At 42.6% G+C, this 57,671-nt stretch carries 41 protein-coding genes, 5 tRNA genes and 1 riboswitch (1 of these 47 running past the window's edge); of the genes, 16 read left to right on the plus strand and 30 right to left on the minus strand.

What is annotated here, in order from left to right:
- Window positions 1-329: 329 nt before the first annotated feature.
- Window positions 330-1,217 (minus strand): DUF2156 domain-containing protein, encoded by an 888-nt coding sequence (locus E7588_07395; protein MBE6689085.1) that lies wholly within the window; start codon window positions 1,215-1,217, stop codon window positions 330-332.
- 86 nt (window positions 1,218-1,303) lie between these two features.
- Here E7588_07395 and trmL point away from each other — a divergent pair, with 86 nt between their 5' ends.
- Window positions 1,304-1,825 carry a tRNA (uridine(34)/cytosine(34)/5-carboxymethylaminomethyluridine(34)-2'-O)-methyltransferase TrmL gene (gene trmL / locus E7588_07400; protein MBE6689086.1) on the plus strand — a complete coding sequence of 174 codons (522 nt, stop codon included), beginning with the start codon at window positions 1,304-1,306 and terminating at the stop codon, window positions 1,823-1,825.
- A gap of 39 nt (window positions 1,826-1,864) precedes the next feature.
- Here trmL and E7588_07405 read toward each other — a convergent pair whose 3' ends face one another.
- Together E7588_07405 and E7588_07410 are read right to left on the minus strand one after the other, a co-directional pair.
- Window positions 1,865-2,089: an acyl carrier protein gene (locus tag E7588_07405; GenBank protein MBE6689087.1), complete on the minus strand. Its 225-nt coding sequence runs from the start codon at window positions 2,087-2,089 to the stop codon at window positions 1,865-1,867.
- A gap of 9 nt (window positions 2,090-2,098) precedes the next feature.
- Complete coding sequence (locus tag E7588_07410) at window positions 2,099-3,841, minus strand: long-chain fatty acid--CoA ligase (GenBank protein MBE6689088.1); 1,743 nt, start codon at window positions 3,839-3,841, stop codon at window positions 2,099-2,101.
- Window positions 3,842-4,004: 163 nt separating this feature from the next.
- On the opposite strand from E7588_07410, the gene E7588_07415 reads away from it, so the two are divergent.
- Entirely contained in the window at window positions 4,005-6,914 is a 2,910-nt protein-coding gene (locus tag E7588_07415) for a hypothetical protein (GenBank protein ID MBE6689089.1), read from the plus strand.
- A gap of 53 nt (window positions 6,915-6,967) precedes the next feature.
- Here E7588_07415 and E7588_07420 read toward each other — a convergent pair whose 3' ends face one another.
- Both E7588_07420 and E7588_07425 read right to left on the minus strand, forming a co-directional pair.
- Window positions 6,968-8,134, minus strand: a complete 1,167-nt coding sequence (locus E7588_07420) for an MFS transporter (protein ID MBE6689090.1) — start codon at window positions 8,132-8,134, stop codon at window positions 6,968-6,970.
- Window positions 8,134-9,384, minus strand: coding sequence for an alpha-L-fucosidase (locus E7588_07425; protein MBE6689091.1), 1,251 nt, complete (start codon window positions 9,382-9,384; stop codon window positions 8,134-8,136). The genes E7588_07420 and E7588_07425 overlap by 1 nt, the downstream gene beginning before the upstream one ends.
- 175 nt (window positions 9,385-9,559) lie before the next feature.
- Here E7588_07425 and E7588_07430 point away from each other — a divergent pair, with 175 nt between their 5' ends.
- Complete coding sequence (locus tag E7588_07430; protein MBE6689092.1) at window positions 9,560-10,525, plus strand: hypothetical protein; 966 nt, start codon at window positions 9,560-9,562, stop codon at window positions 10,523-10,525.
- 10 nt (window positions 10,526-10,535) lie between these two features.
- Window positions 10,536-11,843, plus strand: a complete 1,308-nt coding sequence (locus E7588_07435; protein ID MBE6689093.1) for a hypothetical protein — start codon at window positions 10,536-10,538, stop codon at window positions 11,841-11,843.
- 59 nt (window positions 11,844-11,902) lie between these two features.
- Here the strand turns inward: E7588_07435 and E7588_07440 are convergent, their stop codons facing one another.
- Both E7588_07440 and E7588_07445 read right to left on the minus strand, forming a co-directional pair.
- Window positions 11,903-14,389 carry a heavy metal translocating P-type ATPase gene (locus E7588_07440; protein ID MBE6689094.1) on the minus strand — a complete coding sequence of 829 codons (2,487 nt, stop codon included), beginning with the start codon at window positions 14,387-14,389 and terminating at the stop codon, window positions 11,903-11,905.
- A 29-nt stretch (window positions 14,390-14,418) separates the two neighbouring features.
- The gene (locus tag E7588_07445; protein MBE6689095.1) at window positions 14,419-15,114 is read right to left on the minus strand and encodes a hypothetical protein; all 696 of its coding nucleotides are present in this window, start codon (window positions 15,112-15,114) and stop codon (window positions 14,419-14,421) included.
- Window positions 15,115-15,339: 225 nt separating this feature from the next.
- Between E7588_07445 and E7588_07450 the strand changes: the two genes are divergently transcribed.
- Complete coding sequence (locus tag E7588_07450) at window positions 15,340-15,750, plus strand: hypothetical protein (protein MBE6689096.1); 411 nt, start codon at window positions 15,340-15,342, stop codon at window positions 15,748-15,750.
- A gap of 52 nt (window positions 15,751-15,802) precedes the next feature.
- On the opposite strand, the gene E7588_07455 is transcribed toward E7588_07450, so the two are convergent.
- Entirely contained in the window at window positions 15,803-17,032 is a 1,230-nt protein-coding gene (locus E7588_07455) for a cofactor-independent phosphoglycerate mutase (protein ID MBE6689097.1), read from the minus strand.
- A gap of 112 nt (window positions 17,033-17,144) precedes the next feature.
- On the opposite strand from E7588_07455, the gene E7588_07460 reads away from it, so the two are divergent.
- The 4 genes from E7588_07460 to E7588_07475 all read left to right on the plus strand — a co-directional run bounded on the left by E7588_07460 (window position 17,145) and on the right by E7588_07475 (window position 19,890).
- Window positions 17,145-17,870: an SDR family oxidoreductase gene (locus tag E7588_07460; protein ID MBE6689098.1), complete on the plus strand. Its 726-nt coding sequence runs from the start codon at window positions 17,145-17,147 to the stop codon at window positions 17,868-17,870.
- Between the two features lie 10 nt (window positions 17,871-17,880).
- Window positions 17,881-18,675, plus strand: a complete 795-nt coding sequence (locus E7588_07465; GenBank protein ID MBE6689099.1) for a hypothetical protein — start codon at window positions 17,881-17,883, stop codon at window positions 18,673-18,675.
- Entirely contained in the window at window positions 18,672-19,598 is a 927-nt protein-coding gene (locus E7588_07470) for a DUF4097 domain-containing protein (protein ID MBE6689100.1), read from the plus strand. The genes E7588_07465 and E7588_07470 overlap by 4 nt, the downstream gene beginning before the upstream one ends.
- 82 nt (window positions 19,599-19,680) lie before the next feature.
- The gene (locus E7588_07475) at window positions 19,681-19,890 is read left to right on the plus strand and encodes a DUF378 domain-containing protein (protein ID MBE6689101.1); all 210 of its coding nucleotides are present in this window, start codon (window positions 19,681-19,683) and stop codon (window positions 19,888-19,890) included.
- A 59-nt stretch (window positions 19,891-19,949) separates the two neighbouring features.
- On the opposite strand, the gene E7588_07480 is transcribed toward E7588_07475, so the two are convergent.
- From E7588_07480 to E7588_07490, 3 genes are all read right to left on the minus strand, one after another.
- Entirely contained in the window at window positions 19,950-20,888 is a 939-nt protein-coding gene (locus tag E7588_07480) for an alpha/beta hydrolase (protein MBE6689102.1), read from the minus strand.
- Window positions 20,889-21,124: 236 nt separating this feature from the next.
- Entirely contained in the window at window positions 21,125-22,474 is a 1,350-nt protein-coding gene (locus tag E7588_07485; GenBank protein ID MBE6689103.1) for a hypothetical protein, read from the minus strand.
- A 12-nt stretch (window positions 22,475-22,486) separates the two neighbouring features.
- The gene (locus E7588_07490) at window positions 22,487-28,051 is read right to left on the minus strand and encodes a hypothetical protein (protein ID MBE6689104.1); all 5,565 of its coding nucleotides are present in this window, start codon (window positions 28,049-28,051) and stop codon (window positions 22,487-22,489) included.
- A gap of 460 nt (window positions 28,052-28,511) precedes the next feature.
- Here E7588_07490 and E7588_07495 point away from each other — a divergent pair, with 460 nt between their 5' ends.
- The 7 genes from E7588_07495 (at window position 28,512) to E7588_07525 (ending at window position 36,580) form a co-directional block, all read left to right on the plus strand.
- A complete protein-coding gene (locus E7588_07495; GenBank protein ID MBE6689105.1) occupies window positions 28,512-30,428 on the plus strand; it encodes a polysaccharide biosynthesis protein in 1,917 nt (638 codons plus the stop codon).
- 10 nt (window positions 30,429-30,438) lie between these two features.
- Complete coding sequence (locus tag E7588_07500; protein ID MBE6689106.1) at window positions 30,439-31,101, plus strand: hypothetical protein; 663 nt, start codon at window positions 30,439-30,441, stop codon at window positions 31,099-31,101.
- A gap of 101 nt (window positions 31,102-31,202) precedes the next feature.
- Entirely contained in the window at window positions 31,203-32,066 is an 864-nt protein-coding gene (locus E7588_07505) for a helix-turn-helix domain-containing protein (GenBank protein MBE6689107.1), read from the plus strand.
- On the plus strand, window positions 32,059-32,946 hold the full coding sequence (locus E7588_07510) for a DMT family transporter (protein MBE6689108.1): 888 nt from the start codon (window positions 32,059-32,061) through the stop codon (window positions 32,944-32,946). Before E7588_07505 ends, E7588_07510 begins: the two co-directional genes overlap by 8 nt.
- Before the next feature lie 120 nt (window positions 32,947-33,066).
- Window positions 33,067-34,506 carry a proline--tRNA ligase gene (locus tag E7588_07515; GenBank protein MBE6689109.1) on the plus strand — a complete coding sequence of 480 codons (1,440 nt, stop codon included), beginning with the start codon at window positions 33,067-33,069 and terminating at the stop codon, window positions 34,504-34,506.
- Window positions 34,507-34,538: 32 nt separating this feature from the next.
- Window positions 34,539-35,234 carry a response regulator transcription factor gene (locus E7588_07520; protein MBE6689110.1) on the plus strand — a complete coding sequence of 232 codons (696 nt, stop codon included), beginning with the start codon at window positions 34,539-34,541 and terminating at the stop codon, window positions 35,232-35,234.
- A complete protein-coding gene (locus E7588_07525; protein MBE6689111.1) occupies window positions 35,231-36,580 on the plus strand; it encodes a hypothetical protein in 1,350 nt (449 codons plus the stop codon). The genes E7588_07520 and E7588_07525 overlap by 4 nt, the downstream gene beginning before the upstream one ends.
- Window positions 36,581-36,625: 45 nt before the next feature.
- On the opposite strand, the gene E7588_07530 is transcribed toward E7588_07525, so the two are convergent.
- From E7588_07530 to scfB, 19 genes are all read right to left on the minus strand, one after another.
- A complete protein-coding gene (locus E7588_07530) occupies window positions 36,626-37,534 on the minus strand; it encodes a biotin--[acetyl-CoA-carboxylase] ligase (protein MBE6689112.1) in 909 nt (302 codons plus the stop codon).
- Window positions 37,416-39,383, minus strand: coding sequence for a hypothetical protein (locus E7588_07535; GenBank protein ID MBE6689113.1), 1,968 nt, complete (start codon window positions 39,381-39,383; stop codon window positions 37,416-37,418). The genes E7588_07530 and E7588_07535 overlap by 119 nt, the downstream gene beginning before the upstream one ends.
- A complete protein-coding gene (locus E7588_07540) occupies window positions 39,383-39,931 on the minus strand; it encodes an ECF transporter S component (GenBank protein ID MBE6689114.1) in 549 nt (182 codons plus the stop codon). Before E7588_07540 ends, E7588_07535 begins: the two co-directional genes overlap by 1 nt.
- Window positions 39,932-39,987: 56 nt before the next feature.
- A riboswitch (FMN riboswitch) is annotated at window positions 39,988-40,096 on the minus strand.
- 49 nt (window positions 40,097-40,145) lie between these two features.
- The gene (gene tuf / locus E7588_07545) at window positions 40,146-41,351 is read right to left on the minus strand and encodes an elongation factor Tu (GenBank protein MBE6689115.1); all 1,206 of its coding nucleotides are present in this window, start codon (window positions 41,349-41,351) and stop codon (window positions 40,146-40,148) included.
- 123 nt (window positions 41,352-41,474) lie between these two features.
- A complete protein-coding gene (gene fusA, locus E7588_07550) occupies window positions 41,475-43,553 on the minus strand; it encodes an elongation factor G (protein ID MBE6689116.1) in 2,079 nt (692 codons plus the stop codon).
- A gap of 46 nt (window positions 43,554-43,599) precedes the next feature.
- Window positions 43,600-44,070, minus strand: a complete 471-nt coding sequence (gene rpsG, locus E7588_07555; protein MBE6689117.1) for a 30S ribosomal protein S7 — start codon at window positions 44,068-44,070, stop codon at window positions 43,600-43,602.
- 146 nt (window positions 44,071-44,216) lie between these two features.
- Window positions 44,217-44,621 (minus strand): 30S ribosomal protein S12, encoded by a 405-nt coding sequence (locus E7588_07560; GenBank protein MBE6689118.1) that lies wholly within the window; start codon window positions 44,619-44,621, stop codon window positions 44,217-44,219.
- Between the two features lie 59 nt (window positions 44,622-44,680).
- Window positions 44,681-44,950, minus strand: coding sequence for a 50S ribosomal protein L7Ae-like protein (locus E7588_07565; protein ID MBE6689119.1), 270 nt, complete (start codon window positions 44,948-44,950; stop codon window positions 44,681-44,683).
- Between the two features lie 222 nt (window positions 44,951-45,172).
- On the minus strand, window positions 45,173-48,721 hold the full coding sequence (gene rpoC, locus E7588_07570; GenBank protein MBE6689120.1) for a DNA-directed RNA polymerase subunit beta': 3,549 nt from the start codon (window positions 48,719-48,721) through the stop codon (window positions 45,173-45,175).
- Window positions 48,722-48,779: 58 nt separating this feature from the next.
- Window positions 48,780-52,517: a DNA-directed RNA polymerase subunit beta gene (gene rpoB / locus E7588_07575; GenBank protein MBE6689121.1), complete on the minus strand. Its 3,738-nt coding sequence runs from the start codon at window positions 52,515-52,517 to the stop codon at window positions 48,780-48,782.
- Between the two features lie 512 nt (window positions 52,518-53,029).
- Window positions 53,030-53,102, minus strand: a tRNA-Thr gene (locus tag E7588_07580).
- Window positions 53,103-53,107: 5 nt separating this feature from the next.
- A tRNA-Asp gene (locus E7588_07585) sits at window positions 53,108-53,184 on the minus strand.
- A 23-nt stretch (window positions 53,185-53,207) separates the two neighbouring features.
- A tRNA-Val gene (locus E7588_07590) sits at window positions 53,208-53,280 on the minus strand.
- 3 nt (window positions 53,281-53,283) lie between these two features.
- A tRNA-Gly gene (locus E7588_07595) sits at window positions 53,284-53,359 on the minus strand.
- Window positions 53,360-53,383: 24 nt separating this feature from the next.
- Window positions 53,384-53,456 (minus strand) — tRNA-Phe (locus E7588_07600).
- Window positions 53,457-53,625: 169 nt separating this feature from the next.
- Window positions 53,626-54,690, minus strand: coding sequence for a hypothetical protein (locus E7588_07605; GenBank protein ID MBE6689122.1), 1,065 nt, complete (start codon window positions 54,688-54,690; stop codon window positions 53,626-53,628).
- Window positions 54,691-54,706: 16 nt separating this feature from the next.
- Window positions 54,707-55,579, minus strand: coding sequence for a sugar phosphate isomerase/epimerase (locus E7588_07610; protein ID MBE6689123.1), 873 nt, complete (start codon window positions 55,577-55,579; stop codon window positions 54,707-54,709).
- 76 nt (window positions 55,580-55,655) lie between these two features.
- Complete coding sequence (locus E7588_07615) at window positions 55,656-56,858, minus strand: hypothetical protein (protein MBE6689124.1); 1,203 nt, start codon at window positions 56,856-56,858, stop codon at window positions 55,656-55,658.
- A 13-nt stretch (window positions 56,859-56,871) separates the two neighbouring features.
- Window positions 56,872-57,671, minus strand: the 3' portion of a protein-coding gene (gene scfB / locus E7588_07620; GenBank protein MBE6689125.1) for a thioether cross-link-forming SCIFF peptide maturase. The gene runs 550 nt beyond the window's last position; only the last 800 of its 1,350 coding nucleotides appear in the window; the start codon falls outside the window, past its right edge — the gene reads right to left on this strand; its stop codon occupies window positions 56,872-56,874.

Here is a 57,671-nt window from a genome sequence, read left to right on the forward strand (position 1 = left end):
TTCACTCTTAGAATGAATACCTGAATCTTACGTGCCAACCGCACACCGCTTTTCTGCTGAGAATGCCAGTCTTTTCGGGATATTTCGGCGGTTCGGGAACTCGTCAAAAATGGTGTAAAAACCTGAATCTAGCGCGTCTGCCAATTCCGCCATACCCGCATATATAGCTCCTCATAAATTACACGGCAGAGGAAACCGAGTGAGAACATACATCTCAGCCTATTAGGCTCGGCTTTGTTGCCGACTTGAAGATTATAACACAAAAATACAAAAAAATCAATACCTTTTGGAAAATTATTTTTTTGTTCACAATTAGACAACACGCACTGTTATGTTTTTACATACAATGTGTACTTCTTAATTTTTTCACAAGGGTGGTAGGACATTTTGGACTTGCGAAGTCCTTCCCTTCCCATGTCTTCCTCACGGTTAAGGTAAAGTATTCCGTCTTTTGAAAAATTGCGGGCAAATTCACGTGCAATAAGCTGATATGCCCCGCGTACAGAAGGAAGTGCCTTTTCGATGTGCTCGAAAAGTGTATCTCCTACCGATTCACCTATCGCCATGGCTACTATGGTTTTGTCGGCAAGACTTATAAATCCGCCTTGCATACGGTAAATATCATAATTGTTTATTACCTCTGAAACCATTTCGTGCTCTTTTTGAAGAGTTTCGTCTGACGTCTCGGAAGAAGCGCAATAATTTTCGTAAAAAGCCTTAAGACGGTTTATATTCGTGCTGTCTATTTTTTCAAAGCTCCAACCGGGATTATTTGCCGAAAAATAGTTTATATGATTGCGCTGTCCGGAATACTTTCTGCCCTCCATACCGGAAATATCGGTAATGTTATATAGATAATCATCCCAATCCTCATCATGTGTTTCCTCGAATGAAAAGATGTGAGAAATCATTTCCTTTTCACGCAGGGTCACGGCGTTGATAACAAACGGCAAATTGTTTGATTTGCAATATTCCGCAGTTGCTTCGAGAGCTCCGTAAATATCCTCACCGAGCGGCAAAGAAAACACCGTATCTCCGCTAAGCGAATGCATTCTCAAAATAAGTGTCGAATTATAAAATGCATAGTACGTATCAAAATAGCAACGCCACATAACGGCTGTACCCATGCTGTTGTCGCAAATACGGCTGTGTGAATATTCAAAGTAAGGGTGCAAAGCATCAATGTCGTTCAAGGTAAGTTTTTTGAAAACAAGCATATTTCCTCGCGATTAATTGATTAAAACTATTGTAATATGTTAAAAAAGATGATATAATTAATGCATCTGAAATCTAAGGAGTCATTATGCAACTTAAATCAACAGGACACAAAAAACTCAATGTAGTGCTGGTGGAACCGGAAATCCCGCAAAACACGGGAAATATAGCCAGAACATGCGCCGCAGTAGGTGCATCTCTCCATCTTATCGAGCCATTGGGATTCAAAATTACCGATAAAAATCTGAAGCGTGCAGGTCTGGACTATTGGCACTTTCTGGACATAAAATACTATAAAAGCTTTGAGGATTTTGCCTCACGGAACCAAGGAGATTTTTATTTCTATTCCACAAAAGCCACCATGGAGCATACAGCTCCATGTTACAAGGATAATGATAACGTTTATCTTATCTTCGGAAAAGAAACCGCAGGCTTGCCGGAAGAGCTTCTCAAAGCAAACATCGACAAAACAGTACGTATACCCATGCTGGAAAATATACGAAGCCTAAACCTGTCAAACAGCGTTGCGATAGGTGTATATGAGGTACTGAGGCAATGGAGTTTCAGCGGATTCCAAATCCAGGGAAAGCTTGCCGAATACAGTGAATAAAGTCACCGCCGAGAATTGAAACAATTCTCGGCGGATGTTTTATTTCTGCTTTTCTATATATTCCATAAGGTCGGCGATAGTCTGAAGGGTATGTATATCCTTCTCTTCTATCTCAATTTCAAACGCATCTTCACAAGTAACAACAAGGTCGGCAAGTTCAAGCGAGTTAAGCTTAAGGTCGTTTACAAAAGAAGATTCGGGTTTAACGGCGTTGGCATCAAGGTCATACTCCTCTACAAGAAGATCGCGTATCTGTTCAAACATATTATTCTCCTATATCATGTGTCTTTTGATTTTTTTGGAAGTGGTTTTTTCAAATTCGTTTTTTCTTATTTCTATATTTCTAACCTGCTTGAACGCGGGTAGGGTTTTGTTGTTCTGCTGAACGCATTTCTTAATTTCTTCGCTTATATCAACAATATCCTCAAGCCCTTTTTCACGTGCTTTATCGAAATTCGGGTATATAACAGCCGTCAGGACACACTCTCCCTCTTCATTGTCACGGGAAACAACGACAACCTCTCCGATGAGATCGATTTTTTCAAGATATTCCTCGATTTCTTCCGGGAATACATTCTTTCCGTTGTTAAGCACGATTACATTCTTTTTGCGTCCTGTGATATAGATGTAACCATCTTCATCTACATGCCCCAAGTCACCTGTTTTAAACCAGCCCTCATCATCCAGAACATCGGCAGTCGCTTCAGGATCATTGTAATATCCAAGCATTACATTATCACCTTTAACAACTATTTCACCGTTTCCGTTTTCATCCGCATCATCAATGCGCACTTCAAGACCGGGGACAGGTAAACCGACGGAATCGTATTTATCCGAGCCGTATGGACAGACAGAAATAAGTGGGGCGCATTCGGTAATACCGTAGCCCTGGCAGAGAACAATACCAAAATCGTTAAAACTTTTTATAAGATCGCCGCCAATAGGCGCTCCGCCGCAAATTATTTTTTCAAGTCTGCCGCCAAAAGCATTTCTTATCTGAGAAAACAGAATCTTTTTCGCATTGACACCCACTTTGGAAAGTGCGCTCTGCACAGACAGTGCGAAATTAAGCTTTCCTTCGGATTTGCTTTTTGCTGCACTCTCCCAGATTTTCTTGTGCATAGTCTTGACAAAAAGAGGCACGAGTATAAGTCCGGTGGGACGGAACAGCTGAAAATTCTTCATTACATACTTAAGACTATCATTGATACACACACAAGCGCCTACAAGTATAGGAGTAAGAATTCCGCAGGTCATTTCGTAGGTATGATGGTTAGGAAGTACCGAAACCAAAACATCGTCCTCGTTGAAATTCGTCATTTCAAAGGAATTGTTAACTGCAGCAGCAATATTTTTAACAGAAAGCATTACACCCTTGCTGGTGCCGGTGGTGCCGGATGTAAACAGCAGCACAGCCATTTTTTCACGATCAATTTCATGATTCAAGAATTCATCGTTACCTGCTTCCAGAAGATCCTTTCCGCGCATAATGAGCTCGGAAAACTCTATTCGCTTTTCACCCTGCACCGCCTCGGGCTTTTCGGGATTATACTTTTTTTCATCCGTAACAATAGGAATAAAGTACAAAACGTCTTCAAGAGCAGGGAACAATTCGCAAAACATTTCGTCATAAGACTGTGTATAAACAATTGCTTTGATACCCGCAAGCTTTATAAAATTTGCAAGCTCAGCAGGGTGAAGTTCTTTATCAAGCGGAACAATAACATTTCCACCGTTAACAGTGGCAAGATAGGTTGCAATCCACTCAGGGCAGGTCTCACCCAAAACGCCGATGACACTGTCTTTAAGTCCCAGGTCATAAAAGGCGGTTCCCACACTGTCGCATATTTCATCAAGCTCACAATAGTTCAAGGATTCAACAGTTCCGCCACGCTTGTATTTAAGGTAAGTACGCGAACCGTTTATACTTGCAGCGCCCTTCACAAGCTCCCTGAGGTCGCTTATGGGAAGGCGCTGAGGTTTGATTTTCTTCATCAGCTCATCCTTTACATGCATTATTATAGCGAATACATTATATAAGAAAATAATGTTTTTGTCAACTCTAATTCTTAAATATTTTGTTACGACAATTTAAAGTAACAAATTGTTTTTAAAAAAATAAAAACCGGGTGGTACAATTATTGTGTCACAAAACACTACTTTTATCAGGAGGTAAAATTTGAAACGCATTCTGTCTTTTATTCTTATCGCATCTGTCTTTTTCAGCACATTTTCTTCCTTTACAACAGTTCTTGCGAGTAAAAACAATATTGATAGTCTGGGATATATCACCTCAATGGAGCAGGAGCTCTTGTCCTACGGGCTTGTTTATACCGAGCTTGCCGCCGAAAACGACAGCAAACAAAAGGCATATATATTTGAATATTCCCCCAACAGATACACACTTCCGCAAGTAGAATACGGATCCAACGCCTCCTCAAAAGTGCGCCTTAAGGACATAACATCTCGTTACGAAAAAAACGGAATGAGGGTTGTAGGAGCTTTAAACGGTGATTTTTTCAGTTTTTCAACCGGAGTTCCAATGGGCGTTGTTATAAAGGACGGTATTATTATCAGCTCCGACCCGTCAAAAAACGCAATCGGCTTTGAAGAAAACGGATTTGCCGTAATCGGTAATCCTGATATACATTTTGTTTTCAGCTGTACTCCCGAAAATGTGGCAGAAAAAGAAAGCGGTAAGGTCACAGATGCATCAGACAAAACCGAGGAATCACGTGTGCCCTACTCCTTCACCGTGGATTATTTCAATAAGTATCCGTCGGTTTATGCAATATATTTTCTCAATGACTTCTATTCAAAAAGTACCAGGAGTTCTTCACCTTCCACCGAAGTTATTCTCAAGCCCGTAAGCGGTCAGCTGCGCGCCGGTGAAAAAATGAGTTTTGAAGTCACCGCCATCAATTACAATGCCATTGACAGCGAAATACCGGAAGGGCATTATGTCCTTTGCGGAGATGACAGAAGCTTCGCTTCATCCCTTGAGGCTATACAAACAGGAGATATTCTGTCTCTTGAAATACAGGCGAACAATACGTGGAAAAGCATTCAGACAGCTCTGGGCGGTGGCGATATAATTGTTAAAGATGGTGCTTTCGTTCCGGAAACGGTAGATGAAGCACATGAAAAGCTCAACAATCCCAGGACAGCTATCGGCATTTGTGAAAACAACGATGTCGTTTTCTTTGCGAACGATGGTCGTGATCGCAAAAACGCCGTAGGCGTAACACTTGAAACACTGGCAAATATAATGCTTGAAATGGGCTGCAAAACTGTTATTAACCTTGACGGCGGAGGTTCCACCACTGTTTATGCCACAACGCCCTTTGACACTGCGGCAAAGCTGGTTAACAACCCTTCCGACGGTTCGGAAAGACATATCTCAAATGCGATTCTTTTTATCAACAACCTTCCCCCTACCGACATAACCGGAGGAGTCAAAATCACTGATTCTCCCGAGTACATTATGGTGGGAAGTACTCTGAAGCTTGATACAATTTACCATGACACTACTCTTCACCCCTTCACTCCGAAGGAGGAGACGAGGTTTACCGAACATAATAACAACGGAAAATCCTACGGAGAATTTGACGGCAACGTTTTCACCGCTTTGAGCCCGGGAAAAACAACACTGGCAGCCATTAACGGAAACACAAAAGGATTAAAAACACTGAACATACTTTCTTCACCCACCGAATTCATCTCAGCGAACGATGAAATTGTCGTTGAGATCGGCAATAGATTTCCACTTGATATAAAAGCCAATTACTCTGACAGCGAAGTATTGTTCAACAATATTGATGTCGTAAATTATCACATAAAAGAGACAACTTACAAAACCGAAAATTCGGCTCCTCACTACTTTTCATCAGTAGGCTATATTTCAGACAATGCTTTTTATGCAGACGAGTATTTTGACGGAATACTGGAAATATATATGGAAGATACTTCGTTGGAAATACCTCTCAAAGTAATCCCCGAGATATACAAGAATGATATTTTAAGTAAAGATGTCAAAGCTGATCTTAACGGCGAATCCGTTGAGATACTCGATGCTGACGAGAGTTATCTTGGTAAAGAGTTTTTCACTGTCACAACGCCGGCAGACGAGAATAACGAAACTTCTTTACTGACGTTGGAATGTAAAGGTGAATATTCTGTAAGCGAGAATGCGAAAAGCTTTACTTTTCTGAGCAAAAACGACATTATCGCTTCTTTGGTGCTGACAGACGAAGAGGAAAATGAAATTCTCATACCTTATACCGTTGAGCGTAATTACAGCGTATTTAACGGGTGGCTGAAATACAAAGCCGATCTTTCTTCCGGCGATTACGACGATTCTCAAAAATATACCGTTAAATACCTTATCGCCTGCAACACACAACCCGAAAACGAATACATTTTCGGAGGACTTTGTGAAATTACGGGCAAAGAAGTAATTTACTCCGACATTGAAAACTCATGGGCCAAAGAGCACATTACGGATGTATATTATCAGGAGCTTATGAAAGGCAAGCCATACTATACAACCAATATTTTTGACGGCTCGGCTCATCTGACACGTGCGGAATTTGCGACTGTGCTTTGCAGATTTTTAAACTTGGATTTAACAAAATATACAGATGCATCAATTGTTTTTGCGGATATAGACACCGTCGGAAGCTGGGCGTGGAGTCAGATAGGCGCAATGAGTTCACTGGGGCTTATGAACGGAAGTCTTGAAAATGACGGAAAGCATTATTTCCGTCCGCAGGACGGTATCACTCGTGCCGAAGCAATGCAGGTCATCGGAAGATTACTTACGCCATGCGAAAATACCGTATCTCTTAATTTTTCGGACACCGATGAAATCCCCGCCTGGGCGTTGGAAAACACCCTGAAGGTTGTCACGTACAATATATTCTCCGGCTACGAAGATAATACCATAAAGCCATTCAATAAGCTCACCAGAAATGAGGCCGCCAAGATACTTTCACTGTTCAATACAAAATGCTATCACGACCTGTTGGAATTAGGACCGACAGCCGATTCAATTCCGGAACAAACAGAAATTCCCGGCGATGAAGCATAAAGAATTCATACTTAAACAAAAAGCAAGCCATACACAATGTATGGCTTGCTTTTTTATTCTTTATAAACTATTTTCGGTATGAACAATAACGGAATAAACGTAATAAAATTAAACAATGCGCAAACAGCAAGTCCGCCTTGTGTACCAATCGTCTGTGTAAGCTCTCCTCCGAGAGCGCTTCCCAATATTTTAGGGAGTGCACCGCACAATGCATACATCGCCATCTGACCCGAAGCACGCATATTCGGCGCTACGGTGCGCATCATATAATAGGTAGCACAGTATGTAACAACAGTAGGCACAAGCCCGGTGAAAAATGCCACAAGCATTATAGCTATTTCGCTTTTTGCATATATAAGCCCGATATACCTGGCGGTCCCCACAGCCACACATATCCACAAAAGCTTTTTCACACCCACCTTTTCCATGAGCAAATCATAGAATATAAAAAAGAAAATTTCGCCGGCAACAGTGAGAAAAACATTTATTCCCATTACCCATTCCGCAATACCCAAGCCCCCTCTTTCCACAGGTGCAATCAGGTATTTTGCATAAAAGTTCTGATAATAGTTAAAAGTCAGGAGTGCAACCGCCAAAACAATAAATATCATCATCATTGTTCTGTCGGCAAAAAGCGGTTTTAGCGAGATTTTTTCCTTTTTCTCGGCATGTCCCTCCACCTTCGGTGAAAGTCCGAGAGAAAGCATTGTCACTATTCCGACTACGGGATATACTGCAAACACAAGAGTTATATTATCACCCTCAATGAATGGTGCAAGCACCATAGCAATGAGCCCGAATCCCAAAGTTCCCATAACACGCAGAACTCCATACTTCCATTTATTCGTATTACTAGCCTCAACGGTTATGGTATCTATCAAACCGCCGTAATTATTTTGAAAAAGCATTACAAGCGGTAACATTATAAACAGATAAATCAGAGAATTCCCCAAACACACAGCCGTAAAGCTTGCCGTAGCACACGCAACAAGGAATATCAGTACATTATTTTTGTACTTTGCCTTATCGGTAACAATTCCCCAGAAAAACGGAGCGACTGCAGAAACAAGCTGTGCTGCTGCAAGCAAGTATCCGATTTCGTCATCTGTTTTTCCGCCGTGTTCGAGATATATCGGAATAAAATTGTAATACAGCGCGTTGAGTGCATATATCAGCGCATTGGCAACAAGCAATGCAACGTATGGGGTCCTTTTTGTCATTACTCGACCTCAACTTCAGCTATACGTACAACATAGTTTGTTCCGTAATCATATCCGGTGCAATTTACGATAAGTGAGTTTTCAGCGGTATTTTGATTGAATTCCAGCATTTCACCGTTATCAACCCATTTTACGCTTTTAACTTTTTGAGTCAGGCCCGAGAATCTTCTGGGTCCTATGCCGACATTCGTAACCTCCACAGTTACATCCGACTTACCCTTTATCGCCAGATCGTGAATGTAGAGGTAATACTTTCCGTTGGCTTTGAGAACAAAGTTCTTACCCTCACCCTTCATTTCGCAAGGTACGCCGTCGTATATGGAGCTGTAACCGACACTGCGTATCCAGTCGCCTATTGACGCAATCAGTTCTTCCTGGAGAGGTACTATACCGCCCTCTGCGTTGGGTCCGATGTTAAGCAGGTAGTTTGCACCTACCTTACGGCAGGCACAAAACGTTTCAATAAGCTGAGGAACGGATTTATAATTAAAGTCGCCGTAACCTATACCCCAGTGTGCGTTAAGCGTCTCACACATTTCCGCGGTGACATATTTTGACATTCCCTCACGGTTCATGGGCTCGGGACGTCCCTGCTCAAATGTAACACTGTCAATCTCGGGGTCGCCCAGTTTTCCGCGCGCCGACAGTCCTGTGTTATTGATAATTATGCAATCGGGCTGATATTTTCTGATGATGGCATAGACTTCGTTCATTTTCCAGTCCTTATCCTTTACGCGCCATACACCGTCAAATTCAAAGCCGCCTATTTTTCCGTAATTTGTACATAATATTTCCACAGATTTTTGCAGATACTTTAAGTAGCCCTCAAAGTCCGTTTCAAAAAAGTCGTCCTTCCAGTCAAATGTTGTATGGTAAAAAAACGGCATTATCCCCTCTGCACGACAGCCTTCAACAAAGTCTGCGATAAGGTCACGTCCTGCTGGTGTGTGCAGGGCGTCATATGTATTAAGCCCCTTCGTATCATAAAGAGAAAAGCCGTCATGATGTCTTGTAGTAAGGGTTATATAGTTTGCGCCTGCGCGTTTTGCCGCACGCGCCAGATTTCTTCCGCTGAATTCGGACGCGGTAAATGTATCGGCAAGTTTGCTGTATTCTTCCTGGGGAATACCTGCCATGTTCTGTATCCACTCGCCTTTTCCAAGCTGGGAATAAATTCCCCAGTGAACATAAATGCCGAATGCCATCTTTTCAAAATCTCTGATTCTTTTTTCGGGAACGGGTATCATTATAACACACTCCTTATTTGTTTCATATTTCGTAATAACTATACCATTTTTCAATCAAAATGTCAATACTTTATCATATTTTCCAAACCAAAAAATTATATGCCATTTTTTGGCATTTTGTGTATTATAATTGACACTTTTGTTTAAATGTGTTACAATATTATCGTTAACCTAAGACATACCAAGTCTGACGGTAAATAAGCGTTTTACAACTTTACAACAAACGATTTCGGAGGAAACCCAAGTGTCCAGGTTCGGATGTTTCACTTTTATACTTATATTTACTTGCCTTGTTTTGTTTTCATGCGCTCAAGTAGCTCAGACTTATATCCCCTACAATGACGCAGTATTTCCAACATTAGAAAAATCACTGCAAACTGTTTTATCAATCGGCATATCCGAAGACAGTATTCCCGTCAAACCCGAGCCCGTAACTGAAGTAACGCCACCGGAAACAGTAATTCATGAACCTGTTTTAACCGCTCCGCCCGAAGAGTACGTAACATTCACACTCAACGGATTGCACGATGAGGTTCTGCTTCAGGAAACAGCGGATGCAGGTCAGGAATATGTTGACGGGACATGTTACATCGGAGACTCAATAACACTCGGGCTTAAAGTATTTAAAATTCTGCCTGAGGAAAGAGTTTTTTCTGCCGGCTCGATAGACCCATATGCCGCAGCACACAATAAAATGGTCACTCTTCCCGACGGGCGCCAGGTTACTGCACCGCAGGCGGTAGGTTATTACAAACCGGAAAGAGTAGTTATAACGCTCGGCACAAACTCGGTGTCATGGACAACTGAAAAGGCTTTCATTTCTTCCTACGGTCAGCTTATTGAGGATATTCGCGCCGAAAGTCCGGGTACTGTCGTTATAATTCAGGCTATTCCACCCGTTTCAGAGGCGTATGAGGCAAATGCCATAAAGCTTACAAACAAAACCGTTAACCGCTTCAACGTACTCCTTTTGGAGCTTGCGGCAGAAAAGTCGGTATATTTTCTTAATACCGCATCGGTGCTGAAAAACGAGCGCGGTTACTTCAATGAAAGCTATCAAAGCGGTGATGGTCTGCACCACAATCAGGCGTGCTACGGAGTATGGCTGAATTATCTGAGGACTCACGCAGTACCTGCCGCATAACGGTGACGTTATGTACACAAAAAAACTTGTTTTAATCATTTTTCTTTTAACACTTATTCTTTCGCTCTCCGCAAATGCGGTTTTTAACGATGTAAACGAAAACGATTGGTTTTGCGATTATGTGCGTGAGGCGTACGGATTTGGATTTATCAACGGCAGAACTCCCGAGCTTTTCTGTCCGTATGAAAATCTTACCGTAGCAGAAGCGTTAAAGCTTGCAGATGTACTTTTTATAAACATTATGAAGCTGGATGCTGTTTTACAAAACGGAGAGCCGTGGTACAGCACATACGTTGACTTTGCCAGGGATTACAACATACTTGACAAGGACTACGAAAACTTTAACGTTCCGATTACACGAAGGGATTTTGTTCATATTTTCTACAATGCAATACCACCGCAAAACCTTTTTGAATATCTTGAATTTCAGAACGGAAGTATTCCCGATATTGGTGAAAATGAAAATTACTATGACGAAATATACGCTTTTTACCGTGCGGGGATACTTACGGGTAAAAATGCAGATCACAGCTTCTTTCCCGATGATAATATACTGAGAAGCGAAGTCTGCGCTGTACTCATGCGTATTTTTTATATGAATTCTTATGAAATTGAATTTGATAACGATGGACAAAGTGATTTCGTTCCGATTGCTCCCCCACCTGCAGAATACGTAAATTTCAGCCTTTATGATAAATACAGCGATGTTATTCTTAAAGAAACAAATGCCACAGACGACAGCTACATATTTGAAACGGTATTCATAGGCGACTCGCTTAGTGTAGGTCTCAGAGCTTTTAAAATTCTTCCGGATACAAATGTACTTGCCGCCGGTTCTATCGACCCGTCACACGCACTGAAGGACAGTATAATTATGTTGCCTACTGCAAAAAAGGTAACTATCCCCGAGGCTTGCGGATATTACAAGCCGATACGGGCGGTTATCACGCTGGGAACCAATTCTGTTTCATGGCGTAAACCCGATGATTTTATTGAGCTTTACTCCAAGCTGATTGATGAAATTCTGAAAAATTCGCCCGAAACCGAAATCATCATTCAATCTATACCTCCTGTCAGTGAAGCATATGAAGCAAACGGAAGTAAAATCACAAACAAGGTTATAAATGCTTTTAACGAGCATCTTGCCCAGCTTTGCCGTGAACGCGGAATACCATTTCTTAACACAGCAGAAGCACTGAAGGATGAGCGCGGTTATCTGAATGAAAAATACCAAAGCGGCGATGGTCTGCATCTGAATAAATCCGCATACCAAATCTGGATAAACTATTTCAAAACACATTCCTCAAAAAACAAATAGCACAACATACCCCCCGTACTGAGAATAACCTCAGTACGGGGGGTATCACTTTGAATCATTCAGTCTGCAACCTCATAATCCTGCGCTTCAACTGTGTTTTTAAGAGTTTCATAGGGCACATCCTTAATCAGCTTTACAACAGCGGTGCCTTTTTCATGGCTTACAATCGCCTCCTGCACTCCGTCAATGGCTTCAAGGCACTTTTTAACACGTGCTTCGCAGTGTCCACACATCATACCTTTGATTTTAAGTGTTTTTTCCATTATTTTTTTCTCCTTGTTTTTGATTTTTCTATCTTTTGATGCACTGCTCAAATTTACAAAATTGAGTCTGAGTGCGTTTGTGACAACGCAAAAGCTGGACAAGCTCATCGCCGCCGCTCCGAACATGGGATCAAGTTGCCATCCGAACAGAGGTATCCACACACCCGCCGCCAGAGGGATACCGATAACATTGTAGATAAACGCCCAAAAAAGATTCTGATGAATGTTACTCAGTGTTGCTCTGCTAAGACGTATTGCCTTTGTAACATCCGAAAGCCTGCTCTTAACCAGCACAATATCAGCTGCATCTATCGCAACATCGGTACCTGCACCTATCGCTATACCTGCATCGGCTGCCGTAAGCGCAGGAGCGTCATTGATACCGTCGCCTACCATAGCAACTTTTCCGTACTTTTTGAGCCTTGTTACGGCATTTTGTTTTCCGTCGGGCAAAACACCCGCTATCAATTCATCCGCACCAACAGCATTCTTGACCGCATTGGCAGTACGTTCGTTATCACCCGTAAGCATAACAACATGTATACCCATATTGTGCAATTCGTTCACTGCACGCGGACTGTCTTCCTTAATTTCATCCGAAACAGCAATGATCCCTGCAAGGCTTCCGTCGTATCCGAACATAACGGGAGTTTTTCCCTGGTGGGCAAAGTCGTAAGCCGCGTTAACAGCTTCTTCGGATACAAAGCATTTTTCACTGACAAATTTAACGTTTCCTCCGACAATCTGTTTTTCTCCTTCGAAAGCCGTCAAGCCATTACCGGCAAAAGTGCAAAAATCAGATGTATCCCGGGGCTTCACAAGCATTTCTTCAGATTTTTCCGCTATTGCCTTAGCAAGGGGATGCTCGCTTTTCACCTCCAGCGAAAACGCCAATTCCATAAGCTCACGTTGTGAAATATCTCCGAACGGCATAATATCGGTAACATGCGGACATCCCTTTGTTATGGTTCCTGTTTTGTCAAGTGCCACAACATTTACATTTCCGCAAATTTCAAGTGCCGCAGCGGTTTTAAAAAGTATTCCGTTTCTTGCGCCCACACCGCTGCCAACCATTATGGCAACGGGTGTGGCAAGTCCAAGTGCACATGGACAGCTTATAACAAGCACGGAAATTGCTCTTGAAAGAGCAAAGCCGACACTTTGACCGCACAACAGCCACACAAGAAGTGTTACAGCCGAAATTGCCATCACGGCAGGAACAAACACACCCGATACCTTATCCGCCGCTTTTGCAATCGGTGCTTTGGTAGAAGCGGCATCGCTAACCATTCTGATAATCTGAGAAAGGGCAGTATCATCCCCCACCTTTTCAGCCTCGCACACAATGTATCCCGACTGATTAACAGTAGCCGCGCAGACATGGTCGCCGGGTGATTTATCAACAGGAATACTCTCTCCTGTCAAAGCCGACTCATCAACGGCACAGTTACCCTCTTTCACGATTCCGTCCGCAGGTATACGACCTCCTGCACGGACCACAAATATATCGCCTTTTTTAACTTGTGCGGCAGGAACTTCCGTTTCTTTGCCGTCTGTAATAACCGTTGCGGTTTCGGGAGCCATATCAATCAGGCTTTTAATAGCATTTGTGGTTTTGCCCTTTGAGTAAGACTCCAGTACCTTGCCCACGGTTATAAGCGTGAGAATCATGGCGGCAGACTCGAAATAAAGTTCATGCATATATCCCATAACAGCTTGAGAATCGCCCTCAAGCTGCGCCCAAGTCATTGCAAACAGGATAACAGTACTGTACGTAAAGGATGCACCCGAGCCCAAAGCGACAAGAGTATCCATATTGGGCGACTTATTGAGCAGCGCTTTAAAACCGCTGATAAAGAATTTTTGGTTTATAACCATTATAACAGCAGAAAGCATCAACTGAGCAAGCCCCACGGCAACGTGATTATTTTCGAGAAAAAGCGGAAGCTTCCAGCCCCACATACCGTGGCCCATGGAGATGTACATTAAAAGTACAAGAAAAATAAGCGATGCCAGAAGTCTTTTTTTCAACTGATGGGTTTGTGTATCTTCCGGTTCGTCATATCCGTTCTGCTTAGGCTGTTCTCCTTTTTTACGTGCTCCGTATCCTGCGTCATTCACCGCTTTGATTATATCGTCATCCGATACAGCCCCGTCAACCAACATTGAGTTAGTCAAAAGGTTGACCGAGCAGGATGTTACACCTTGCAATGCACAGACTGCCTTTTCCACTCTTGCGCTGCAAGCGGCACAGCTCATTCCGCTGACAACATACTGACGCATTTTTCCACCTCATTTCCGGTCAATATAAATTATCTTTTCATATTTAGCGTTTCAAGTATTTTAGTATATTTCTGACCCGCAATAACTATGTGTTCAACCAGATTTATGCCAAAAAGCGATAAGCCGTTGCAAAAATTCAATGTGGTTGTATTATCTTCCATTGAGGGAATAGGTGTTCCGTTGGGATGATTATGCGCGATTATAACATTAAACGCATTTTTTGTCAAAGCACATTTGGCAACATCTCCGATTGAAAGCTTCGCCGAATTTACATCGCCTTCAAATACTATTTCGTCTAAAACAAGACTCATGCGATTATCAAAATAAAGAGCATGTACAACTTCTTTTTCACATGTAATGTAAAGAGGGATAAGATATCTCGCCACATCATCAACGCTAAACTCTTTTTTGTTGTATTCGCTTGTTTTTTCTTTAAAGTATACCCCAAACACCTCGGGAATAAGCTTGAGCATGGTAGCGGTATGAGGACCAACACCTTGAATTTTAATAAGTTCCTCGTATGGTGCACCAAAAACGCCCGCAATACTGCCAAACCTGTTCAGAAGCATGTGGGCAAGTTCGTTTGTGTCGCTTTGAGGAATAGCATAAAACAGCAAAAGTTCCAACACAACATGTGGCTCAAAGCCCGAAAGCCCGTCCCTGAGAAATCTGTTTTTTAACCGCTGACGGTGTGATTTATGTAAATTTATTTTTTCGTTTGACATTTTTCCTCTTTTACAATTACGATATTTGGCTTTGAAAGCGGTATACGCAACAAATCCGATGTAATTATTATAACACAAAATCAAATTTTTTTCAATCAAAAATCGTAAAATTCATTTTACCTGCATATTTTTATCGCGTCGGAGCGTATACAATACTGTCAAAACAGGTCGTACCATCATAAACTATTAACAGCAATCCCCATAAAGCAACAAGGAGGTGTAATTATGGTTTGCTTTCCTTTAGCTGCCGCCGCGGCAGGCGCACTGCTGTATTTCCACAACAACCGTAATGATTGTGTGGTTGCAGATGTATGCTTTTCACAACAGTGCTGGCGCGACAATCCCATTTGCCTGTGTGCGAAAGAGCTTCGTTATCAACAGTGCATGACGGATAAAGGTCACAAATGCTGGAGACTCAAGCCAGAGCTTGTGGCAGCGAACTTTCTCAACAACGAATTCATATGTGATGAATACAGATGCTCCTCCGTAAAGGTGTGCGGTGCAGAAGTGTGCTGTGACAAGGCATATGTTGTTTTGTCCTTCCCCGATTGCAAAAAAATGGCTTTCGAGCTTTATCAGCCGGTCAAGAAGGACTGTCACGGAATATGGGCAGTACGCAGATATGCTTACGTTTAATGCCTGATAAAATATACAGGCGTGTGCAGAACTTGCACACGCCTTGTTTTTATTATTCAATAAACCTGTCTATAAGGGTATATCCGGGTTCAACATACACGCCGCTTAAATCACAGGAATCCTCATCATAAGTCTTTGCCGACGAATTCGGAGTGAGGTTGCGGCTGTCAAATATGACAAACGGAACAGGCTCTCTGGTGTGTGTGCGGCGGACAATGGGGGTTGGATGATCGGGAAGCAGAAGTATTTTATAGTCTTCTCCCGTACTGTCGAGATAAGACTTTACCGGAGCAAGAATAAGGCTGTCAATAAGTTCAATGGATTTAACCTTATTTTCCGTTTCGCCTCTGTGTCCGCATTCATCGGGAGCTTCCACATGAACGTACACAAAGTCACTTCCGTTTTTGAAAGCATCTATTGCCGCCTGCGCCTTGCCGGGGAAATTCGTATGTACGTTTCCGGTTGCTCCTTCTACATCTATGGAGTCAAAGCCGGCGCAGATACCGATGCCCTTTATAAGGTCAACAGCCGAAACGACAGTAGATTTGAGCTTGAATCTGTCGGCAAAACTGGAAAGACGGGGTTTCTTGCCAGGGCTCCAGAGCCACACGGAGTTTGCGGGGCGCTTACCCATCTCACGGCGTTTACGGTTTACAGGATGATCATTAAGAATGTCATAACTTTTTTCCATAAGCTCTCGGTAGAATTTTCCTATCTCTCCCGAGGGAAGATATTCACCTATGCGTTTGTCCAGTATATCATGGGGACGGGTGAAATCATAAAGTCTTTCATCCTTGTCGTAACCGGGAGGATTTTTCCAAAGCAAACAGTGGCGGTAACTGATACCTGTATGAAAACGTATATCCTCTGTACCCAGTGCCTCATCAACCGCTTTAATAAGAAGATCGGCCTCCTCGGTGCTTATTTCATCTGCACTGTGGTCAATAATTATTTTATCCTCATATTTTCCGTCTTCGCTAAGGGTAACCACATTACAACGGATGGCATAATCATCGGGAGACATTTCCAGACCGATACTTGCAGCCTCCAGAGGGCTTCTGCCCTTGGAGTATATTTCCGGATCATATCCCATAACAGAAAGGTTGGCAGTATCGCTTTCGGGGACCAAGCTGTCCGGAACTGTTTTAACCTTTCCGCAACAGCCGTGGGAAGCCAGATAATCCATCACAGGCTTATCAGCCGCCTGAAGGGGTGTTCTGTTTCCCAAAGAATCTATTTTATAATCGGCCATTCCGTCGCCAAGCATTACAAAATATTTCATATTTCCAACTCCTGACACATAAAATTAACACATATATTTTATCACAAAAGATTGAATAATTCAAGTACATATGCTATAATATAAATACAAATAATCATTTTTTCGGAGGGTTATGATGAAACTGGTGCTTATAACCGGCGGCTCACGCGGAATAGGTGCGGCTTGTGCAAGGATTTTTTCCGAAAACGGATATTTCGTCGCCCTTAATTACAATAAAAGTGAAGCGCAGGCAAATGCACTTTCACAAGAGCTGAAAAACGTCCAATGCTTCAGAGCTGATGTATCGCATGCGAACGAGGTTGAAATGCTTTTTGAAAGTGTAAATTCAGCCTTCGGAAAGTACCCGGATGTACTTATTAACAATGCAGGTGTTTCCCACACCGGACTTTTGACCGATACCGCCCCGGATGACTTTGAAAACATATTTGCAACAAACGTGAAAAGTGTATACCTCTGTTCCAAAGCCGCTGTAACACAAATGATAAAAAAGCACAGCGGAAAAATAATAAATATTTCTTCCATGTGGGGACAAACAGGTGCTTCCTGCGAGGTTTTGTACTCTGCTTCAAAGGCAGCTGTCATCGGTTTTACAAAAGCGCTCGCAAAAGAAGTGGGCCCATGCGGTATAAATGTCAACTGCATCGCACCGGGAGTTATAAAAACCGATATGCTGAATTGCTACACTTCCCGGGAACTTGATTTATTGGTTGATGAAACACCTCTTATGAGGCTGGGCACACCTCAGGACATTGCACGCGCGGCACTTTTTCTTTCCGGAGAAAATTCAGATTTTATAACCGGTCAGATTATCGGCGTCAACGGCGGATTTCATATATAAGGGTGAAAAAATGAACAAACAAGAATTTATTGACAGCTTATCTCAACACGCTTCATTTCTCAGTTCACATGAATTGTCTGACATAAAGGATTATCTGAACGAGCGTCTTGAAGATGAAAGTGTGCCGTGCGACGCGGAGCTGTTTGTAAAGAACATGAAGCTTTCATTTGAATTGTTCAGATATCTGAACGAAACGGAGGCATTGCGTCACAGTGAAATGTTTGCCAAGTCGGTAAACGAAATCATGTCAAACGATGATGATAATAAAACCGATACACCTTCACAAGAACACACCGAAAATTCCCAAACGCAAACCGAATCGTTTCCGCGTGAAGATGAGAATATTCACAAAAATGAAAAACGCGGTGGATTTATCTCTTTCATAAATGGTATGAGCAAGACAAATAGAGTTCTTGTTTCAATATGCTGTATTGCTGTTTTGATATTACTGCTCCCGATTTTCGGAATTGGCGCAGCGGTTTGTGTCGCATTGTATATGATACCGCTTACGCTTATACTGGCAATCTGGCTGCTTATAATGGCAATAGATGCTGCATTTGCACTACTGGGCACTGTTGCCGTCAGCTACGGTATAGCCAATCTTTTTGTAAGTGCTCCCGTTGGTATTATTGAAATTGGTCTCGGAACCGTGCTGTTTTCTTTAATGCTGGCTGTGTGGGCACTCAATTATCAATTTGTATCAACTGTGGTACCCGCAACGGCAAAGTGTGCCGCCTCACTTATTAAAAAAGCTTTTACGTTGATAAAAGAGTTTATTTTCGGAAAAATGGAGGCTGAGTCATGAAAAAGAATGTAAAAAAGCTTCTCGCAGCCTCGCTTGTAATATTTCTGTTGGGTGTTATAATATGCTCGGCTGCATTGATTTATGCGGCGGCAACAGGTGTACGGCTTTTTGGGGAAGACGGCGGTTCGGAAAAGCTTTCTTATCAGCTTTACGTGTCTGAAGCAGAAAAGCTGGGGGTTCTCCCCTTCTCTTCGATTGAAATTTCCGCCGAAATGTGCGATGTTACCATACAAAAAACAGACAAACCAAGTTATATTGAGTTCAAAAATTCGGACAAGCTTAAAACCGCCTGTGTTTTGGAAAACGGTGTTCTGAAAATACACGACAGTGTCCCATTCTATTTTCTTGGATTGACATTTGAAAACGGAAAAGCAGGCTTTACGGGCTTCAGACATGTATTTTCACAAGGTCTTTATTCATCCGACGAAAAGAAAATAACCGTTTATCTGAACAATTTTGATACGATAGGTAAAATCAACATACGTCTCGGTCTCGGAAATGTTAATATCAGCAGTATATCGACGGAAAATATTTCTGTCTCTTCTTCCCTGGGAAATGTGAATATTTCAGAAGCGGATATTTCCGAAAAGCTGACAGTATCCGTCAAGAGCGGAAATGTGAGAATTAAACACACCGACTATGTTTTTGCTGATATTTCCTGTACAACCGGAAATATATATACAGATATCACAGGACGAAAAACAAACTGTGAAACGGCTGTCGGTGATATCACGGCAGTGACGAAAAAGGACATTTCTCTGTATAACATCCGTGCCTCGGTTAGCAAAGGCGATATTGAAGTTAATGACAAAGATCAGATTTCAAAAGAATACAATTCTGTTTGTGAAACATCTGATGAAAACATTTGGCTTAAAGCGCATTACGGCGATATCGACCTTTACAAATATGTTACAAACGAATAATTGAACAAACAATACACACAATAACACTGCGGATATGAAAAATATTTCGCAGTGTTATTTTACAAAAGGACAGGTATTTGATATGCTTGATAAAATTGCTCTTACACTGCTGATTATCGGCGGTATTAACTGGGGCAGCATCGGTATCTTTAATTTTGATATTGTCGCATGGATTTTCGGTGGTCAGACTGCAATAGTCAGCCGTATTATTTACACCGTTGTTGGTCTTTGCGCTCTCTGGTGCATTTCCCTTTTATTCAGAAGCCACGAGCATTCTCTCGAAAGAGAATAATCACGGCAAAAATCAGCCGCAGTGCATAACCTTCAGAGGGTTACACGCTGCGGCTGAAATCATTTTTCACAATATTCGAACATCTGCATCAGATATGTTTTATACTCTTCCGGACATACAATAAAGCTCATTCCATGCTGTGCACCTTGCGCAATATGAAGATACTTTTGAGAGGTGCAGGCCTTATGGTTTTCCAGTGTCATTTCATGCGGAACAAAATCATCTGACTCTCCATGAGCAAACAAAACCGCCAAAGTGTTATTCGCAAGTTCTCGGCGCGTATCGATTTCGTTCATAAAATGCCCGGTCACAAAGCGAAATATCATGTTCATTACAGGAAAAACAAGCCACAGCGGGATTTTGTAATCCTCACTTATAACCTTCTTCATTATATCATGGCAAGATGTATATCCGCAATCTGCAATTATACCTTTAACGGCCGTCGGAAGTTCCAGCGACGATGCCATGAGCGCAGTAGCGCATCCCATTGATACACCGTCAAAGTATATGGGAAGCTTATTTTCGGTACGCCCGGCAAGATACCATGCCCAATCACGTACATCATATCTTTCATTGACCCCGAAGGTTATGGTATTACCTTCGCTTCTTCCGTGAGCTCGTTGGTCGATTATAAGAAGATTGCAATTGTTTTTAAGAAAGTACTCAACCGCCATACTGAAATCAAAAAAGCCACTGCTTCTATAACCGTGTATACACAGTATGGTGCGTTTCGGATCGTGATGAGGAATAAAAGTGCCTCTCAGCTTCAAGCCGTCAAACGAAGTAATTTCCCACTCTTCAGTATGCATTTTCTTTATTTTTTCGATTTCCGTATTTATGCTCTCGCGCCACTCCTCCCACTGGGAAGAGCCGGGCGCTTTCTTGTCCAGAAAAGCTATTCTTACAGGCTTACGCGAAAAGCCCATACTGAACGCAGTACAGCCCGCCACAAACCATATTACTGCAAAAACTGCGATAACTGCCACAATGTATATCATACCTTAACATCTCCCGAAGGTATTATATTCCATTTTTTGTAAAATGTCAATATCGCCTCCTATTTTAAGTTAAAAAGGCAAACCAATTTATAATATTTTAACATAAGGGTTTGCGGAAATGGTATTATACGGTTAGTAGTTTTTTAATATTGAAACAACAACAAATCCCATGGCACATAAAAGAAAACACGCACTCACCGGATAGTGAGTGCGTGTTAAACCATTTATTAAAATCTTTATTTTGTCCAGCCGCTGCTTTCTTTTACGTCTTTCATGGAGCGTGTGATGGGATCAAAATAGTAATACTGAGTGTTTCCGTTTTGAGTGTAGCAAACATATGCACGTGCGGTTATTTTTGCATTCTCATCAGGAATTTGTGTTACAACAGCGGTATATTCAAAACAATTTGCATTACTGCTGAAAATGTTTATACAGTCTACCGGCTTCGCAAGTACTTCGTCTTTTATGTTGTGGGTAAGGTCGGAGGCTGTATATCCTTTTGCGGTAAGACATTCTTCAGGTACTACAAGAGTTCCGAAGGTAACATCCGTAAATCCGTCAGCAAATACAGCGCCCAAGGTCTTGTAGGTTCTGCCGCCTGAAACGGAAATCAGAAAGCTTTCGTTAACATTAACACGTGTTCCGAAACGAAGTCCCAGTGTACCGTCGGTTCGCACCTGAGCGCCCAGCATTTCACCGTCGATCTCAGCAGAAGTCTGTGCTTTGGAAACTGTGATTTTTCCGTTTACTATCTGAGGGAATACACCGCTCAAAGTGGCATCAAATATATTGTTCTTTCCATAAGAAACACTGATGTCATATGTACCGGAAGCTTTTTCGGGAAGCGCAAAGCTCAAAGTGAGAAGAACACCTTCAGATGTAGTTTTGACATTATCCCATATTACCTTGACAGGATTTACGGAAATGTTTTTATTAAAATCACCACTCAGTGCAGTACCTTTTGTTACACCATTCAATGTAAGGCGGCTGTCATACGAAATATTCAGCATCATACCGAATATATCCGCATTCCCGCTAAAAAGTAGGTTCACATCCACAGACTTGGCGTCCGCGTCGACTTCTACACTTTCAATGCTTATTTTGCAGTCAGAAGAAATGGTGACCGAACCGTTTTCAATGACAGGTGTGAACATATCAAAACTGGTATTGAATGCAAAAATATTATCGGGAGACACAGAAATGTCATGTACACCACCGTAGGCAGCAGAAACATCAAAGGTCAGAGTCGCCAATACTCCGTCTTTGCAATCATCTTGCATATCGGTAGGCTCCCATGTCATTGATATCGGGCTTTGAAGTTTCTCAGAGACTCCAAAGCTGAAATCAGCCAACACATCGCCCCTTGTAACCTTGGTAAGCTTTAAATCGCCAAACTCTATATCCGACAGCTGAAGTCCCATAATACCGGGGTTACCCGACATTGTGATATCCACATCCACACTTTTTGAATTAGTGTCAACGATAACGTTTTCAAAAGAAATAACGAAATCCTGAGCATGTACACCAATCAGCAGCATGAACGAAAAAACTAAAGCAAAAAGTAAAAATCGTAATTTTCTATTCATGGTTATTTTCCTTTAACTATTCAACAGTATGTTGCGGAGTTGCATAACGTCTATAAGGTCAGGTCTGCCATTACCGTTAATGTCCGCACCGCTTAAGTTATATTCTTTATCAGGGTTTACGAGAACCTGTCTAAGAAGTCCAAGGTCAATAGCATTTACTGTACCATCGCCGTTTACGTCACCCAGTTCAACCGATTCTTGCTTCTTATCCTTTACGCTGATAACACCGCTGGTAACAGCAACAGGAATACTTACTATGGCACCACTGTCATTGTATCCGACAACACCGTTTTCCATAGTCGTAAGCATGATAGAATAATCGCCCTTATTGGCTTCCGGTTTTACCTTAAATTTCAGTGTGAGCAATATACCCTCAGAATAATCGTTGGATGCACCGTCCCACAAAAGGCCTATTCCGTTTCCGTACTTCTTATGCTGGTTTTTGTGCCACTCGCCCTGGTCAGTGAACGTAAGGTCTGCAAAAGTATCGGCATTATCATTGATTTCCATAAGCTCCAGTCGGCTGTCATAGAACAGTTTAAGGTTCATTGCAGCAATACCGGGGTTGTTTTTGAGGTTGACGTTAACTTCCACATTCTTATCTCTTATACCTTCAACAGAGGAAATCGTAATCTGAGGCATACCACCCTTAGCAACTTCTTTTTCCCACACTGCGTAAAGAGTAACGGAAGCATTTTCATCATACTCATCGCCGGGTGCATATTCTGCCTCGACAGCATCATAAGATGTCGCCCATCCCTTGAAGATATAGTCGTACATTTCGGGGATAGTGTTTGCAAGGACAAGAGGAGTATTCTCAAATTTAGTCTGCTCAACAGGAGCGCCCATACCGCCGTTGGCATCATATGTTACCGTGTACATTGTCTGGCTGTTAAGGAAGCTGTCAAGCTGTTCCTGCGATGTAAAGAATGCTATATAATCAAGATACATCACATCTCCGGACTTTGTGTTTTCCATATTGTTGTAAAAATCAAAACGGAAACCCTTGTATATCTCAGCACCCGGCTTTGTACCGGTAATTTCAGCCGAAACGGTAATCCATTCGTTAGCATCCTCCGGATCAAGATTACATACCTTAAACCAATAATCGCCGTCTACATCGGTGTCAAAATCTGTCAGATTATGCAGGAACAAATCATTAATAAGCTCATTGGTGGGCTTGATTCCGAATGCCATATGTGTATATTTGTCAAGTGGTATGTACATATCGGTGATATACACACTGGGATCATGATGATTTGCTGTTAACTTCATAACGTTCTTGCCGTCAATAGTAACAATTTCATAATCGGCATATCTTTCGATATCTTCGGAACCGAAGTATACGTCGCCCACATAGTGATCTATCATTTCCTGAGAATCAAAGTGGTAAATTATGGGATCTCCGTTGTCATTAGCCAGGAATGCATCTCTCTGCGCTTCATCGGTGAAGAATGCAATGTACTCAAGATACGCAGTATCGCCGGGCTGAGTTTTGTTTGGATCATTGCTTGCGAAGAAATCAAAACGTGTACCGGTGTAGTTCAAAGCAGTCGAAGAAATGTTTTCAAGAGATGCGTTGAGCATGAGCCACTTACCGTCACTCTCTTCATTCCAGTTTCCTATTGTCTGGTATGGTGTGGAAGAGCTTGCAGCTTCAACACCGTCAAACAGATGGAACATCATTGCGCTGTCAGCATCACCCGAGTGGGGTTTCATCTTCGCAAGTACATAGCGATAATCTTCCATTGGAATATTGAACTTATTGAACGTAATACCGCAATCCGCGTTGACCGCAGTCATTTTAAGTGCATCGGTACCGTCATCGGTGGTCGCCAATCCAAAGGACGCGCCAAAACCGCCTGCTACGTATCTGTCGATATTCTCCTGAGTATCAAAGCGGTAAATTACAGGCTCCTTGTATTCAGTTGCAAGGAACTGATCCATTTGTTCTTTATCGGTAAAGAATGCAACATACTCGACGTACATAACGTCACCGTGGTCTGCATTGACATACGGGTCAAATCGGAAACCGGTATAAGAATATGCACCTTCCGGCAATGCTGCCAAATCGTCAGAATATTCATCTCTGTCTATTTTCAAACCAAGCTTGTTATTTAAAACAAGCCATTCTCCCGCATTAGCCTGAGACCAAGTTCCGGCATACTGCCAATAATCGGGAGTTGCCCAGGATTCACCGTCAAACAGGTGGAACATGGAAGATGTTTCTTTCTTTTCCTTCATCGGCTTGACTTTTATCGCTACATGGCTGTACTTGCTGAGAGGAATATCAAAGTGATCGAAATATACATTTGTATCAGCGACCTGTGAGGTAAGCTTCAAAACATTTTGACCATCTATCTCCGCAAGCTCACTTGTTGTATTTCCGGGAATACTTCTTACATGTGTGTTAATTTCTTCCTGCGAATCAAAACGGTATACAATAGGCTCGCTGTAATCAGCTCTCAAAAAGTCATCCATCTGCTTTTCGTCGGTAAAGAACGCAATATAGTCAAGATAGCAGATATCGCCTGCTTCAACCCTTTCATTAGCGTTGTAATAGTCATAACGTATATCGGTAAGATATTCAGGCATCATACAGGTCTCTTCATAAGTCGAAGAACCTGTTGAAGCTTTGGGGTTAATAAGCGCCTTAGTTATGATCCATCTCTTTGCATTCACTGCATTCCAGTATTGCAAGTCCTGCCAATAATGCAAATGGGTGCTAAGACCGCTGCCAGGAATTCTGTTGCTGTCTGCAAAGAATATGGCAAGTGTCTGGTTTTTATCAGCCATAGGCTTGAAACGTGTCACAATATACTTATATTTTGCCATGGGCACATTCAAGTTGCCGATCCATGCAGCAGGATCAATGCCCGTTGCGGTCAACTGTGTAACGGTTTTACCATCTTCAGTGGTGACCAGTTCAAAGATGGTATTCTGACCCTTTAAAATATATGCATCGATATTTTCCTGGGTATTAAAACGGTAAACAATAGGCTCATACTTCACTTCCGACCAAACAGCATAAAGTGTGCCATGTGCCTCGTATGAAACGCCCTGCCCCGGCTCGTATTCAACTGCGCGGTCAGATGCCGAAGCCCATCCCATAAATCTGTATCCATCTCTAACGGGAACGGTAGCGGAAAGCTTTATTGTCTCGCCCACAAAAGCACTCTGAGATTCAGGTGCTCCCTCGCCGCCGTTGGCATCATAAGAAACAGTGTATCTTTCATCGGCAAGTTCACTTGCGAACTGTGCTTCATCAGCAAAGAATGCAATGTAATCAATGTACATCACATCATCAAGCTTAGGATTAATATTGAAGAAATCATAACGCAGACCTGTTATGATATCCTTACCCTCGGTAAGACCAGTCAGTTCTCCACCACGTACCATCCAGGTATCATAGTAATTCGAGAAAAGTGTGCCGCTTAGATTTTTATAAGAACCGTCCACCGCGGGCGAGCCGTCGTACATGTAGAAGATATAAGAACCGGAATTATCATTCTTATTCATTGGCTTAAATCTTACAGCAGCATATTTATAATCCTCAATAGGAACATAGAGTCCTTCAAGCTTCACACCGCAATCCGCCGCCTGAGCGGTAAGCTTAAGATAGGTACCGCCGTCTTCCTCGGCAAGCTCATATTTTTCACTGTTAATCGACTTACCCATTGCCCCGCCGTATGTTACGTAATCGTCAACAGCATCCTGAGTATTGAAGTAGTAGTAAATGGGTTCAACCTTATCAGAAACCGTTATCTCACAGATATCGGAAACTTCCGTACCACCAATAGTTGCGGTTATGTTTGCTTTTCCGGGCGCCACTGCAAGAACAGTTCCGTTATTAACAATAACTGCTTCCTGATTGTCGGACTCCCAGACGATATCGTACGCTCCGTCAAACACAACGGATGCCGAAAGAGCAACACTGTCTCCCGTCACAAGAGAAAGTGCCGGGTAATTAACCGTAACGGAATCGGGGGCTTTTTCCCACACTGCATAAAGTGTGATAAATTTAGAATCTGAATAAACATCACCGATTTTGTAAACGACCTCGCCGTCCCTTTCAGTGGACCAGCCCTTGAAGTCGTAGCCGGCGCGTTTCATAAATGCACCTGCAATAACGGTATTTTCACCGCTGAAAACAGCTGTGCCGGTGGGGATACCGCTATCTGCACCATTTCCGTCATAGGTAACAGTATACATAACGTCACCGACATACTCGTTGTACTGCTGTTCATCAGTAAAGAAGGCAATGTACTCTATGTACATCGTCTGACCCTCGACAAGATTGGAATTGTAGTAATCAAAACGGCATGCAGAGTATACTGATGCATCTTCGTCATCTATATTCAGCTCACCACCCATGATAAACCACTTATCCTGAACATTGTGAATTGTGGGAATACTGTTGTAATAAGCGTCTGTACAGGTGTACTGCGGAAAGTCTTGATTCCTGTCAAACATGTGGAACAAAAGTGAGTGAACCGACTCAGTGGTGGGCATTACCTTAATTGCAAAATACTTATACTCGGGAATATAAATATCAAGGTTCTTGAAATACAAACCGGGATCAAGTGCGGATGCGGTATTACGATTGGAAGTCACTTTCAGGGCATCGGCTCCACCAACCTGTGAAAGTTCATAAACCGAATGCCTGGATCCACCCACATATTTATCAATGCCTTCCTGGGTATTTACGTAATATACCACAGGCTCAAAGTTGTCAACTACTTTCACTTCGCATGCGTTGGAAATTCCGTTTTCATCGGTAACGGTTATAACAGCTTCGCCTGCGGCAACTGCGTTAACAACACCGTCGGTAACCGTAGCAACATCTTCATCAGAAGAATCCCATGTCAGAGACGCTCCTTCTGCCGAAGCCACCGTAAGAGTTTCGCTCTTTCCTGCTTCAAGTCTGAGAACTGTCTTGTTTATATCAAGCTTTTTGCCGTACACAAATTCTTCGCACTGTTCAAGATCGGTGAAGAAAGCTATGTATTCAACATACATAACATCTCCATCATTAGGGCATGCGTTATAAAAATCAAAGCGGCAGCCCGTGTATGAAGACGCGGATGAAGAAATGTTTTTCAGAGGTCTTATGAGAGGAATCCAAGTTTGATTATCTGCAGCTTCCCAACCAAAACTCTGACTATAAGCACTGCTTACACCATACTTATTTTCATTATCAAAAATATGGAGCAATGCCGCCTCATCAACATCATCATCCATAGGCTTTACCATAAGTGCAAAATACTTATAGTCTTCAAGAGGTACGTCAAAATTCAAAAAGTATACGCTGGGATCGGGAAGTATTTCACCGCTTCGCATAGCGGTAAGCTTCAATACATCTTTACCGTCCTGGTAGCCGAGCTCATAATTTGACCACCATCCGGAGGTGACATGATTCTCTATCGCATCAACCGAATCAAAGCGGTAAACGATAGGTTCAGGTGTTGTTTCCTGCATGTCGGAAATATCTTCCGTCGCAAAAATGAACAGTTGAGCATCAAGGCTCAACAGCATTGCTACTGTGAGAAGCAATGCAAGAATTTTCTTCAGTTTCATTTTAAAAACCCTTTCTTTTGTAATTTTTAATTCACTCGGGTATAGGCTCGTCCGTTGTATAACCAGCTCCTTTCGGAAATACGACACAATTTCTTTAAACAAATACATATTCACATAATTGATATTGTATGATACTATACGCATTTGCTTCTTCGCATATTTTAACATATAATTAAATATTTGTCAATACTTTTACACAGATGTTCAGGCATATAACTAACAATTTCTGCACAAGATTTTTTATGCTAATCAAGACCAATAAAAAGTAATTTTTCATTGGTATATTCTGCATATCAATATGTGAGATGAGCCACGCATAAATCTTTAAGCACCCGGTTTGTACAAACCTTTACATTTTTACATGCCTTCCGATTACATAATTGTCATTATGTTTGTATTGACAAATTAAAATTAACGTGATATAATTATATGAATATTTTTATAAAATCGAGGTATTCAAATGTCATTAAAAATTACCAAGATTCCACTAATTCTGAAAAAGATAGCTTTTCTTACAGCAGATGCGCTGTCGGTCGTTATATCTATTTTTCTCAGTATATATGTATATAACGATTTTTCACTCGGCACACTTTCTGCCGCAGACTTTAATAATCTTATTTTAACTGTCCTTTTCTTAATTCCGATAACCATGCTCATGTGTTATTTTTCAAGGCTGTACAACAGCGTATGGACATTTGCGGGAATTTTTGAATTGTTCGGTGCGGTAATTGCATCTGTTTTTTCTACAATCGGATTTGTTGTTTTATCACAGCTCATAATAATGTTAAACAGTGCGCATCATAAAAGCGTTATTTATGTTGCATCATACATTCTGTATTTCTTTTTCTTCACGGTTTTACTTGTTTTTTCAAGGTTTTCATACCGTTTCCTCAGGGTATTTTCCAACAAAAAAGCAAATATGGATTTGAAAGATTCTATAAATGTAATGCTTATCGGTGCAGGTGCCGCAGGACTTTCTATTCTGAGGGATATAAGCAACTCGGGTGAAAACAGTTTTAAAATCTGCTGTATAATTGATGACAATGAAGCAAAATGGGGAAAATACCTTTACGGCAGTAAAATTGTAGGCGGCAGAAACAGTATAAAGGAATATGCAGAAAAATTTAAAATTGATGAAATATTTATCGCCATTCCCTCTGCTTCGCCGGAAGAGATTTCAAAAATTGTAGATATTTGTCACAATACAAAGTGCAAGCTCAAAACTCTTCCCGGAATTCATCAGCTCCTCGACGGAACAGTAAGCGTTCAAAAAATGCGTGAAGTAAGCATAGAGGATCTTCTCGGACGTACACCGGTAAAAGCAAATCTGGAATCCATTATGTCTTATGTCAGCGGCAAGGTAGTTATGGTCACAGGTGGCGGCGGTTCCATAGGAAGCGAGCTTTGCAGACAGATTGCAAATTATTCACCGAAAAAGCTCATTATAGTTGATATTTACGAAAACAATGCTTACGATATACAGCAAGAGCTAATAACAACTTATCCCACGCTTGATTTTGAAGTTCTTATTGCTTCGGTGCGTAACACCGAAAGAATGCGTTCTATTTTCAAAAAGTACCGTCCTCAGATAGTTTATCATGCGGCAGCGCACAAGCATGTTCCGCTTATGGAGCACAGCCCCAACGAAGCTGTTAAAAACAATGTTTTCGGCACTTTACGTACCGTAAGAGCTGCTGACGAGTTTGGCACAGAGCGCTTTGTTCTCATTTCCACCGACAAAGCGGTGAATCCAACTAATGTTATGGGTGCCACCAAGCGTATATGCGAAATGATTATCCAGACCTACAATAACCGTTCCAAAACGGAATTTGTGGCAGTACGTTTCGGAAATGTTTTGGGAAGCAACGGAAGCGTTATCCCTCTTTTCAAAAAGCAGATAGCCCAAGGCGGTCCGGTGAAAGTGACCCATCCGGATATCATACGCTACTTCATGACCATTCCCGAAGCTGTTTCTCTTGTCTTACAGGCGGGCGCTAACGCCAAGGGAGGAGAAATATTCGTTTTGGATATGGGCAAACCCGTAAAAATCCTTGACCTTGCCACAAATCTTATACGTCTTTCGGGCTATACACCCGGCAAGGATATAAAGATAGAATTTACCGGGCTGAGACCGGGCGAAAAGCTTTACGAGGAGCTTCTCATGAACGAGGAAGGTCTGAAAAGCACCGAAAACGAGCTTATACATATCGGGAAACCAATTGAATTTGACGAGAAAATATTTTTGGATAAGCTGGAGATGCTGTACAGTGCCGCATATGATGAAACGGACGACATCAAACCTCTTATACGCAGTATTGTCGATACGTATCATGATCCCGATGAAATAAACAAAAAAGTTGCTGCGAGCGCTGAATAAGGTGATTTTTATGAAAAAAATTGTTTTTGTATTATTGATTCTTTTGTTTGTTACACTTTTATTTTCCTGTAATAATGTTTCCACGGATCAGAATGAACAAATTGCAAGTTCTGACCAAAGCGAACCGGAAGAAACAATGCTTGAATCAAAATTTGCCGATTATCTGGCAACTGTTGTTCCTGCCAAAACAGTAAGTGAAGCGACATATTACATGGAAAAGGCTATAACCGTAAACGGTGTTACAACCTCTGTCATCACCGCCGTAAAAAACGGGAAGCTGCTTACCATCAGCGATACAGCGGGTGTCAAAACCGTTTCAATAGTTGCCCGCGACACTCTTACATCGGTTGACGTAGTAAACAAAACATACACCGTGGCTTCTATCGACTCTGCCACCTATGAGGAACTTACAAAAAATGTTGAGTGTATGAAAAAGTATGCATCGATTGAATTCACCCCTTCTGCATACACTGTCGTGGACAAAGACCAGTATGCGGAAATAGCTGTTTTTGATGAAGTGCCTCATATATACATTTTCAATGATGAATTTGTTCCGAAGTATATTGTTTATGCACAGGCTGACGGCGCATTGGTCACTGAGGAATTCATCACATTCAAAGCGGAGTTTGATGACAACATTTTTGTACTTCCTTCTGATTATACTCAGCTGTAAATCAAGTATACGTAAATAATTATTTATTTAAAAGCCCCAAGGTTTTCTTTGGGGCTCTTATTACGATACGATGGGTAGTAAACTTATTTTTGGGGTAACATATGAACAACAAATATTATGCCTGGAGAAATATACCCGAACGAGATGAGTATGCATCGGACAATGCAATACTCATGATAAATGCTTCCGGATACGCCCAATACGAAACCACCTTCAGCATGGAGCGAACCCGCACCGATTACTATATAATGTATCTGACCGAGGGTGAATTCTGTGTTGAATTCAATGGTGAAATGATAAGCGCAGGTGCAGGAGATCTGGTTTTTTTCCGACCTGATGAAAAGCAAAAATACTATAAAACGAACACAGAACGCTTCAAATATTACTGGATTCATTTTACAGGTTATGCCGCGGATGATATGCTTAAAATATGCCAATTTGAAAAGAGCGGAGTTTACCGCATAGGTTTGAGCGACAATATCATTCAACACTTCAAAAAGCACTTTTCAGAGTTTTATGCCAAGCCGATCGAGGGCACATACATGGAAATTTCAGCCGCAGCAAACGTCATGGAGCTTTTTTCTCTCATGAGAAAAACGCTGGAAAACAACTCTGTAAAGCCAGGGAGCGCAGAACAAAAAATATATTCGTCCGCGCGGTATATAAATGAGAATTACACCTCTCCCCTTTGCGTTGAAGAACTGGCACGCCGCGAGGGGCTTTGCAGTGGTTATTACAGCAAAATGTTTACAAGATACTTCGGAGTTTCTCCCCAGAATTACATAATACGCATACGGATTCAGAATGCTTGCATGATGCTGCAGCAAAGTGACATGAGCATAACCGAGATTGCGCAATCAGTCGGATACGAGGATTCATTGTATTTCAGCCGTATTTTCCGAAAAAATCTCGGAATGTCTCCCATGAACTACCGTATGCTGTACAGGAGGAACAGCAATGAATAAACTAGCCGCTTTAAGCGCTTTTCTTGTTCTCATGGAGTGTTTGTTCTGGGGGCTTGGAAATGTACTGATCAACGTAACTCTGCAAACCATGCCTACCATTTTATGCTTGGGTATTCGCTCCGCGATAGCCACCTTTTTGTTTTTCTGTGTTTTCAGGACACGTATCAAACAAACCGTCAAAAAATCACACATTCTGCCCTGTATTGCAATCGGAGCGGTTTCCACCGCGTCATTTCTGACAGCGATGCTGGCGCTTAAATATTCCACTGCGACAACGGCGGGATTTCTTATTTCTCTTTCGGTAGTGTTCACACCGTTTTTCGCATTTTTTATACTGCGTACCAAAATCGATGTTATAATACTTATCCCCATAGCCGTAATAATAATCGGACTGTACTATCTGTGTGGCGGAAATATCGATTTCACTTTCGGCTTTGGTGAAACGATCGGTGTTATATGCTCTGCATTTTACGGATTGCTTCTCACTCTTTCAAAAAAATATCTTGAAGGTATAGATACCACCGTAGTTTCTGTTTTCCAAACGGGTTTTGCCGCAGTTTCATGTCTTATTCTCGGCTTTCTGCTTGAGGACTACACACTGTTGATGAACCTGCCTGTTTTTAACTGGCTGTCTGTTATTTTCCTTGCTGTATTTGCAAGCTTTGCGGCATTTCTGTTTCAGAATTTTGCACTGAAAAACCTTTCGTCCGTGTATGTTTCCATGCTTTTTTGCACTGAAAGCGTATTCAGTGCGTTATTCGCTTTTATCATAATCGGAGAAAGGCTGACTATTGCCGAAGCAATAGGTGCATTTACGGTATTGCTGGGTATAATCACAGCCTCAGTAATGAGCGAAAGAAAAAAGGAATTTAAGCAATAATCTTGTATATTTAAGTTGTATATTCAAGACGGTAAAAAGTCTTGACAAAACCTGTTATTTATGGTATAATTTTGGCGTATATTCAAATATAACGATATTACTTTTCAGGAAGGTGCAAAAATGGCTAAAGACGAAAAAAGACTCGTCGAAGATATAACTCCCATGGAGGAAGATTTTGCTTCGTGGTATACAGACGTAGTTAAGAAAACAGATTTAATAGATTATTCCAGTGTTAAGGGTTGTATGATTATTCGCCCTTACGGTTATGCGATTTGGGAAAACATTCAGAAGACTCTTGACGGTATGTTCAAGGCAACAGGACATCAGAATGTTATGATGCCTATGTTTATACCGGAATCTCTTCTCAACAAGGAAAAGGATCATGTTGCGGGCTTTGCTCCCGAGGTTGCATGGGTCACTCATGGCGGCAGCGAGAAGCTTGCCGAGCGTCTGTGCGTGCGTCCCACCTCAGAAACCTTATTCTGTGAGCACTACGCAAATATAATCCGCTCATACCGTGATCTTCCCAAGCTCTACAACCAGTGGTGTTCGGTTGTACGCTGGGAAAAAACCACACGTCCCTTCTTACGAAGCCGCGAATTTTTATGGCAGGAAGGTCATACTATGCATGCCACTGCCGAAGAAGCAATGGAAGAGACACTTCGTATGCTTAACGTTTACGCAGAATTCTGCGAAAAATATCTTGCAATACCTGTTGTAAAGGGCAGAAAGACCGATAAAGAAAAATTTGCCGGCGCGGAAGCCACCTTTACCATAGAAGCACTTATGCATGACGGTAAGGCACTTCAGGCCGGTACGAGCCACAATTTTGGCGACGGATTTGCAAAGGCATTCGATATTACTTATCTGGATAAAGATAACAAACTCAAATACTGCCACCAGACTTCATGGGGAGTTTCTACACGTATGATTGGCGGTATAATAATGACTCACGGTGATAACAGCGGTCTTGTTCTCCCACCTGCCATCGCTCCCACTCAGGTAATGGTAATACCCATAGCTCAACACAAAGAAGGCGTTATCGACAAAGCAACCGAAATATACGAAAGACTGAAAAAGATTGTAATATGCGATATAGATATAACCGATCAAAGTCCCGGCTGGAAATTCGCCGAGTACGAAATGCGCGGTGTTCCGCTTCGTCTTGAAATCGGTCCACGTGATATTGAAAATAACGCTTGTGTTTTGGCACGCCGTGACAACGGTGAAAAATCTACCGTAAGTCTGGATGAACTGGAAACCATAATTCCTCAGATGCTTGAAAATATTACCAAATCCATGTACGAAAAAGCACTTGCACGCCGTGAAAAGATGACTTATGATGCCCAAACCATGGATGAGCTTAAAGAAGTTGCCGCAACAAAGCCCGGATTTATACGCGCTATGTGGTGCGGTGATGAAGCATGCGAGCTTAAGCTTAAGGAAGATTGTGACGTTTCTTCCAGATGCATGCCGCTTGACCAACAGGGTCACGAAGGTAAGTGCGTTTGTTGCGGTAAACCTGCTACAAAGCTTGTTTATTGGGGCAAAGCTTATTAATAGCCATTAATTCGATTTGTGAGGTGAAGCTGTTGTCTAAAACTGTTTTTTGCGTTGAAGACGATACGAATATACTTGAAATGACCACATATGCCCTCAAAACAAGCGGTTTTGATGCCTTCGGCTTCTCCGATGCATGTTCCTTTAAAAAACAGCTTGAGAAGTCTGTACCGAACCTTATACTCATGGATATAATGCTTCCGGACGGTAATGGGCTTAAGCTGTTGGAGGAGCTTAAAAACGGACAAGCTCCTCTTTGCGATATTCCAATCATTATGCTCACAGCAAAAACAAGTGAACTGGATAAGGTTAAGGGGTTGGACTTGGGTGCTGATGACTACATAACAAAGCCCTTTGGGATTTTAGAGTTGATTTCACGCGTAAAAGCCGTCCTTCGCCGTGTCTCCACATCTGCTGAAGTCTCCAGGAATGTTACCCCCAATACAATCTGTGCAGGCGGTATTGAGCTTAATTTACTTGGACGAACCGTCACTTACAACGGTCAGGATATCCCGTTAACTTTTAAAGAATTTGAACTGCTGCACTATTTACTTCGCAACCGCGGTAAAGCACTCACACGTGAAGAGATTATGAACGATGTATGGAGCTTTGACTATGAAGGCGAGAGCCGAACCGTCGACATGCACATTAAATCTCTCCGTCAAAAGTTGGATGAAGGCGGTTCAACCATTCTCACCGTTCGCGGTGTTGGGTATAAAATACAATGAAGAAGAGTTTATTTTTCGGTTTTATTTTGTGCGGAATCTTATGCGGAATATCAGGCATTTTGTTTTTGTGCCATTTTATACCGAGTGTGCCCTTTACAGGTGCATTCGGTGTTTTTTGCGCCTGTATTCTTATATCCGCAGTATGTGCTGTGTTTTTTTCAAAATTTGCTACTGAGAATATCAAAAAAACAGTTAATTATTTTTCTCAAGACAACTACGAAAATGCAACAGATTTCAACTGTGACGAAGAATTTAAACCTTTTTTCAACTTACTTTCAAAGCAGAACAAGCTTATAAATGAACATATTTTTAAGCTTAAAACGGAACGCAATACAATAAAGGCAATAACCGATAATATGCGTGAAGGTTTTATACTGTTCAATTCTTCGCTCGAAATTCTGACTTTCAACAAAAGCGCGGTTGTTTTCCTCAATTCTCAGAATGTAGTTTTTGATACTGATCGCCTTATTACTTTAAATGACAACAGCCCTCTTTATAAATCCGCAAAGCAAGCTTTGGATGGCACCTGCGATTATTTCACTACCGAGGTTGCCTCAAAGGTGTTTCAGATTTACGCTAATCCGGTGATCGATGAAAACAAAAAAGTTTTTGGTGTTGTTGTGTTATGTGTTGATATAACTCAAAATAGCAATATTGAAAATGCAAAACGCGATTTCACCGTCAACGTTTCGCACGAATTGAAAACTCCCCTCACCTCCATTTCCGGTTATGCCGAAATGCTTGCCAACGGAATGGTGGAAAACCGAGAGGATATTATTAAGTTTTCCGGTATCATCTACAAAGAAACAGCGCGTCTGATAAAGCTCACATCTGACATTGTGCGCCTCTCTGAAATTGAAAGTAACTTACTACCCGACAACGATGAGAAAATCGAATTGTACTCATTGTTCGAAAGTACTATGGAAACTCTCACACTTACCGCAGACAAATACAAGGTTTCTCTTATTAATATGCTTTTCTCTCCGCTTTACATAACCGCAAACCGAAGCCTTATAGAAGAGCTTGTTTTTAATCTGTGCGAGAATGCCATCAAGTACAACAAGCCGGGTGGAAGTGTTACACTTTCAGCTGTAAAAAGCGCGGATTTTGTGGAAATAACGGTGTCCGATACCGGAATAGGGATACCCGAGGATCAACTTGAAAATATCTTTAACAGATTCTGGCGTGTTGATAAAAGCCGTTCCAAAAGCACCGGCGGAACCGGATTGGGGCTTTCTATCGTTAAACAGATAGCTGAATACTATTCGGGAACTGTGGATGCCAAGAGCCAATTAGGAAAGGGCACTGCCATAACCGTTAAATTATACCCTGATATTGAGCACTGATATATTAAAAAAATCCCAAAACCGATAATAATCGGTTTTGGGATTCTATTTTGTAAATTCACTGCTCCCCAGACTAACCTCACCTGAAGAAAGTGTGATATACTCTTCTCCACATTGCACTATAAGATTTCCATATTGGTTTATATCATGCGCAATACCGAAGTATTGCATATCGTTCAGTGTAAAACTAATTTGCTTGCCTAAAAGAAACATTTTGGAACGATATTTTTCCAAAACGGAATCACGGGAGTACGTGTCCAAAATATCAAAAATCTTTACTATAACAGCAGCTGCAAGGTCATTAATATCACCGTTGATACATTTCACATGACCTGCAATATTTTTTAAATCAACAGGAAACTCTTTTTCTCCGACATTTATGCCGATACCTGCGATGTAGTGTCTTACCCTTGACTCTTTCTGATTAAAAACAGCCTCGCAGAGTATACCGCATACTTTCCTTTCGGAGACAAAAATATCGTTTACCCATTTGATGCCTGTTTTGGCGTTGCAGACGTCATCAATTGCCTCAGATACCGCCACGGATACATAAACAGTCAATAGCTGTATATCATCGCTTTTAAGGCCATCCGCGTTAAAAACAACTGTCATATAAAGACCGCCGTCAGGCGAATAGAACTGTTTACCTTGTCTGCCGCGTCCTGCGGTCTGATTCTCAGCTATTATCACGCTTCTGTCTGCTATACCATGAAAACATTTTTTTTTAGCATATGTGTTTGTAGAATCGACAGTGGTGAGTACGGTGACTTCACCGCACTCACCTATTTTATTCTTTATTTTTTTTGAATCAAATTTGATAAAATCAGCCCCAAAACTATTTAACCTTAAATTCAACGACATTTCCGCGCCCTGCAACACCAACAAGTGCACCATTTTCATATCGGAAGCCGTCTGGAATTTCGACCACATTGTTCTGATACATAGGCACAACAATTTCGCCGTCCTGCCAGGTGTAGATGTAGCCTGTATTATCTTCAGAAATAACCATTGCTGTATGACCGTCAATAGCCGAACCGATTACGTCATCGCTGTTTCGCTTTTTCAAAAGCCAGTTATCCGGTGACACAAAAACAGGTATTCCGTACTGTTTTTTATTGCAAAGCTGAAGAAGCTTTGCAAGTCCCGCCATGTCGTCATCGCTGAGACCTATCCCGTCATGGAATTTATTTATATAATAAAGCGAAGGAGTTGAATAAATAACTGCGCTGATATATGTAGCAGGAACCCAATCCGTAAGCATTATAGCCCCGTCTGAATCAACCAGCATATCAGGACACGCCATAGTCGATACGCGTGCACGAAGCTCACGTTCTTCATACACCTTCTGAATGTCGTGGAGACGGTTCATATGGCAATATTTCTGTATTCTGGGATCACAAGTACTTCCGTTGAGCAACACATCAGGTTTAACCTTTTTAGCTTCACGGTTGAATATTTCATAAAATCGAAAAACTTCTCTTGCGCCAATACCGTTATCAGGATTCAGATAAGGAGTTTGCTTTTGCTGCGGATTGCTTATTTGCATAAGGAAATCAAGTTTAAGACCATCACAATCCAATTCACCTTCTCCGTTACCAAAAAGCTGGTGTGCCACATCAGAAAGGTAATCTGAAATGTTGTCAGCGGTAAAATCAATATGGAATACTGTTTCTTCTTCGATTATCGGCGAAATATAGCGATCCTTTGTAATTACACCGTGCTTTTGCGAAAGGGTCTCGAATCCGTTTGCTGTATTATCGACATAGGGTGCCTGCCACAGCATCACCTTATGACCGTGCGCATGACATTTATCAATAAACTTTCTGAGATTTGGGAATCGTACTGAATTTGGAATGCCCTCCGAACTATATTTATGCTGCCAAAAAGCATCTATAATTATGGTAAATTCACTGAACCCGAGTTTGTTTTCAGCTCGTTCCAGCCACATTTCCATCCATTCTTCCGTAAATGCATCGCAACCCCAATCAGTGTCATCATACCAGTTATATTGGAGCTCCATCATCTGATCGCCGTAAGTAACGATAAAAGGATTCTTCCACCACTTGGGGAACGATGTGACATCCGAGTCATCGACGGATATAATTCCCTTTTCGATAAGCTTATTACGATAAAGTGTTATACTTTCCCATTCTTCATCGTGAAACGCCAGCATAAGACGGGGAGCTTTATATGTCTCACCTTTTTTTGTAACTATGTGACCGTTTGGTATTTCAGCAAGAATACCAAGATCCGACGTAAGATTATATTTTACGGAATTAGGAACGTCTAAAAGCCCAAAGCAAACGTATCCATTTCGGTTACCAACAGAAAAATGAAGCGGTGGCGGAGAAAAATATCCGTCATTAAGTGAAGCATCAGGAAAATTGCGGTAAAAGCCGCGGTTTACACCATTCATATTGCGTGGTTGGGGATTGAAATAGTTGATACAATCCACCATGTAAATTCCCTTTTTGCCGCGCCTGAAGTATTCACACTGTATAACGGCAATATCCGCAGTATTTTTTGCCTCAAAAGAAACCTCGATATCTGTATCATTGAGCAAAAAACTAAGTTTAAATTCCGAAATCTCTTCGGAAATATTTTTTGATATAAAGCTTACAGTATCATCCTCGGCAAAAACTTCGGGAGAAATCATGTAATACTCTTTATTATTATAATTCAGCACTGCACTGGTCGGAAAAGTAAAATAACGTCCGCCGTTTGAATTGTACAATGCTACTATATCATTATCGTATTCAAATATATATTTGCTCTTAACAATTCTCATGTTATCCTCCAGCATTATCCCCGCTTGCACACAGCTTTTGTCACAGGTATGTAGACAAGTGCTGTAACAGCAGAATTAATACATTGTTTGAGTAAATTAAAGGGTATTATTGCAGGTAAAAGCATTGATTTAACCATATCAACGGGTGTTCCCATAAAATAAGGTGTGATTATAAGGTTAGCCGGGATCATCACTGCAGTTGTTATAATTACACCAGCAACCAAAGAATAAGTCATTGAAAACAAATTTTTCTTCGATAAATGGTATATTATACCGGACGTCAAAACAAAAGCGCCGGTAGAAATGATATGCATAAGAATGCCATATAGACCCGAAGAACTGCTGACGGTAATCCCTTGTATAATTGAAACAACAATCGTTATAATCAGGCCGGAAGCAGGACCATAAAGAAATGTTACAATATATATAGGAATATCAGCCGGGTCATATTCAAGAAAAGCGGCAGTAGGAATAAGTGGGAAATGCAGCAGCATAACCAGCACTACACTTAATGCAGTCAAAACACCTAAAACAGTTATATTTTTAGTATTGATTTTTTTCATAATATCTTCCTTTCAAGCGGAAGAAGCAAAAAAAGCACCCTCTTCGGGTGCAAATGCATCTTCTCTCATCCGGACTTTACCGTCGGCTCTGGAATTTCACCAAATCAGCTTACGCTCGCGGGCTTTACCGCCGGTGGGGAATTTCACCCACCCCCGAATTAAATTGTGAATAAAATTAAGTTAGGGGCGGAAAAACCGCCCCTAATATGAGAAATTAGTTGTTAATAGCAGTAACAACGCCGGAACCTACGGTTCTACCACCTTCACGGATGGAGAAGCGGAGACCCTGTTCGATAGCGATAGGAGTGATGAGCTCAACGTTCATATCAACGTTGTCGCCGGGGTTGCACATTTCAACGCCATCGGGAAGAGTGATAACACCGGTAACGTCGGTAGTTCTGAAGTAGAACTGAGGACGATAGTTGTTGAAGAAGGGCTTATGACGTCCACCCTCTTTTTCGGTAAGAACGTAAACCTGACCAACAAACTTGGTGTGAGGAACGATTGTGCCGGGCTTAGCAAGAACCTGACCACGCTCGATATCGGTCTTCTGGATACCACGGAGCAGACAACCAACGTTGTCACCTGCTTCAGCGTAGTCGAGAAGCTTCTTGAACATTTCGATACCGGTAATAACGGTCTTCTTGGTTTCGGTAGCAAGACCAACGATTTCAGCTTCATCGTTCATCTTAATCTGACCTCTCTCAACTCTACCGGTAGCAACAGTACCACGACCGGTGATGGAGAAGATATCCTCGACAGGCATAAGGAAGGGCTGGTCAGCCTTTCTGTCGGGAGTAGGAATATATTCGTCAACTGCCTTCATGAGTTCAAGGATAGGAGCAAACTCAGGAGCGTTGATGTCGTTGCTTGTGCTTTCAAGAGCATCACGAGCAGAACCGCGGATGATAGGAGTGTTATCGCCGTCGAATTCGTACTTGCTGAGCAAGTCACGGATTTCCATTTCAACGAGTTCGAGAAGTTCGTCGTCGTCAACCATATCGCACTTGTTCATAAATACAACGATGGAAGGAACGCCAACCTGACGAGCGAGAAGGATGTGCTCACGGGTCTGCTGCATGGGACCATCGGTAGCTGCAACAACGAGGATAGCACCGTCCATCTGAGCTGCACCGGTAATCATGTTCTTGATGTAGTCAGCATGGCCGGGGCAGTCAACGTGAGCATAGTGTCTCTTTTCAGACTCGTACTCAACGTGACGGGTGTTAATGGTGATACCACGTGCCTTTTCTTCGGGCGCGTTGTCGATCTGGTCGTATGCAAGAGCAACGTTCTTATCACTCTGAAGACCCATAGTTCTGGTGATAGCTGCAGTAAGAGTGGTCTTACCATGGTCAACGTGACCAATGGTACCAATGTTAACATGGGGTTTTGTACGGTCAAATTTTTCTTTTGCCATTGTTAATATCCTCCTTAAGGAAACGATTTTTTAAATATTTTAATTTTAAATTACAAATATTAGATTAATAATAACATATCTATTAGTCTAACACAAGTATAGATTTTTAAGTTTCTGTAAATTTTACGCTTTAGCTCTACCGGAAACGATCTGTTCCTGAACGCTCTTGGGAACTTCTGCATAATGGCTGGGTTCCATAGAGTAAGAGCCACGACCCTGGGTCTTGGAACGCATATCGGTTGCATAACCGAACATTTCAGCAAGCGGTACAAATGCATTGATCTGCTGTCCGCCGCCTACCTGCTCCATACCCTGAATCTGTCCGCGGCGGGAATTAAGGTCACCGATAACGTCGCCCATGTACTCATCGGGTACAACAACGACAACCTTCATAATAGGCTCGGTAAGAACGGGGTCAGCCTTTCTCATACCTTCCTTAAAGCCCATAGAAGCGGCAATCTTAAATGCCATTTCGGAAGAGTCGACTTCGTGGTAGCTACCGTCATTAAGAGTAACCTTAACGTCAACAACGTTGTAGCCTGCAAGTACACCGGACTGCATAGCGCCCTGTACACCGGCATCGACTGCGGGGATATATTCCTTAGGAATGTTACCACCAACAACTTTATTGATGAATTCGTAACCCTTACCGGCTTCATTAGGTTCAATGGTCATCTTAACGTGACCGTACTGACCCTTACCACCGGACTGACGAGCGTACTTGTGGTCAACATCAACGCTCTTGCGGATAGTTTCTTTGTAGGAAACCTGAGGCTTACCTACGTTTGCTTCTACCTTAAATTCGCGAAGCAGACGGTCTACGATGATTTCGAGGTGCAACTCACCCATACCGGCGATAATGGTCTGACCGGTTTCTTCATCGGTGTAGGTCTTAAAGGTGGGGTCTTCTTCAGCCAGCTTAGAAAGTGCAATACCCATCTTTTCCTGACCTGCCTTGGTCTTGGGCTCTATAGCTACACGGATAACAGGATCCGGGAATTCCATAGACTCAAGTATAACAGGATGTGCTTCATCGCAGAGAGTATCACCGGTAGTGGTATTCTTGATACCAACGACCGCAGCAATATCACCTGCGCAAATTTCTTCAACATCCTCACGGTGATTAGCATGCATAAGCACGATACGACCGAGACGCTCTCTGCCATCCTTATTTGCGTTGTAAACGGTAGAACCTGCCTGGATCTTACCGGAATAAACTCTTACAAAGCAGAGCTTACCAACAAAGGGGTCGGTAGCGATTTTGAATGCGAGTGCAGAGAAAGGTGCATCATCATCAGTTGCTCTCTCTTCTTCCTCGCCAGTTTTCTGGTTAACACCCTTGATATTAGGAATATCAAGAGGAGAAGGCATATACTCAACGATATCGTCGAGAAGCATCTGTACACCCTTGTTTTTATAAGAAGTACCGCAGGTAACAGGAACTACTTTATTAGCAATGGTAGCAACACGGATAGCAGCCTTAATTTCGGGAATGGTAATTTCTTCACCGCCGAGATATTTTTCAAAGAGAGCCTCGTCGGTTTCGGCAAGACTTTCAAGCATAGCGGTGTGGTATTCTTCAGCCTTATCCTTCATATCTGCAGGAATTTCGGTCTCAAGAATGTCGGTACCAAGGTCATTCTGATAGATATAAGCCTTCATATTTACAAGGTCAATTATACCTTTGAAATTTTCTTCGGCGCCGATAGGAAGCTGAATCGGTACAGCGTTGGCTTTGAGTCTGTCTTTAATCATCGAAACAACGCGGTAGAAATTAGCACCCATAATATCCATCTTGTTAACATAGCACATACGGGGTACGCCGTATTTATCTGCCTGACGCCATACGGTCTCGGACTGAGGTTCAACGCCGCCCTTTGCACAGAAAACGGTTACGGAACCGTCAAGTACACGAAGCGAACGTTCAACTTCAACAGTAAAGTCAACGTGACCGGGGGTGTCAATAATGTTTACACGATGGTTTTTCCAGAAACAGGTAGTTGCAGCAGAAGTAATGGTAATACCTCTCTCCTGCTCCTGTTCCATCCAGTCCATGGTAGCCGCACCTTCGTGGGTCTCACCAAGTCTGTGGGTTTTACCTGTATAGAAAAGGATTCTTTCGGTTGTTGTCGTTTTACCAGCATCAATATGCGCCATTATACCGATATTTCTAACTCTTTCAAGCGGGTATTCTCTGGGCATTAATGTGTTCTCCTCTCAAGCGATAAACAAACGTTTATCATTAATTTTACCATCTGTAATGAGCGAAAGCCTTGTTAGCTTCAGCCATCTTGTGTGTGTCTTCTCTCTTTTTAACGGAAGCACCGAGATTGTTGATTGCATCCAGTACTTCACCAGCAAGACGCTCAGCCATTCTCTTTTCTCCGCGAGCTCTTGAATAAGTGATGAGCCAACGAAGACCGAGGGTCTGACGTCTCTCGGGGCGTACTTCCATAGGAACCTGGTAAGTGGAACCACCGAAACGACGAGCCTTAACCTCTAACACAGGCATGATGTTTTCGAGTGCTTTCTGGAAAACCTCAAGGGGATTTTCACCTGTTTTTTCCTTGATAATATCAAAAGCATCATATACTATTGTCTGTGCAACACCTTTTTTACCGTCCAGCATTATATTGTTGATAAGTTTGGTAACTACCTTAGAATTATAAAGCGGATCCGGCAATACGTCTCTTTTTGAAATTTGACCTCTTCTTGGCACTGAACTTCCCTCCTTCATAAAATAATGAAATCACGGGTACTCGGGCATTTTGCCCGTAAGCGCTCTGTCAAACTTTATCTATATAAATATTATATTATAAAGCTGCAAAGCATTAATTTTCCGCGATTATGCCACAAGGTTTAATCTTACTTCTTTGCGCCGTACTTGGAACGGGACTGCTTACGATTAGCAACGCCCTGAGTATCGAGAATACCACGGATAATGTGATAACGTACACCAGGGAGGTCCTTAACTCTTCCGCCTCTGATCATTACAACAGAGTGCTCCTGAAGGTTGTGACCGATACCGGGGATATAGGAAATAACTTCCGCACCGTTTGTAAGTCTTACACGTGCAACTTTACGCAGAGCCGAGTTAGGTTTCTTGGGAGTTTTGGTGTAAACTCTTGTGCAAACGCCTCTCTTCTGAGGGCTGGACAAATCGGTTTCTGTCTTCTTGAGTGTGTTAAGACCTACCTGAAGAGCCGGAGACTTGGACTTGTAAGTAACTTTCTCACGGCCATGTCTTACTAATTGGTTAAAGGTTGGCATACCGCACCTCCTTATAAAATAATATTTATATAGACAGCGGAAAAAAGATAAACCGCTTTCTATCTGATTTTAGATACGGCATAAACTGCACAATTTACATCTATACCGCAAACTTTGCCAAGCGCCGCCATGTTTTTGGTTTCATCGACCTTAACACCGCCGACCCGGCACATTGCCTTGATTTCTTCACGAATATGACCATCTGCATCTGATGCCACATATACAATTTCGGCAAAACCTGCTTTAATAAGCTTCTTGGCCTGATTAAGGCCGACAGCCTTTCCGTCGCGAAGTTTAAGTTTCAAAGCTGATAAATCTGAAGCACTCACTTACACATATATCCTTTCCGAACATTAAAGCGTGCAATCATACTTAAATATTATACATTAAAAGATGTTTTTTGTCAATAGATATAACAATCACACAAAAAAATCTGCGTTTTGCACAAAAGTTTCTTTTCTTAATGTGCATTATTTATATTTTTACCCAAATATATGAATTTAAAACATATCAAAACGGCATATACGCGATGCGTATATGCCGTTATATGATTAATAGCTGAATTCTGTCTGTACCTGCTGATTTTCAACTTCGATATCACGGTATACCTGCATACCCGTACCTGCGGGAATAAGTTTACCGATAATAACGTTTTCTTTCAAACCGAGCAGCGGGTCAACCTTACCCTTGATTGCAGCTTCCGTAAGAACCTTGGTGGTTTCCTGGAATGAGGCCGCTGAAAGGAAGGATTCGGTAGACAGCGAAGCTTTGGTAATACCCAGCAAAACGTGAGAATACTTAGCCGTTCTCAAGTCGCGCTGTCCTTCCTCGATGAGCGCTTCTATTTTGCGATTTTCTTCTCTGATATCAATTATATCAACAAGCGAGCCGAGAAGCAGATTTGTATCTCCCGGATCATCCACGCGGACCTTACGTGTCATCTGACGCGCAATTACTTCGATATGCTTGTCATTAATGTCAACACCCTGAGTGCTGTAAACACGTTGCACTTCTTTGATGATATAGTTGTAAACCGCTTCGAGACCCTCAGTTTTGAGGATATCTGCAGGAGCGACAACACCGTCGGTGATAAGCTGACCTCTTGTAACCGTCTGACCGTTTTCAACGGTAAGCTTTACATTGCCAGGAATAGCATGAGGTCTTTCTTCACCGTTTTCGAGCGATTTTATGGTAATCTTCTTTACAGTCTTGCCTGCATCCTTATTGTCAATCTGAACAATACCGGTGCAATCAGCAACAACAGCAGTTTTCTTGGGACGTCTTGCTTCAAAGAGTTCTTCAACACGGGGAAGACCCTGGGTAATATCCTTACCTGCGACACCACCGGTATGGAAGGTTCTCATTGTAAGCTGTGTACCCGGCTCACCAATGGACTGTGCGGCTATAATACCGACAGCTTCACCGATATTAACCGGCTTTGTGGAAGCAAGGTCGCTACCGTAGCAGTGTACGCAGACACCGTGCTTGCACTGACAACCCAGAATAGAGCGTACATGAACCTCTTTAATACCTGCTTTAATGATGCGGTCAACCTGTGCCTCATCCAGCATAACGTTGTCTTCTGCGATAACCTCGCCTGTCTTGGGATCATATATCTCGCCGATAGTGTAACGGCCGAGCAGACGATCTGCCAACGGTTCGATAAGCTCGTCCTCGTCACGAATTTCGGAAATTATGAGACCTTCGCGTGAACCACAGTCGATTTCTCTGATAATAACCTCCTGTGAAACGTCAACAAGTCGACGTGTAAGGTAACCGGAGTCCGCTGTACGAAGAGCGGTATCAGCAAGACCTTTACGTGAACCTCTTGCTGCAACGAAATACTCCAATATATCCAAGCCTTCACGGAAGTTTGCCTTAATAGGAAGCTCCAGTGTCTTACCGGTAGCGGTACTCATAAGTCCGCGCATACCGGCAAGCTGACGAATCTGCTTGATAGAACCACGGGCACCGGATACAGCCATCATGTTTATAGGATTAAACTTGTCAAGGTTCTTCTGAAGTGCAGCGGTTACATCGTTGGTACACTTATCCCACACTTCAATAACACGTCTGTAACGCTCATCATCCGAATAAAGACCGCGCTGGAATTTCTTGGTGATTTCATCAACCTTCTTATCCGCTTCGGCAAGAATTGTCTTCTTTTCAGGCGGTACGGTCATATCGGCAACAGAAATGGTTATAGCGCCGCGGGTGGAATATTTAAAGCCCATTGCCTTTATATTATCAAGAACTTCTGCGGTTTTCGCGGTGCCGCAGTACTTAATGCAGCGGTCGATAATATTTTCAAGTTCTTTCTTTGTTACAACAAAGTCGATTTCGGGTTTGAGAAGATTCTCGGGAATCGAACGGTCAACAAAGTGCAGATTCTGAGGAATAGTTTCGTTGAAGATAAATCTTCCAAGCGTGGATTCAACAATGCCAGTGTGAGTTTCGCCGTCTATAACCTTGGAAACACGCATCTTAATACGGCTGTGAAGCTGAAGATCGCCGTTTTCGTAAGCCATGTTGGCTTCGTCAAAATTACGGAATACTTTGCCTTCACCCTTTTCTCCCTCACGGTCATAGGTAAGATAGTATGAGCCGAGTATCATGTCCTGAGTAGGAACGGTTACTGCGTGACCGTTAACAGGTTTAAGAAGGTTGTTAGCCGAAAGCATGAGGAAACGAGCCTCAGCCTGAGCTTCTGCAGAAAGAGGTACATGCACAGGCATCTGGTCACCGTCGAAGTCGGCGTTAAACGCAGTACATACCAGAGGATGAAGCTTTATTGCACGTCCTTCAACGAGAATTGGTTCGAATGCCTGAATGGAAAGTCTGTGAAGTGTAGGAGCACGGTTAAGAAGAACGGGATGTTCCTTTATAACGCTTTCAAGAGCATCCCAGACCTCTGCGCTCACACGTTCAACCTTCTTCTTGGCATCCTTTATGTTATTAGCCTTGCCCGTTTCAACAAGTCGTTTCATCACAAAGGGCTTGAACAGCTCAAGTGCCATTTCCTTGGGAAGACCGCACTGGAACAGCTTAAGGTCGGGACCTACAACGATAACAGAACGTCCGGAGTAGTCAACACGTTTACCCAGAAGATTCTGTCTGAAACGGCCCTGCTTACCGCGGAGCATTTCGGAAAGAGATTTGAGGGGACGGTTGCTGGGACCTGTGACAGGTCTGCCGCGTCTGCCGTTATCGATAAGGGCATCCACAGCCTCCTGAAGCATTCTCTTTTCGTTTCTGATTATAATTTCAGGAGCGTGAAGCTCGATAAGTCTCTTAAGACGGTTATTACGGTTAATAACACGGCGGTAAAGGTCGTTAAGATCGCTGGTAGCAAATCTGCCGCCATCCAGCTGTACCATGGGACGGATTTCAGGAGGAAGAACCGGAACAACGTCCAGTATCATCCACTCGGGCTTGTTGCCGGAAAGTCTGAAGGATTCAACAACCTCAAGACGCTTTATGTTGCGGACTCTCTTCTGACCCGTAGCGTTAACAAGCTCGCTCTTAAGCTGCTCTGACAGCTTTTCAAGATCCATTTCCTGAAGTATCTGCTTGATAGCCTCTGCACCCATACCTACCTTGAAGTCGTTTTCGTACTCTTCGTACTTCTTGCGATACTCTGTTTCGGTAAGTATATCGTTTTTATTAAGACCGGTATAAGATGGACCGGGATCGAGAACTATATAGGAAGCAAAATACAGCACTTTATCAAGCTGACGAGGAGAAATATCAAGAAGCAGACCGAGACGGGACGGAATTGCGCGCAGATACCAGATATGGGAAACAGGTACTGCAAGCTCAATATGACCCATGCGTTCGCGTCTTACCTTATTGGTTGTAATTTCAACTCCGCACTTTTCACATATTTTGCCTTTATAACGGACTTTTTTATATTTGCCGCAGTGACATTCCCAGTCCTTCTGCGGGCCAAAGATTCTTTCGCAGAACAGACCGTCGCGTTCAGGCTTGAGTGTTCTGTAATTGATGGTCTCGGGCTTTTTAACTTCGCCGTGTGACCACTGTCTCATCAGTTCCGGTGATGCGAGACCGATTTTTATCTTTTCGAATTCATTATGATTCATTACAAAAACCAATATCCTTTTGGGATAATCCTTTCTCGAAAAATTGCATTAATGAGGATTACATATCATCGTCGGACGGCTCATCGCCATAGTCTTCGTCGGAGTAGTCATCGCCGTCAAAGCCGAAATCGTCATCGTCGCTTTCGTCTGCGTCGGCGTATTTTCCTTCCTCATCATCATGCATGGGGTCAACAGCATCAAATTTTGCTTCTCCGATGTCGCTCACTTCAATAGCCTTGATGGATTCGGTCTCTTCCTCCGAAACCTCTTTAAGCTGAACCTCGTTATCCTCGCCGTCAAGAACTCTTACATCGAGACCCAAAGACTGGAGCTCTTTAATAAGAACCTTGAAGGATTCGGGAACACCGGGAGTGGGAATGTTCTGACCCTTTACGATTGCCTCGTAGGTCTTAACACGTCCTATTACGTCGTCAGACTTAACAGTGAGTATTTCCTGAAGTGTGTAAGCGGCACCGTATGCTTCCAGTGCCCATACCTCCATCTCACCGAAACGCTGACCACCGAACTGAGCTTTACCACCCAGAGGCTGCTGTGTTACAAGTGAGTAAGGACCGGTGGAACGTGCGTGTATCTTATCATCAACCAGATGGTGGAGCTTAAGGAAGTACATGATACCTACTGTTACGCGGTTATCAAACGGCTGACCGGTACGTCCGTCGTAAAGAACGGTCTTACCGTCGGGGTCAAGTCCCGCTTCTGCCAGATAGTGTGCTATATCTTCTTCGTTGGCACCGTCGAATACAGGAGTCATAATCTTCCATCCCAGCTTCTTGGCTGCCATACCTATATGAACCTCGAGCACCTGTCCGATATTCATTCGGGAAGGAACGCCCAGAGGGTTAAGTACGATATCAAGAGGTGTACCGTCGGGAAGGAAAGGCATATCCTCGGGGGGAAGTATTCTGGAAATAACACCCTTATTACCGTGACGACCTGCCATCTTATCGCCCACGGAAATTTTTCTCTTCTGAGCGATATATACGCGTACTACCTTATTTACGCCGGGCATAAGCTCGTCTTTGTTTTCACGGGAGAAAACTTTAACGTCTACTACTATACCGCTTTCGCCGTGAGGCAGTCTGAGAGAGGTATCACGAACCTCACGCGCTTTTTCACCGAAAATTGCACGCAGAAGTCTTTCCTCGGCGGTAAGCTCGGTTTCACCCTTGGGAGTAACCTTACCTACCAGGATATCGCCTGCATGAACCTCAGCACCGATTCTGATAACACCATACTCGTCAAGATCCTTAAGTACGTCATCACCGACACTGGGAATATCTCGCGTAATCTCTTCCGGACCGAGCTTTGTTTCTCTTGCCTCGTGAGAGTATTCTTCTATATGAATAGATGTGTAAATATCTTCGCGTACAAGGCGCTCGTTAATGAGTACAGCATCCTCGTAGTTGTAACCTTCCCAGGTCATAAAGCCGATAAGAGCATTCTTACCGAGAGCAATTTCGCCGTTGCTGGTAGCCATACCGTCGGCAATTACCCTACCCTTTTCAACACGTTCGCCCTTATCCACAATAGGCTTCTGGTTGATACAGGTACCCTGGTTGGAGCGTTTGAACTTAATGAGAGGATAGTGCTCGGTAGTACCGTCATCAAGGCGGATGGTAACGTGATCAGATGCAACATCCTCAACGATACCTGCGTGCTTTGCTGTAACAACCACGCCGGAATCCACAGCCGCCTTATATTCCATACCCGTTCCGACGATAGGTGCATCATTAATCATGAGGGGAACAGCCTGCTTCTGCATGTTTGAACCCATGAGTGCACGTGTGTTATCGTCATTTTCAAGGAAGGGGATCATTGCTGTTGCAACCGAGACAACCATTTTTGGGGAAACATCCATGAAATCGATCTTTTTGGAATCTATTTCGATAATTTCCTCGCGGAATCTTGCAGTAACCTTAGAATTTACGAAACGGTTGTTTTCATCCAAAGGCTCGTTAGCCTGAGCAACTATATATTCATCTTCCACATCTGCGGTCATGTAGATAACCTCGTCGGTTACTACACCAGTTTCCTTATCAACACGGCGGTACGGAGCTTCTATGAAGCCGTACTCACTGATACGTGCATATGTTGAAAGGTAGGAAATAAGACCGATGTTGGGACCTTCGGGAGTTTCAATAGGGCACATTCTTCCGTACTGGGTGTAGTGTACGTCTCGAACCTCGAAGGATGCACGGTCACGGGAAAGACCTCCGGGACCCAGTGCGGACAGACGGCGCTTATGAGTAAGCTCGGAAAGCGGGTTGGTCTGATCCATGAACTGAGAAAGAGGAGACGAACCAAAGAATTCGTTTATTGCCGAAAGAATGGGACGTGTATTTATCAGGGACTGAGGCGTTACATTGTCCATATCCTGAACAGTCATACGCTCCTTGATAATCTTATCCATTCTGAGGAAGCCTGTGCGGAGCTGATTCTGAAGAAGCTCGCCCACGCTGCGCAGACGACGGTTTCCGAGATGGTCGATATCATCAGCAGCACCAACATTATGAATAAGACAGAACAGATAGTTAATGGAAGCCATAATATCTTCCACAGTGATGTTCTTGGGAACAAGCTCATCCTTGCGGAGCTTCATCTGCTTCTTAACCTCTTCGGCATCGGTGTATTCAGAAGTGATTTCGTTGAGAACAGACAGTCTCACCATTTCGTTTATGCCGGTGTCTGAAATATCGTAGCCGAGTATTTTGTCGGCATGAACCATTTCGTTGGAGAATACAACAACCTCTTTACCGTCGGGAGCTACAACCTTTACACGGATAACACCTGCATCCTCAATTTCTTTTGCCATCTGGCGGTTGAGAGCGGTGCCTGCCTCATAGATAACCTCGCCCGTAACAGCGGAAACGGCATCCTCCGCAAGAGTGGTACCCTCGATACGGCGTCCGAGAGCCATCTTCTTGTTCATCTTGTATCGTCCGACGTTATAAACATCATAACGCTTGGGATCAAAGAAAAGATTGTTGATGAGGTTTCTTGCACTGTCCACCATGGGGGGATCACCAGGACGGAGTTTTTTGTAAATCTCCTTAAGTGCCTCATCCATCTCGGTAGTCTTATTCTGCTCTGCAAGAAGCTTCATTTCATCCTTCTGCATGGTTGCGATAAGCTTTTCTTCATCGCCGAACTTATCGGTGATTTCCTTATCGGTTCCGTATCCCAGTGCTCTTATAAGGACTGAGATATGCATCTTGCGGTTTTTATCTATTCTGACATAGAATATGTCATTAGCGTCATTCTCATACTCCAGCCATGCGCCGCGGTAAGGAATAACGGTGGTTGCATAAGTCTTTTTATTGGATTTGTCAAGAGTGACTTCGTAATACATACCGGGTGAACGAACTATCTGAGATACAACAACACGCTCCGCACCATTCATGACAAATGTACCGTTATCGGTCATCATGGGAATGGTACCAACGTAAATATCCTGTTCCTTTACTTCACCGGTAACCTTGTTGCTGAGACGCACCTTGAGACGAAGAGGAACGTCATAGTTCACATCTCTCTCCTTGCACTCTTCTATGGGATACTTCGGCTTGTTTTCAATGGTATAGTCAACAAAATCAACATTGATATTTCCCGAATAATCGACTATGGGAGAAACATCCTTCAATACATCTCGCAGACCTTCATTGATGAACCACTCAAAAGACTTCTTCTGAACCTCTATGAGATTGGGCATCTCCAAAGTTTCATTGATTTTCGAAAAGCTCATTCGAGTAGTAGTGCCGAGTTTATGAGGCTTGACCATCAACCTATCACTCCTTTTGTAATTGCCGGTTAGTTTTCTTTCTGCTTTTTTGAATGCAATTCAGTAGTAATGTTAAAACACTGATGTCTAACATATAATAATATTGCAGGGTCTTTTCAAGACAAAATAACCGATTGTAATGCAGTATATTATATTATCATATAAATTCAACCTTGTCAAGTAAAAAATTATATGTTTTAACTTTTTTTACAATTTAAACACAAAAAAGTCTTCAATTGGAAAAAACCGAAGACTTTTTCAAGAAAAACGCATGTCATATTATCCCGTCCGAATACAGCTTTCATTTTAATCGAAAGTGAGTAATTCAAACTCTGATTTTCAGAAACAAAAATTGTAAGACCCAACGAAAATCACAAAACGAAACATCCGTGATTTGCACCGTTTCGGGCAAGCACGATTGCACTTTTTTCGGTCGAGTTATCATATCGCAAAAACAGTCTTATAACATCGCAAGAAAAGCAAAAGCCGCACAGCACTGCTGCGCGGCAATAAGCTGATGAGCCGAGTTGAACGGCCGACCTCATCCTTACCAAGGATGTGCTCTACCTACTGAGCTACATCAGCATAAGTGGCGACCCGAAGGGGACTCGAACCCCTGACCTCTAGCGTGACAGGCTAGCGTTCTAACCAACTGAACTACCGGGCCATGTTCCGAATCACTTTCGGAAATGGGAGCTACAGGGATCGAACCTGTGACCTCCTGCTTGTAAGGCAGATGCTCTCCCAGCTGAGCTAAGCTCCCGAATGGAGCGGATTACGGGGCTCGAACCCGCCACCTCCACCTTGGCAAGGTGGCGCTCTACCAAATGAGCTAAATCCGCATGGCGATATACATTGGGGGAAAATGCCTCCGGTCGGAATTGAACCAACGACACGAGGATTTTCAGTCCTCTGCTCTACCAACTGAGCTACAGAGGCGTGTGCCTTCCGTCTACCCAATGTTTTTCGGAACGTGTGATATTATATCACAACAAAACCAATTTGTCAAGAGTTTTTTCAAAACTTTTTTGAATTTCCCTTTTTTTCCATTTTGTAACAAATCACGGCGCATAATATGTGCCGTGATTTGTACATTATTTCCAATTGATTATCTTTGCTTTTCAAGAGCTCTCTTTAAATACGGATAAAAATATTTTGCCATCTGTACGAAGCCATAGTCATTGGGGTGACAGCCGTCAACAGTGCAGCAATCTCTGAATTCAACACCGAAAATCTGCTGACCATCTATAAAATACACGTTTTCCCCTCTTTCCAGGGCCTTGCGGTATGTCTCGTATATGACACTGCGTCGTGCAGGAATAAACGAATCGTATTTTACATCATCGGATTTTGATGCCATAATTATGGGTATATCAGGGTGTTTTTCACGAACGGTGAGATACAGCGCTTCATGTGTAGCACGGAGATGATCGACATTCGGAGCGTTGTGGTCATAATCCATAAAAAATGCACTCATATCCAGACTCGCGATGTAATCGCACATATTTTTCTCACCTTTGCCGCTGCCGGAAAATCCGAGATTTATAAAATCACAGTCCAGCATACGGGAAAGTATCGCCTGATACGCATTTCCTGGTCTTGAAGCGCATCCGCCCTGAGTAATGGAAGAGCCGTAATATACCACCGGTTTATCATATTTATACTTCTTTCCCTCTCCGACAAAGGAGCCTTCACGCACTCCGATATACAATTCCCGCACTCCGTTGTAAAGCGGGAAATTAATTGTTACATACTTTTTACCTACCGGAAGGTATATTATTCTGTCATACTCCTTGTCAAAAGATGTGGGCGGAACAAATGTTCTGTAATACTCACTTCCGTTGTCACCGTCTATGTACAAATCAAAGCCGGTATTACCAGTGGAAGGCATATGCGCCATTGCAAGACACGAACCTACATATTTGATTGCGATATAATTTGAATCAGTGGAAAACCTTATACGTCCGCCGGCAGTCTGACAACTGAGATGTGCAACACCGTCACTGACACTTTTGGCAATCTCGGAAGGCATGCGTCTGTAATAAACATTGTCATGCGGATTGTAAAGGCCGTAAATATCGAAAGCCGAATCATGCGAATTGTACCACACAATATCCTTTTCGTCCAATGTCGACTGTAACTTAAAATTCTTATCAATTTCAGCTATATCCATTATTCAGCACCTCATATCATATCTTATCTTCACAAAATCTGCGAAGGTTCGCAAGACCGATCCGGATTCCTTCAATGTTGTCCTCTTTACCCTCAAATTCAATAGAAAAGCCTTTATCGTATCCCGCTTTTTTTAATATATTTATACACTGACGTACAGGCACTGCACCGTGACCGATGATAGCACCTTTGAGATAGTTGCCCGCACGTGACATAAACCATCCCTCACCCGGGTTATCCAGGTACCCCTCTTTGAAATAGAAATCTTTCGCATGTGCATATTTTGCGTAGGGAGCAAGAATCCCCACCGCTTTGGCAGGGTCCTGATCCGCACACATAAAGTTACCTATATCTACAAGTGCACCGAAATTCGGGCTATCCACCTCATTTATTAATTTTTCAACACGCTCGGCATCCTGAGCAAACTGGCCGTGGTTTTCTATGCAGGTTTCAATCCCCTTTTGCTCGGCATATTTTGTAACCTCGCGACATCCCTCTGCAAGACGCGGAATCGCGCAGTCAAAGCTTCTTCCGGTTTTGACACTTACAGGATATGCATGGCCAGGATCGTGGCGCATAAGCTTGACACCGAAGGCTTCCGCAATGTCGACACATTTTTTTACACGTTCAATTTCGTCCTTCAAAACACCATTCGAGCCGTTGAGGAAATCTGCCGCAAAGCAAACGTTATTGATTGCAAGTCCAAGTTCTCCGCAAAGTTCTCTCGCCCGCTGAGCAATCCCCATAACATTTTCAGTATCGGGGCTGTAACCTGTAAAATCAATGCCGTCAAAGCCCAGTTCTTTTGTTTTTCTTATAATTCCTTCCAGTCCGAGCTTATCTTCGGCTCTGTATGTACCGTAGCTGTAAATACTTACTGAATACTGCATAACACACCTCGTTCTATTATAGTTTTATTATAGTTTTGTTATAGCTTGATTTGTAACAAGTCAATGAAAAAGTCAACTACTTCATTCTGAAAATGTCAGTAGAAAACTCGCGATTTTCAAAATCAAACAACTCACTTACCGTTACAAGGCGCCAGCCGTTGTCACAAAACCAGTCTATCAACTCCAGCGCAGCTTCTCCGGAAGCTTCATATATATCATGCATAAGCACAACGTATCCCGAACGCGCTTTTTCTTTCACATGCTGAGAAAGTGCCGCCGGGTCTTTGACCTTCCAGTCCTCGGGGTCTACGCACCACTCTACATGAAAAAGCCCCAATTCTTCCATTATATCAAGGCGTTCGTCACCGTATGGCGGACGAAACACCTTCGGATATACACCCGTTTTTTCATACACAATGTTCTGAGTCTTGGTAACACTCGCCAAAGCGTCTGCACGGGAAAGCTCATTGAGTTTTTCATGACGCCAGGAATGGTTACCTATCTCACAGCCGCTTTTGAGTATTTCATTAAGTATTACGCCGTTATCGGGACATTCGAAACCCAGAACGAAAAACGTTGCTTTGGCACGTCGTTCTTTCAGTTTAGATAAAATCTTACGTGTAATATCGGGACGGTGCGGGCCATCGTCAAAAGTGAGAGCTATAACCTTTTCACCCTCTGCGGCGGGAGTGTACACCGGCGGTACATACGGAAGATTTATACTATTGTCATATTCGGAAAGCAATATTACGGTTTCGCTTCCGTCAGCATACAGTGTTATACTTTTATCGTCAAGGTAAAAAGGCACTTCTCCGTAAAGGTCAAACAAATCGGGGGCAACAACCGACAGAAAAAGCGGTTCACGGCTTGCAGAATAATTGAAGCTTAAAGTATTGCCGTTTTTGTCACGCATAACGATACTGTAAAACGACTGATCGAAATAAGCATTCACCGGCAGCAGTTCTTTTCCGGATTCAACTATCTCAGATGCAACAGCTTTATTTATTTCACCATTTTCCGGAAAAAGCGGATAGTGACGAATCAAGTCATTATTGATAACCGTTTTTATTCTGCAAAATTCATTCAGTGCCGTAATTTTAACAATCGGTTGCGGAAGAGACAGAGCAAAAATTCCGGTTTTCTCCGCTGTATTTTCACCGTTATTTTTCGGTTTGCCGCATGTAAACGCCGTCACGCAGACAATTAACACGAAAAAAACGGCGGCAAAAAGCTTTACCGAGGTTTTAAGTTTCCTCTTTTTACTTCTTTTTGCAGCCATTTTGATCTCTCCTTTATTGGGAAGCCTGAGCAGCCTTGATCATAATAGCACACTCAACGCGCTTTCTCTCAAGCTCACAACCCATTTTATAAGGAATTTTTATATTCTTGTTGAATTTGCTGTTGTTTGCCGCGCATCCGCCTCCGCAGAAGTACTTTGCCCAGCATTTGTCACATTCGGGGTTTGAATCGATGGTAGACAGTGCAAAAGTCTTCTGAATATCATAATTATATTCTTCATCGAAAATACTGCCTATTTTAAAGCTTGTATCTCCGACAAACTGATGACAGGGGTAAATATCTCCGTTAGGAGTAACCGCCACATATTCACTTCCGGAGCCGCAACCCTTACAACGCTTATAAACGCACGGACCGTTTTCCAAATCAATCATAAAGTGGAAGAAATTAAAGTGCTTTCCGGATTTATCACGTTCGATTATAGCCTTTGCAAGCTTTTCATACTCCTCAAATATCACAGGAATATCCTCTTCGCGCAGAGCATATTTATTGTCAGCCTCAAGAACTACGGGCTCTACGGATATTTCATCAAATCCGCAATCAGCAAGATGCAGAACGTCCTTTGAAAAGTCCAGATTGTCATGTGTGAACGTACCGCGCACATAATACGAACCTGTGGTACGCTTTTCCACCAGCTTTTTATATTTGGGGAGAATCACGTCATACGAACCGCTTCCATCCTCAAACGGGCGCATTTTATCATTTACTTCTTTCCTTCCGTCAATGGAAAGTACCACATTGTGCATTTCGGCATTGATGAAATCGATTGCCTCATCATCCAGCAAAGCACCGTTTG

It is taken from the genome of Oscillospiraceae bacterium (assembly GCA_015065085.1).
GTDB lineage: Bacteria > Bacillota > Clostridia > Oscillospirales > SIG627 > SIG627.

Excerpts from the sequence above, each read along its gene's own strand:
- rpoB (MBE6689121.1), bottom strand. The coding sequence starts at position 52,517 with ATGGTCAAGCCTCATAAACTCGGCACTACTACTCGAATGAGCTTTTCG.
- E7588_07500 (MBE6689106.1), top strand. The coding sequence starts at position 30,439 with ATGAAAAAAATTGTTTTTGTATTATTGATTCTTTTGTTTGTTACACTT.
- E7588_07495 (MBE6689105.1), top strand. The coding sequence starts at position 28,512 with ATGTCATTAAAAATTACCAAGATTCCACTAATTCTGAAAAAGATAGCT.
- E7588_07460 (MBE6689098.1), top strand. The coding sequence starts at position 17,145 with ATGATGAAACTGGTGCTTATAACCGGCGGCTCACGCGGAATAGGTGCG.
- E7588_07540 (MBE6689114.1), bottom strand. The coding sequence starts at position 39,931 with ATGAAAAAAATCAATACTAAAAATATAACTGTTTTAGGTGTTTTGACT.
- E7588_07560 (MBE6689118.1), bottom strand. The coding sequence starts at position 44,621 with ATGCCAACCTTTAACCAATTAGTAAGACATGGCCGTGAGAAAGTTACT.
- E7588_07510 (MBE6689108.1), top strand. The coding sequence starts at position 32,059 with ATGAATAAACTAGCCGCTTTAAGCGCTTTTCTTGTTCTCATGGAGTGT.
- E7588_07440 (MBE6689094.1), bottom strand. The coding sequence starts at position 14,389 with ATGCGTCAGTATGTTGTCAGCGGAATGAGCTGTGCCGCTTGCAGCGCA.
- E7588_07525 (MBE6689111.1), top strand. The coding sequence starts at position 35,231 with ATGAAGAAGAGTTTATTTTTCGGTTTTATTTTGTGCGGAATCTTATGC.
- E7588_07405 (MBE6689087.1), bottom strand. The coding sequence starts at position 2,089 with ATGTTTGAACAGATACGCGATCTTCTTGTAGAGGAGTATGACCTTGAT.
- fusA (MBE6689116.1), bottom strand. The coding sequence starts at position 43,553 with ATGCCCAGAGAATACCCGCTTGAAAGAGTTAGAAATATCGGTATAATG.
- E7588_07410 (MBE6689088.1), bottom strand. The coding sequence starts at position 3,841 with ATGCATGTAAAGGATGAGCTGATGAAGAAAATCAAACCTCAGCGCCTT.
- E7588_07485 (MBE6689103.1), bottom strand. The coding sequence starts at position 22,474 with ATGAATAGAAAATTACGATTTTTACTTTTTGCTTTAGTTTTTTCGTTC.
- E7588_07605 (MBE6689122.1), bottom strand. The coding sequence starts at position 54,690 with ATGGATATAGCTGAAATTGATAAGAATTTTAAGTTACAGTCGACATTG.
- tuf (MBE6689115.1), bottom strand. The coding sequence starts at position 41,351 with ATGGCAAAAGAAAAATTTGACCGTACAAAACCCCATGTTAACATTGGT.
- E7588_07465 (MBE6689099.1), top strand. The coding sequence starts at position 17,881 with ATGAACAAACAAGAATTTATTGACAGCTTATCTCAACACGCTTCATTT.
- E7588_07505 (MBE6689107.1), top strand. The coding sequence starts at position 31,203 with ATGAACAACAAATATTATGCCTGGAGAAATATACCCGAACGAGATGAG.
- E7588_07435 (MBE6689093.1), top strand. The coding sequence starts at position 10,536 with ATGTACACAAAAAAACTTGTTTTAATCATTTTTCTTTTAACACTTATT.
- E7588_07420 (MBE6689090.1), bottom strand. The coding sequence starts at position 8,134 with ATGACAAAAAGGACCCCATACGTTGCATTGCTTGTTGCCAATGCGCTG.
- E7588_07445 (MBE6689095.1), bottom strand. The coding sequence starts at position 15,114 with ATGTCAAACGAAAAAATAAATTTACATAAATCACACCGTCAGCGGTTA.
- E7588_07470 (MBE6689100.1), top strand. The coding sequence starts at position 18,672 with ATGAAAAAGAATGTAAAAAAGCTTCTCGCAGCCTCGCTTGTAATATTT.
- E7588_07535 (MBE6689113.1), bottom strand. The coding sequence starts at position 39,383 with ATGCTGGAGGATAACATGAGAATTGTTAAGAGCAAATATATATTTGAA.
- E7588_07450 (MBE6689096.1), top strand. The coding sequence starts at position 15,340 with ATGGTTTGCTTTCCTTTAGCTGCCGCCGCGGCAGGCGCACTGCTGTAT.
- E7588_07480 (MBE6689102.1), bottom strand. The coding sequence starts at position 20,888 with ATGATATACATTGTGGCAGTTATCGCAGTTTTTGCAGTAATATGGTTT.
- E7588_07490 (MBE6689104.1), bottom strand. The coding sequence starts at position 28,051 with ATGAAACTGAAGAAAATTCTTGCATTGCTTCTCACAGTAGCAATGCTG.
- E7588_07615 (MBE6689124.1), bottom strand. The coding sequence starts at position 56,858 with ATGGCTGCAAAAAGAAGTAAAAAGAGGAAACTTAAAACCTCGGTAAAG.
- E7588_07395 (MBE6689085.1), bottom strand. The coding sequence starts at position 1,217 with ATGCTTGTTTTCAAAAAACTTACCTTGAACGACATTGATGCTTTGCAC.
- E7588_07455 (MBE6689097.1), bottom strand. The coding sequence starts at position 17,032 with ATGAAATATTTTGTAATGCTTGGCGACGGAATGGCCGATTATAAAATA.
- rpoC (MBE6689120.1), bottom strand. The coding sequence starts at position 48,721 with ATGAATCATAATGAATTCGAAAAGATAAAAATCGGTCTCGCATCACCG.
- E7588_07610 (MBE6689123.1), bottom strand. The coding sequence starts at position 55,579 with ATGCAGTATTCAGTAAGTATTTACAGCTACGGTACATACAGAGCCGAA.
- trmL (MBE6689086.1), top strand. The coding sequence starts at position 1,304 with ATGCAACTTAAATCAACAGGACACAAAAAACTCAATGTAGTGCTGGTG.
- E7588_07515 (MBE6689109.1), top strand. The coding sequence starts at position 33,067 with ATGGCTAAAGACGAAAAAAGACTCGTCGAAGATATAACTCCCATGGAG.
- E7588_07475 (MBE6689101.1), top strand. The coding sequence starts at position 19,681 with ATGCTTGATAAAATTGCTCTTACACTGCTGATTATCGGCGGTATTAAC.